A 56,812-nucleotide genomic window follows, 5' to 3' on the forward strand; every position below is an offset into this window, starting at 1 on the left:
GAGATCGATCGCCATCAGCCCGATGTGGTGGTGCTCGCCGGCTTCATGCGCATTCTGACGCCGGCCTTTACCGAGCGCTACGCCGGCCGACTCCTGAACATTCACCCGTCGCTGTTGCCCGCCTTCCCGGGGCTGCAAACGCACGCCCGCGCGCTCGACGCCGGCTGCAAGGTCGTCGGTGCAACCGTGCATTTCGTCACGGCCGAGCTCGATCACGGCCCGTACGTCCTGCAGGCGGCCTTGCCGGTGCGGGCAGGAGACACCCCCGAGACGCTGGCCGAGCGCATTCTGCCGCTGGAACACATCATTTATCCGCGCGCCGTGCGCTGGTTCGTGGAAGATCGTCTGGTCGTGGCCGATGGCCGCGTGACGATCACGCCCGGGGCCGACGGCACGCCCGATCCGCAATGGCTTTTTGGTGAGGACGCATGAGCACCCGCCCGACACAGCGCCGCGATGGCGCCAATCAATCCGGTCATCGCGCCGGTGGCCGATCCACCGATACCCGTCAGCCGTCAAAGGGCGGGCAGGCGGGAGAGCGTCAGGAGCGATATGTCCGCCCTGACCGCTACGACCGTTCACGCAACGATCGCCGCCCGGAGGCGCCGCCCGCCGAGACGGCCCGCATGCGCGGAGAGCACCTGTCGCCCGCACTCTTCGAGCACACGCAACGCCTGCTCGGCAGCGTGCTGACGTTCAGCGGCCCGGCCGATACGCTTGTGAGCACGTACTTCCGCGCCAACGCCAAGCTGGGCCACCGCGAGCGCGGTGTGCTGGCGGAAACGGTCTTCGCCATTCTGCGCCGCAAGCTCGAATTCGGTCAGCACGCAGGCAGTGGCTCCGGGCCGCTGGAGCGACGCCTGGCACTGCTCGGGCTGGCGTTCACGCGCGGTCTGGCGTCGGTGCAACTGGTGGCAACGCCCGATGAAGTCTCGTGGCTCGAGCACGTCGGTCAGATCGACCCGGCCAGCCTGTCTGCACGCGTGCGCACCAATTTGCCGGAATGGCTCTACGAGCGTCTGGCCACGCGATTCGACGGCACTGAACTCGAAGCGCTCGCCGCGGCCCTCAACCAGCCCGCGCCGCTCGACTGCCGCGTGAACGTGGTCAAGGCGAACCGGGACGATGTACTCGCGCAACTGCGTGCGGACGGCTTTTCGGCCGAGCCGACGCCGTTCGCGCCCAACGGCATTCGTCTGGCCGGCAAGCCTGCACTGCAAAAGCATCCGCTGTTCATTTCCGGTGCGATCGAAGTCCAGGACGAGGGAAGCCAGTTGCTGTGCCAATTGGTCGCGCCGCGTCGCGGAGAGATGATCGTCGACTTCTGTGCCGGGGCCGGCGGCAAGACGCTCGCCATCGGCGCGCAGATGCGTTCGACGGGGCGCCTTTACGCGTTCGATATCTCGGAAAAGCGCCTGGCGAAGCTCAAGCCGCGTCTGGCGCGCAGCGGCCTGTCGAATGTCTATCCGGTCATGATCGACAGCGAGAACGACAGCAAGATCAAGCGTCTGGCGGGCAAGATCGACCGAGTGCTGGTCGACGCCCCTTGCAGCGGGCTTGGCACGCTGCGTCGCAATCCGGATCTGAAATGGCGTCAGTCGCCACAGTCAGTCGCCGAACTTACGCAAAAGCAGGCGTCGATCCTCGCGAGCGCAGCACGTCTGGTGAAGCCGGGCGGCCGTCTCGTGTACGCTACGTGCAGCCTGCTGAGCGAAGAGAACAGTGCCATCGCCGAGGCGTTTGCGGCCGCACATCCGGATTTCGCGCTGTTACCGGCGAATGCGTTGCTGGCGGCGCAGAAAATCGACATCGACACGGGCGAGTATCTCGAATTGCTGCCGAACCGCCACGCGACCGACGGCTTTTTCGCCGCCGTGTTCGAGCGACGTTCGGCGTAACGCTGTGCTCGGCGTCGGCTAACAAAAAAGAAGAAGAGAGAGAGCGATGCAGGAAAGTCCAGCTTTCGCGAGATTGGTGCGTGATGTCGTGCGTGATGTCGGCGAACCGCAGATCGTCTGGCAGGTCGTGGCGCTCGCGCTCGCGCTTGTCGTTGCCTTCGTGCTGCGGCGCTGGATGGTCGGCCGGCTCGACCGTCATTTCGAGCGTGTCGCACCAGCACGCCGGGCGGGGTCGTCGAGCCTGCGTCGCGCCTTCTTCCCGATTTTCGGCTGGATCTGCGTGGCGCTCACGCGCGTGGTCCTGCAGGACTACACGCACGTTTCGCTGCTGATGCTCGCGGAGGTGCCGCTCTTCGGCACTGCGCTCATCTATCTGGCGTTCTATCTCGCGCGTCGGTTGTTCGCGTCGTCTCCCCATGCGTCGGGGCTGCTGAAAGTCTTCGAGCGCGTTTTCACGGCGCTCGCCTGGCTGTCGATGCTGGCGTACGTGCTCGGTGTCCACGACGACATCCTGAAGTGGCTCGCCAGCGTGCGCTTCGCCGTGGGCTCGAGCCATCTGACGTTGCTCTCGATCCTCTCCGGCCTGCTCTGGATCGGCGTGACGCTCGTGCTGGCGATGTGGGTGGGCGCGCTGATTGAAGACCGGATCATGCGCACGGCCACGCTCGACGGCAATCTGAAGGTGGTGCTTTCGCGGCTGGTCAAGGGCGTGCTGACGCTGATTGCGGTGCTCACGACGCTGTCGTTCGTCGGCATCGACGTTACGGTGCTCGGGGTGTTCGGCGGCGCGCTCGGCGTGGGGCTGGGCTTCGGTTTGCAGAAGATCGCGTCGAATCTCGTGTCGGGCTTCATTATCTTGCTCGACCGCTCGGTGCGTATTGGCGACCTCATTACCGTCAGCCCGTACCACGGCACGGTTTCGCAGATCAATACGCGCTATACGGTCGTTCGGGGGCTGGACGGCGTCGAAGCCCTGGTGCCGAACGAGCAACTGGTGACGAACGTCGTCCAGAATCACTCCTTTACCGAGACCCGCGGGCGCGCCAAGGTCAACGTGCAGGTGGCTTACAGTGCCGACGTCGAACTGGCGATGTCGCTGATGCTCAAGGCGGCCGTGGGCATTCCCCGCGTGTTGGCCGATCCGGCGCCTTCGGCGTTGTTGTTGAACTTCGGCGCGGATGGGATGGATCTCGAAATGGGCTTCTGGGTGCAAGATCCGGCTCAGGGCAGTGGCGCGATTCGTTCTGAGATCAATTTGCGGATTTGGCGCACATTTCGTGAGCATGGTATTGAAATTCCGTATGCGCAGCGCGAAATACGCATTCTGAATGATTGGACCGATGGCGTGCCGGTCGGCGGTGCGCATTCGCCGGCGTTGCCGGCAGAATCGTCTGAACTCGCGCCACAGCCGGCCGAAGACGGCGCCAAGCGGCCTGCATAGCCCGGAATTGATGCTTTTCCCCGGGCAGCGGGTTGACCTGCGACAAAATGCGTGGCGGGGACGTTACACACGGGCGTCAGTCCGTCAGGTAAAATGCTTGCCAAACGATAAAAACCCGACGTTCACTGGCACGTTTTCCGCCCATCTCGCCCCGGCATTCAGCAACTTGCCGATCTTCAGCGAATCCAAGCGTCAAGCGAGCTCAAGAACGAGACCTGACGCGACGGCCATCGATGCCCTACCGGCCCGACAAGACAAGACACGGCAGCGATGCCGTGATTGCTACCGTATTGATTAGTTTGGAGTGATATTTTGCTGGACAGTCTCCTTGGATTCATCTCGACCGGCCTGCTCGACTGGAGCGGCTGGAAGATCACCTTGTTCACGTTGATCGTCACCCATGTGACGATCGCGGGCGTGACGATCTACCTGCACCGTTGCCAGGCGCACCGCGCGCTCGACGTGCATCCGATCGTCGCCCATTTCTTCCGTTTCTGGCTCTGGATGACCACTGGCATGGTCACCAGCGAGTGGGCTGCCATTCACCGCAAGCACCACGCCAAGTGCGAAACCCCGGAAGATCCGCACAGCCCGCAAACGCGCGGCCTGTGGAAAGTGCTGGCCGAAGGGGCCGAACTCTATCGCGCCGAAGCGAAGAACGAAGAAACGCTGCGCAAGTTCAGCCACGGCACGCCGAACGACTGGATCGAGAATCATCTCTACAAGCGCTATCCGATTCTGGGTGTGAGCTTCATGATGATCATCGACATCGCCCTGTTCGGCGCGGTCGGCCTGACGGTGTGGGCCGTGCAGATGGTGTGGATTCCGTTCTGGGCGGCCGGCGTGGTCAACGGTCTGGGCCACTATTGGGGTTACCGCAACTTCAATTGCGCGGACGCGTCGACCAACCTGCTGCCGTGGGGCATCATCATCGGCGGTGAGGAGCTGCACAACAACCACCACACGTACGCGACGTCGGCCAAGCTCTCGAACAAGTGGTATGAGTTCGACATCGGCTGGCTCTATATCCGTGTGTTGTCTGCGCTGGGTCTGGCCAAGGTGAAGAAGATCGCGCCGACGCCGAAGCTCGCGAAGAACAAGGCAGCGTGCGACGACGACACGCTGCAGGCCGTGCTCTCGAACCGCTACGAAGTGATGGAGCGATACGCCAAGACATTCAAGCGTGCCTACGGTCAGGAACTGGCGCGCTTCAAGGAAAAGCGTCAGCTTGGCGAGTATCAGTTGCTGCGTGGCGCGAGCAAGTGGCTGCATCACGACGAAGCTTCGCTGCAAGAGCCGCAGAAACAACAGTTGGGCGAGATCTTCGCGCACAGCAATGCCGTCAAGACGTATTACGAACTGCGTCGTGAACTGGCCGGCATCTGGGAGCGCTCGAACGCATCGCGCGAACAGCTCCTGGGCCAGTTGCAGAACTGGTGCCATCGCGCGGAACAGAGCGGTATTCACGCGCTGCAGGAGTTTGCGACGCGTCTGCGCCGTTACGCATGAACGGGCTCAGCCAGAAATTCGTTTTTGACGCATAATCAAAACCCCGCCAAGGCGGGGTTTTGTCATTCCCGGTCCCCCCGCGGGCCACGTGAAAATGAACGCCTCAATCAAATCCGTACAATTCGAGCGCCCCGCACCGAGCGGCGCCACGTGTGTTGCCCATGCGTGGGCACGGGTCCCGGATGCGCCATCGCAAGTAGAACGCGCAGCCCTCAAGGCCCGAATCAAGCGCCTGCTCGTGGAGCAGAATGCTGTGCTGGTGGCCCATTACTACGTCGACGCCGACTTGCAGGATCTCGCCGAAGAGACGGGCGGTTGTGTGGCTGACTCGCTCGAAATGGCCCGTTTCGGCCGAGACCATTCAGCCAAGACGCTCGTGGTGGCCGGCGTGCGTTTCATGGGCGAGACCTCGAAGATTCTGAGTCCCGAAAAACGCATTCTGATGCCCGATCTCGATGCGACCTGCTCGCTCGATCTCGGTTGTCCCGCCGACGAGTTCGCTGCATTCTGTGATGCACATCCCGACCGAACGGTCGTCGTGTATGCGAATACCAGTGCTGCCGTGAAGGCGCGAGCCGACTGGATGGTGACGTCGTCGATCGGGTTGGAAATCGTGGCGCATCTGCACGCGCAGGGGAAGAAAATTCTCTGGGCGCCGGATCGCCATCTGGGCAGTTACGTCCAGAAGCAGACGGGCGCCGACATGCTCTTGTGGCAGGGCGCTTGCCTGGTGCACGACGAATTCAAGGGGACCGAGCTGGAAGTGCTGCGTCGCGAATTTCCGAACGCCAAGGTGCTGGTGCATCCGGAGTCGCCCGCCTCGGTCGTCGAACAGGCCGATGTGGTGGGTTCGACGTCGCAGATGATCACGGCCGCTCAGACGATGGCGGCAACCGAGTTCATCGTGGCGACCGACAACGGCATTCTGCACAAGATGCGCGCCGCGGCCCCGGGCAAGCGTTTCATCGAAGCGCCGACGGCCGGCAACAGTGCCACGTGCAAGAGCTGCGCGCACTGCCCGTGGATGGCGATGAACAGTTTGCAGAATCTGGCCGACGTACTGGCGTCCGGGCGCAATGAGATTCACGTGGATGCGGAGATCGGCCGCCGCGCCCACACCTGTATCGACCGAATGTTGAAGTTCGCCGAGGCGCGCAAGCAGAACGTCCGCGCCAGTGGCGATTTCGCGCGCGATGGTGCGCTGTTTGCCGGCGTGGGCCCCGCATGATGACGTCATCCAAAATGCTGAATACCGACGAGGCGCTCTCGCCCGATTTCGCCGCGTTCGGCGAGCCGCTCGAGGCGGCGCTCGCGCGCAACGTGCGCGACGCGCTCGCGGAAGACATCGGCGCCGGCGATTTGACCGGCTTGCTTGTACCGTCCGAGGAAATGGCGCACGCGCGCATCATCGTGCGTGAGTCGGCGGTGCTGTGCGGCGTACGTTGGTTTGAGCGCTGCATGCAAGGGGTCGATGCCTCGGTGCGCGTGCAGTGGCACTACCGGGAAGGCGAGCGCATGACGCCCGACTCGGCGGTGTGCGATATCCACGGCCCGGCGCGCGCGCTGCTCACGGGGGAGCGCACTTCGATGAACTTCCTGCAATTGCTTTCCGGCGTCGCGACGGCGGTGCGTCGTTATTCGGATATCGTCGAGGGCACAAAGGCGCGGGTGCTCGACACGCGAAAGACATTGCCGGGCCTGCGCCTCGCGCAGAAGTTCGCCGTGCGCGTGGGCGGCGGGGCGAATCAACGTCTGGCGCTCTACGATGGCATTCTCATCAAGGAAAACCACATCGCAGCGGCCGGCGGCATTCGGCAAGTGCTGGCGAACGCCGACCGTCTGGCCGACGGTGCGCCGGTGCAGATCGAGGTGGAGTCGCTCGAGGAGCTGGAAATGGCACTGGAATGCGGCGCGACCTCGATCCTGCTCGACAACTTCACCTTGGAAATGATGCGCGAGGCGGCACGCGTCACGGATGGCCGCGCCGTGCTCGAGGCTTCGGGCGGGATCCATCTCGAAACGCTGCGAGCGATTGCGGAAACGGGCGTCGATCGGATTTCCGTCGGTGCACTGACCAAGGATGTTCGCGCGACCGATTTTTCGATGCGGATTTTGGAGACGGTGGGGTAAGCGCCGTTCGCGCTTGTCATGCTGCAAGATCGAAGGCCGCAGGGTGACCCTCTGCGGCCTTTTTGTTTTCGTCGGTGCGGCGGTGTGCGTCGATCAGAGGCCGATCAGCGGGTGCGACGCGGTAACACGGGCGAAAGCACTGTCGGCAGGGCCTTCGGCAGGGTGTCGGGGAAGTCTCGCGAGAAGTGCAGGCCGCGACTCTCGTGGCGCGACAGGGCACTGTCAACGATCAACGACGCCACGTCGACCAGGTTGCGCAATTCCAACAGATCGCGGCTCACGCGGAAGTTTGCGTAGTACTCGGCAATTTCCTCGCGCAGCAGGGCGATACGATGCTGCGCCCGCTCCAGCCGCTTGGTCGTGCGCACAATGCCGACGTAGTTCCACATCATGCGGCGCAATTCGTCCCAGTTATGCGCGACCACCACTTCTTCGTCGGCATCCGAGACACGGCTTTCATCCCACGCCGGGACGTCTTTTGCCGGCGGCGGCGTCGCTTCGTCCCGTTGAATGTCTTCGGCAGTGGCCTTGCCGAGTACCAGGCATTCCAGCAGCGAGTTGCTGGCAAGACGGTTGGCGCCATGCAGGCCGGTATAGGTGGCTTCGCCGACGGCATGGAGTCCTGGCAGGTCCGTGCGGCCGCGCATGTCGGTGACGATGCCGCCGCACGTATAGTGTGCTGCCGGCACCACCGGAATCGGTTGCTTCGTGATGTCGATGCCCAGTTCAGCGCAGCGCGCCAGAATCGTGGGGAAATGCTCGTGCAGGAATTCGGGGCTTTGGTGGCTGATGTCGAGATACACGCAGTCCAGACCGTGCCGCTTCATCTCGAAATCGATGGCGCGGGCCACGATGTCGCGCGGTGCCAGCTCGGCGCGCGGATCGTGTTGCGGCATGAAGCGAGTGCCGTCGGGCAACACCAGGCGTCCGCCTTCACCGCGCACGGCTTCCGTGATCAGGAACGACTTGGCGTACGGATGATAAAGACAGGTCGGGTGGAACTGGATGAACTCCATGTTCGCGATACGGCAACCGGCACGCCACGCCATCGCGATGCCGTCGCCGGTCGCGGTGTCGGGATTCGTCGTGTAGAGATACACCTTGCCCGCGCCGCCCGTGGCCAGCACCGTGTGCCGCGCCGTCATGGCGTGGACCTCGCCGGTGCCGAGATCCTGCACGTAAAGGCCTTGGCAATGACGCCCGGCCGTCGCTGCCGCATCGGCACGGTCGGAGGTGATCAGATCGACCGCGAAGTGATTCTCGAAGACGGTGATATTCGGATGCTGGCGCACGCGTTCGGTGAGCGTGGCGATCACGGCGTGCCCAGTGGCGTCGGCGGCATGAATGATGCGGCGGTGGCTATGGCCGCCTTCGCGCGTCAGATGGAAGCCGAGTTCGGCGGCGTCGTCGCGGGTGAACGGCACGCCTTGCGCGATGAGCCATTCGATGGCTTCGCGGCTGTGTTCGACGATGAATCGTGTGGCGGCTTCGTCGCACAGGTCGGCGCCGGCGATGAGGGTGTCCGCAACATGCTCGTCGACGCTATCGGTCGAGTCGAGCACGGCGGCGATGCCGCCCTGTGCCCAGTCGCTGGCCCCTTCGGGCATGGGGCGTTTGGCGACCAGCGCTACGCGGCAGGTTTTGGCCAGGTGCAGGGCGACGGACTGGCCGGCGAGCCCACTGCCGACGATGACGACATCGAAATTCATGATACGCGCGCTCTCTGGAATCGACGCCACGGGCGTGGTGCCATTCTCGTGATGGGAAATGAGCCAGTATAGCGAGTCAATACGCGCGCGACACATGACCCTATGCGCACATCGGAGAAATTCTGTGTTGCGTGACTACGCATAGCGTAGCGTTGCGAATTTCGGGACGCCCAAACGAAAAACCCCGCCTGAGGCGGGGTATCGAACGCAGCAGCGAACCGCTGCGAGAAAACCTGTTGATCTTATTTGATCTTGGTTTCCTTGTAAGCCACATGCTTACGAGCCACCGGATCGAACTTGCTGATTTCCATCTTTTCCGGATGGGTACGCTTGTTCTTGGTGGTCGTGTAGAAATGACCCGTGCCAGCGGTCGATTCCAGCTTAATCTTGTCGCGAGCGCCTTTTGCCATGATGATCTCCTAAAACTTAGATGGCGTTGCGCGAACGCAGGTCCGCCAGAACGGCGTCGATGCCGTTCTTGTCGATCAGGCGCAGGCCAGCCTTCGAAATGCGCAGGCGCACAAAGCGGTTTTCGGTCTCAACCCAGAACCGGCGATTTTGCAAGTTCGGAAGAAAACGACGCTTGGTTTTGTTGTTGGCGTGGGAAACGTTATTGCCGACCATCGGCGCTTTCCCGGTCACTTGACATACGCGTGCCATGAAGCACTCCTAACCCAGAATTCTGTGTAAAAAAAGGTGAGTCGAAAAGACAGACCGCGATGATACCACAAAAATCCCAGACAAATCAATCGCTTTCGCGATGCAGGATGCGAGTCCCTGGCGGGAAACGTCTGTCGGAGATTCGGGAAGGGACGGATTATAGCGCAAGCGCTGCGCGAACGCGACCCAACTGCCAAAATTCTGTGCAGATGTTGTTGTGGGTGTCACAGCTCGCCGTTCTCCGCGAGTGAATACACGCGGGTTCCGGCCACGATGAAGTGGTCGAGCAGCCGGATTTCCAGCAGCGCCAGCGCGTCGCCCAACTGGCGCGTGAGCGCCAGATCGGCCGCACTTGGGGTAGGCACGCCGGACGGATGATTGTGCGCGACGATGACGGCCGCCGCGTGCACGTCGAGCGCGGCGCGCACAATCTCGCGCGGATAGGCGCAGGTCTGGGTGAGCGTTCCCTCGAACATGACGCGCGTGCTGATCAGCCGATGCGCGGCATCCAGAAAGAGGCATGCGAAGCGCTCGCGCGACCGATCCTGCAATGTGAGGCGCAGATAGTCGTGCACGCGGGCCGGAGAATCGAGCAGATTGCCGGACTGCATGCCTTCTCCCAGCATGCGGCGCGCCACTTCGAGGGCGGCCTGAAATTGCAGAATTTTGGCCTGACCTAGCCCCGGAATTTGCCGTAACGTCTCGAAGGGCGTGGCGAGCAGCCGAGTCAGCGATCCGCTTCGCGCCAGCAATTCGCGACCTAGATCGACGGCATTGCGCCCGTGCGAGCCCGTCCGCAACAGGATGGCGAGCAACTCGGCATCGGACAGCGCACCGGCACCGCGGGCCAGCATTTTTTCACGGGGACGCTCGGCGAGCGGCCATTGAGCGATGGACATGACGACTCCAAGGAGGGACACCATCGCGCGCATGATCGCGGGTGCCACGAATATCACAAACGATGCCGTCGACAGGAAAAAATCGGGGCTGCTTCGATGGGGAGCCGGACGCGCAACGCGCCGTCCTTTACAATATTAGCTTGACCTTGCTGTGAGACCCCCATGAGTTCTGCCGTAACCCCTGTGGTTCAAGACGATTCCTATCTGACGCTCCACTACCGGATCGCCGCCCCCGACGGCGCGGACATTGTCAACACTTTTGAAGGGACGCCGGCGACGCTGCAACTCGGCGGCGGCCAGATGGCGCCGACGTTGGAGCAGTCGCTGCTGGGGATGACGGTCGGGGAGCGCCGCCGGACCGAGCTGGCGCCGGAGCAGGCATTCGGCCCGCGCAACCCGGAGCTGCTGCAACGCGTTTCGATGAAGACGTTGCAGGAAAACAGCAATTTTGGCGAAGCCTATAGCGTTGGCGATCTGGTCGAGTTCAACGCGCCGAGCGGCGGCCGCTATGCGGGCATCCTGCGAGAGTTGGGTGACGGCTGGGCCTTGTTCGACTTCAACCATCCGCTGGCCGGCCAGCCGATCGTGTTCGAAGTCCAGATTATCGGCATTCTGTAGGAATCGAAATGAGCGCCACCCAAGTCGTAGCACCGACCCTGTCGGATGCGGAAATTCTTCTGGCCCAGCCGCGCGGTTTTTGCGCGGGCGTCGACCGCGCGATCGAGATTGTCGAGCGCGCGCTCGCCATGTACGGCGCGCCGATTTACGTGCGCCACGAGATCGTGCACAACGCCTATGTCGTTGACAACCTGCGTAAGCAGGGCGCGATTTTCGTCGAGGCGCTGACCGACGTGCCGGCGGGCAACACGCTGATTTTCAGCGCCCATGGTGTGTCGCAGGCCGTACGGGCCGAGGCGGAAGCGCGCGGCCTGCGCATCTTCGATGCGACCTGCCCGCTCGTCACCAAGGTGCACGTCGAAGTCGCGAAGATGCGTAGCCAAGGGCTCGAGATCATCATGATCGGCCACAAGGGGCACCCGGAAGTGGAGGGCACGATGGGGCAGTCGGGCGAGGGCATGTTCCTCGTCGAGACGATCGACGACGTGCTGGCGCTCCAGGTCGCCGATGAGAGCAAGCTCGCCTATGTGACGCAGACGACGCTATCCGTCGACGACGCCGCCGAGGTGATCAATGCACTCAAGCAGCGTTTCCCTTCGATTACCGAGCCGAAGAAGCAGGATATTTGCTACGCCACGCAGAATCGCCAGGATGCCGTGAAGTTCATGGCGCCGCAGTGCGACGTGGTGGTCGTCGTTGGTAGCCCGAACAGTTCCAACTCCAATCGCCTGCGCGAAGTGGCCGAGAAGATGGGCGTGCCCGCGTACATGATCGATGCCCCGGAGCAACTCAAGCCGGAGTGGTTCGACGGCAAACGCCGGATTGGCGTGACGGCGGGGGCGTCGGCCCCGGAAGTGCTGGCGCAATCGATCGTTTCGCGTCTGCGTGAGCTGGGCGTCAATCAGGTCAAAGTGCTCGATGGCGTGGAAGAAAATATTGCGTTCCCGCTTCCCAAGGGTCTTGTGCCGGTGGCGGCCGGCTAAGCGCCGTCGTCGCAACAATGCCGATCGGCCAGCGGTAACCCCGCATGGCTGACAAACCGGGTGCCATATTACGTGGCCCCGGTTTTTTTATGCCTCCTTCCTTTGCCTCGCCTCCCCGCGCCGGATTCCCCACGACCCCGCGCGTCGACCCTCCCTGACGCAAGCGCCGCGTCGCTCACCGAATCGCAGATCGCGCTCGGGATTCGTCTTGCGGGATCTATGCAAAATCAAATTGAATTTCGCGGATAATCCGCGCGACGCATTTCATCGATTTTGGCGTCTTGTTAGATAAAACTTGTCGACTCGATACACAATTCAGCGAATACAGAATTGATTGAGCAATTAGCATTCGCTTTCCAGAAAATCAATTATTTATTTATTCACTTAATTAGAACAAGCGCTCCAGATAGCGCGGGCATGCAACTTGCATATCTAGTTATTGCTGTGTCCGAGCCCATGACTGGTGCATCGGTTGCACCATGACGTTACCCGCACCGGTGGGCACGGTGTGTAAAACCTTTAACCAATCCGGGGTTGCGCTTTTGAAAAAATCGGGTTGCACAAGTCGGTATAAAACCTTAGGCCTCCATTATGGAAAACCCTGTGGCGGCGAGCATCGCATCCGCAAAGAATGGAGTTACAATGCGCGCGTTTCGCATACGAAACGTTGAATTGGCGTTACTGGCGTTATTCATCCGCCGACAATTTGGAGATAATCACATGCAACTCAAGTTCGCGAAGGTACTGCCCGTCGTTGCCGCAGTGACGCTGTTGGCGGCATGCGGTCAGAAGGAAGAAAAGCAGGCCGATTCGGGCGCCGCTTCGGCGCCCGCCGCGACGACTGCCGCCAGCGGGGGCGGCGATGCGGTTGTAGTTAAAATTGGTCACGTTGCGCCGCTGACGGGCCAAATTGCTCACTTGGGCAAAGATAACGAAAATGGTGCACGCCTCGCTATCGAAGAAGCCAACAAGGCGGGCCTGACCATCGACGGCAAGCCGGTCAAGCTCGAACTGCTGGCTGAAGATGACGCGGCCGATCCGAAGACCGCAACGCAGGTCGCCCAGAAGCTCGTCGACGAGAAGGTCGTTGCCGTGGTGGGCCACTTGAATTCGGGCACCACGATCCCGGCCTCGAAGATCTATAGCGATGCTGGCATCGTGCAGATCTCCCCGTCGGCCACTAACCCGGCCTACACCCAGCAGGGCTTCAAGACGGCCTATCGTGTGGTGGCTACCGACGCTCAGCAGGGCCCGGCACTGGCCAACTACGCGACCAAGGCATTGGGCGCCAAATCGGTGGCCATCGTTGATGACGCAACGGCCTACGGCAAGGGCTTGGCCGACGAGTTCGAGAAGACCGCGAAGGCTAACGGCCTGAAGGTGCTCTCGCACGACGCGACCAACGACAAGGCCACGGACTTCCGCGCGATTCTGACGAAGATCAAGGGCGAGCGTCCGGACATCATCATGTACGGCGGTATGGACGCGACCGGCGGCCCGTTCGCCAAGCAGTCGAAGGAACTGGGCATTGGTGCCAAGGTGCTGGCCGGCGACGGCGTGTGTACCGACAAGGTGGCCGAACTGGCCGGCGACGCGATCGACAACATCGTCTGCTCGGAAGCGGGTATGGCGCTGTCGAAGATGGAAGGCGGCGCGGACTTCGCGAAGCGTTATGAAGCCCGTTTCAACCAGCCGATCCAGATCTACGCCCCGTTCACGTATGACGCTGTCAACGTGATCATCGACGCCATGAAGCGTGCCAACTCGACCGATCCGGCCAAGATCCTGGCCGCCATGCCGGCCACCGACTACAAGGGTGTTATCGGCCACATCGCCTTCGACAGCAAGGGCGACATGAAGGAACCGGTGATCACGCTCTATAACTTCAAGGACAAAAAGAAGAGCGTGCTTGACGTGGTGAAGATGTAACTCTAAGGCATTTGCGCCATGAAACGGCACCGCTGCCTACCCGTTCGGTGCCGTTTCGATCTCTGCGGAAATACGCCGTGCCTGCATGACGGGCACGGCCCCCCCTCCTGACACAGGATTACGCCTCATTACCCGCAATTCTCTCGACCCCCTCGCGCGCCCGATCGGGCAAGCGTGTCGAGAGCCCGTTCTCGGGACAAGGAGTTAGCTTCATGGATATCTTTATCCAACAAATCTTGAACGGCCTCGTGCTTGGTAGCGTCTACGCGATCATTGCACTGGGCTATACGATGGTCTATGGCATTTTGGGCATCATTAATTTCGCCCACGCCGATGTGATGATGATCGGCGCGATGGTCGCGCTATCCACCATCAATCTGTTGATGAAAATCGCGCCGGACATGAACCCGGCGCTCATGCTGGCCATTGCCACGCTCGTGTGTATGCCCGTGTGTGCCTTGACCAACTTCGTGATCGAGCGCGTGGCCTACCGGCCGTTGCGCAACGCGCCGCGTCTGGCGCCGCTGATCACCGCGATCGGTGTGTCGCTGCTCTTGCAGACGATCGCCATGCTGATCTGGTCGCGCAACCCGCTCTCGTTCCCGCAACTGCTGCCGACCGACGCCATGACCGTGATTCCGCAACACGGCGACCAAATCGGCGCCGTGACCAACGGCACAGGTGTCGTGATCGTGGTCGTTGCCTTCCTCGTGATGTTCGGTCTCACGCAGCTCGTGAACCGCACCAAGCTCGGCCGTGCCATGCGGGCCACCGCGGAAAATCGCAACGTCGCCGGCCTCATGGGCGTGAACCCGAACTTCGTGATCTCCGCAACGTTCGCGCTGGGCGGTGGACTCGCGGCGCTCGCGGGCGTAATGATGGCGTCGAACTACGGCAACGTGCACTTCTACATGGGCTTCATTCCCGGGATGAAAGCGTTCACGGCGGCGGTGCTGGGCGGTATCGGCAACCTGCAGGGCGCGATGGTCGGCGGTGTGTTGCTGGGCCTGATCGAAGCGCTGGGCGCGGGGTACATCGGGGATCTGACCGGTGGTGTGTTCGGTAGTAACTATCAGGACGTCTTCGCTTTCATTGTCCTGATCGCGGTGCTCGTGTTCCGTCCGAGTGGTTTGCTCGGCGAGCGCGTGGCGGATCGTGCATAAGCGGGGAGAAACGACATCATGAATCAACCCGTGCAAACCTCCACTGGCGAGGCCACGCAGATCTCTGCGGCGGCGGCCACGCGCAAGGCCTATCGCGGCCTGGCATTCTTCCTCATCGCGGCGATTGTCGCGCCGGTGCTCGTCGGCTACGCCGGCGGCAACTACTGGGTGCGCGTGCTCGACTTCGCGCTGCTCTACATCATGCTCGCGCTGGGCCTGAACATCGTGGTGGGCTTCGCCGGCCTGCTCGATCTGGGCTACATCGCGTTCTATGCCGTGGGTGCGTACGTCACCGCGTTCCTCAGCTCGCCTCACCTCACGCTCCACTTCGCGTGGATCGCGCATCTGTTCCCGGGTGGGCTGCATGTGCCGATATGGTTCACGATTCCGATCGGGGCGGCGGTCGCGGCCACGTTCGGCATCCTGCTCGGCGCGCCGACGCTTCGTCTGCGTGGCGACTATCTGGCCATCGTGACACTGGGCTTCGGCGAGATCATCCGTATCTTCATGAACAACCTGGACCGGCCGGTGAACATCACCAACGGCCCGAAGGGGATCACCGGCATCGAGCCCGCGTCGTTTGCCGGCTTCGATTTCTCGAAGGCGCACAACTTCTTCGGGATCCAGGTCGCCTCGGTGTACATGTATTACTACCTGTTCGTCTTCCTGGCACTGTTGATCGCGTTCGTCTGCGTGCGTTTGCAGCACTCGCGCATCGGACGCGCCTGGGTGGCCATCCGTGAAGACGAAGTTGCCGCCAAGGCGATGGGTATCAACACGCGCAACATCAAGCTGCTCGCATTTGCCATGGGCGCGTCGTTCGGTGGTGTGGCCGGCGGCATGTTCTCGGCGTTCCAGGGCTTCGTCTCGCCCGAGTCGTTCACCTTCTGGGAGTCGATCATCGTGCTCTCGATGGTGGTGCTCGGCGGCATGGGCCACATTCCGGGCGTGATCCTGGGCGGTATCCTGCTCTCGGCGTTCCCGGAAGTTCTGCGCTCGACCATGGGCCCGTTGCAAACGAGCCTGTTTGGTAGCGTCATCGTCGATCCCGAAGTGATCCGGCAGTTGCTGTACGGTCTGGCCATGATCCTGATCATGCTGTACCGTCCGGCCGGCCTGTGGCCGTCGCCGCGTCCAGAAGAGCGGACACTGTAAGTTGAGGGAGATGACCTGACTATGAGCGAACAAATTCTTCTGTCCGTCAAGGGCGTGAACAAGCGCTTCGGCGGTCTGCAGGCCCTCACCGATGTGGGCCTGGAGATCAAGCCGGGGCAAATCTACGGGCTGATCGGCCCGAACGGTGCCGGCAAGACCACGTTCTTCAACGTGATCACCGGCCTCTATACGCCGGACTCCGGCGAATTCAGGCTCGATGGTTCGGCCTACAAGCCGACCGCCGTGCACGAAGTGGCGAAGGCGGGGATTGCCCGTACATTCCAGAACATCCGCCTGTTCGGCGGCATGACCGTGGTCGAGAACGTGATGGTCGGCCGCCACGTGCGAACGAAGATGGGCGTGATCGGCGCGATCGTCCGTTACCCGGGCGCGAAGGCCGAGGAGCGTGCCATTCGCGATCGCGCGATGGAGTTGCTCGAGTATGTGGGCGTGGCGAAGTATGCCAACTACACGGCGGCGAACCTCTCGTACGGCCACCAGCGCCGTCTGGAGATCGCGCGTGCGTTGGCGACCGACCCGAAGCTGCTCGCGCTCGACGAGCCGGCCGCAGGCATGAACGCGACCGAGAAAGTGGAGCTGCGCGGCTTGCTCGACAAGATCCGTAGCGACGGCAAGACGATTCTGCTCATCGAGCACGACGTGAAGCTGGTGATGGGCTTGTGCAACCGCATGACGGTGCTGGATTACGGCAAGGTGATTGCCGAGGGTTTGCCGCAGGATGTGCAGAAAAATCCGGCGGTGATTGAAGCGTATCTGGGTTCGGGAGGCCATTGATGAGCGCAATGTTGACGATCAAGGGCCTGAAAGTCGCTTACGGCGGGATCAAGGCGGTCAAGGGGATCGACCTGAGCATCCAGCCGGGCGAACTGGTCACGCTGATTGGCGCGAACGGCGCAGGCAAGACGACCACGATGAAGGCGATCACAGGTCTGCTGCCTTGGGCCGATGGCGACATCGAGTATCTGGGCAAGTCGATTCGCGGTGTGAAGGCGTTCGATCTGCTCAAGCGGGGGCTCGCGATGGTGCCGGAAGGGCGCGGCATCTTCACGCGCATGACCATTCTCGAGAACATGCAGATGGGCGCGTATCTGCGCAACGACACCGCGGGGATCAAGCAGGACGTCGACAAGATGTTCGGCATCTTCCCGCGCCTCAAGGAGCGTCGTGACCAGCTCGCCGGCACGTTGTCGGGCGGCGAGCAGCAGATGCTTGCCATGGCGCGCGCGCTCATGAGTCAGCCCAAGCTGTTGCTGCTCGACGAGCCGTCGATGGGACTCTCGCCGATCATGGTGGAGAAGATCTTCGAGGTGGTGCGTACGGTGTCGGGCGAAGGGGTGACGGTGCTGCTCGTGGAGCAGAACGCGCGCCTGGCGCTCCAGGCCGCGCACCGCGCCTATGTGATGGACAGCGGTCTGGTCACCATGACCGGTGATGCGAAAGACATGCTCGACGATCCGAAGGTGCGCGCCGCGTATCTGGGGGAATAAGCAAGCATGAGCGTCCGGCGTGAGCCGGACGACGATCGAAGGGCGCCGAAGGCAACTCCGGCGCCCTTTGTGTTTTTCGTCGAGCGCTATGCGCGCAACGCGGTCCCGTCGAACCGGACTACAGCGATGTCGACGGCGCCGCGCCCGGCGCGAGCGGCAAGCGTTTGCCGAGGCTCACGACATCGTCGGCCGCATAGCCGTGCGCGGTGTAGAACGCCAGCGCATCGCGCGATTGCGTGAGCACCTGCAAGTTGAGCTTGAGGCAGCCGCGCTCGGCCAGCGCGCATTCTGCGTGGCGAAGCAGGGCGCTGGCCACGCCGCGACGTCGCAGCGCACGCCCTACCGCCAGGGAGTAGACCCAGCCGCGGTGGCCGTCATACCCGGCCATGACGGTGCCCGCGATTGTCTGCTCGCGTACGGCGACGAAGAACAACCCGTCGCGCATGGCAACCTTGTTGGCGATCGAGCGGCGTGGCTCGCGGTGCGGCTTGTCGGCCGAGAGGTATTCGGGAAACGCGTCGCGCCAGAGAGCGAGCACGGCGTCGGTGTCGGCGTCGTCGAAGCCGCGGATATGAATGTCGGCGGGCGGGGCGATCATGGCGCGTCCTGTTGACTGGTGTAGATGTCGGGGCGATGGATCTGCATCATCTTGTTCACCGGGTCGAGCGGTTCGAATCCGTAGCGGGCATAAAGGCCCGCCGCGTCGGTGGTGGCGAGCAGAAAACGCCGCAACCCCTGCAAGGCGGGATGCGCCAGCACGTTCTCGCATAGGCGCTTGCCGATGCCGAGCCCGCGCATCGACGGATCAACGAACACGTCGGCCAGGTAGGCGAACGTTGCACGATCGGTGATCACGCGCGCGAAGCCCACCTGACGCGCCGCGCCGCCTTCAACCTGTGTGGCATAGGCGCCGAAGCACAGAGAGTGCGCGATGGCGCGCATGAGCGTCACGCGTGGGATGTCCTTCGCCCAATAGGTTTGCGTCGCGAGCGCGTGATGGATGAAGCCGATGTCGAGCCGTGCCGGATCGGAAGAAATGTCGACGATGGCGTCGGCGGGCGGTGTCGGGTGCGCGTGACTCAGATCGTTCATTGAGGGTGCCTCCTGTGCGATAGGGTGAGCACCGCGCCGCCCGGCAGTGCCGGGCATGTCGCGGCGCGCATCATGTCGATTCGTTAAGCGTGTTTGGCGAGCAGCGTGTCGAGCATCGAGAGCATCTGATCGATCTCGTCGCGGCTCACGTTGAGTGCGGGCATGAAGCGCAGCAGGTTCGGACGCGCTGCGTTGAGCAGCAGCCCGTCGGGGGTCATCTCACGTGCAGCTTCCACCAGTTGCGGGCCAATGTCGCGCCCGAGCAGCAATGCCCGCAGCAGGCCGGCACCGCGCTCGCCCTCGCCACCGTAACGCGACGACAGGTGCTGCAATCCGGCACTCAGGTAGTCGGCCTGGGCGCGGACGAATTCGAGGAAGCCCGGTGCGCTGACCGTGCGCATGACCGCGAGGCCAACGGCGCACATGAGCGGATTGCCGTTGTACGTGCCGCCCTGATCGCCCGGCTGGAAGACCGCGAATTCGTCGCCGCAGAGCATCGCCGCGAGCGGCACGCCGCCGCCAATGCCTTTGCCGAGCGTCATGATGTCGGGCACGATGCCCGCCTGCTGATGCGAGAAGAGGGTGCCGGTGCGCCCGCAGCCGGTTTGCACTTCATCCACGATCAGCAACAGCCCGCGCGACTTCGTGAGTGTGCGCAGTTCCTTCAGAAACACGTCGGTGGCCGGCACGACACCGGCTTCGCCCTGAATCGGTTCGAGCATCACCGCGACGGTGTCGGGGCCGATGAGGGCTTCGACGGAGGCGATATTGTTCAGTTCGGCCTTCGGGAAGCCCGGCACCTGCGGCGCGAAGATCGTGTCCCAGCCGGGCTTGCCGCTCGCCGACATGGTGGCGAGCGTGCGGCCGTGGAAGGCATCCTTGAACGTGATGATCTCGAAACGAGCACCGCCCGACGGGTTCGGATGTAATTGGCCCCACTTGCGCGCGAGCTTGATCGCACTCTCGTTCGCCTCGGCGCCGCTGTTCGCGAAGAAGACCTTGCCGAGTCCCGAGAGCGTGGCGAGCAGGCCGGCCAGCTCGATCATCGGCACGTTGTAGTACGCGGGACTGGGATTGAGCAGCAACGCGCTTTGTGTGGCGAGCGCATCGCGCATCACCGGATGACAATGGCCGAGGCTGTTGACCGCCCAGCCCTGAATGAAGTCGAGATAGCGCTTGCCCTCGTGGTCATACAGCCAGCCGCCCTTGCCGTGCGTGAACACGAGCTCGGGGCGCGACGTGATGGGCAGCAACGCCTGCGTGGGGAATTCAGCGAACCTGGCGTGGCGTGCCGCCTTGGGGGCGGCGGACGCCATGGGCGATGCAGCGGCGGACGGGTTGGCAAGCGACATGACGGTCTCCGAAGGACGAGGGTGAGCGAGACGGAACAATAAAAAAAGCCACGGGGGTTGCCCGTGGCTTCGCTGTGCTTGAGAACCTGCGAGTTATCGCAGTCGATAGCGTGCCGCGCGGCATCCCGGTTGGGGCAGCGTATGGCGACGTCGGATCGAGGCGATGGCAATCAGGTTCATGTCGGCAAGCATAAGTCGGTGACGCGGCGCTTGTCAAAGGGTTCGCGCGCACTGTGGCGTGCGCGCCGCGTGGCGCCCGGTCAGCATCGCTCGATTCGTGCGGCTCACAGACCGCCACCCGGGTTGTCGGCCTCGGTGGTGAACGCATCGGCGAAGAATGCCGCGTCGGGCAGGTGGTGATGCGCGATGAAGTCGCGGCGCGCCGATTCCACCATCACGGGGGCCCCGCAGGCGTAGACCTCGTAGTCCGAAAGATCCGGCAGGTCTTCCACCACGGCACGATGCACGAACCCTGTGCGGCCTTGCCACTGGTCTTCCGGTGCGGCGTCGGAGAGCACCGGCACGAACTTGAAGCCGGGGATCTCGCGCGCCCACTGTTCGGCCAGCTCGCGCAGGTAAATGTCCTTCAACTGTCGCGCGCCCCAGTACAGGGTCATGGGGCGCTTCAGTCCCTTGTGCACCGCATGTTCGACGATGGCCTTGATCGGCGCGAAACCGGTGCCCGACGCGAGCAGCACGATCGGCTTGTCGGTGTCTTCGCGCAGGAAGAACGTGCCGAGCGGGCCTTCGAAGCGCAGGATTTCGCGTTCCTTCATTTGAGTGAAGACGTGGTCGGTGAACACACCGCCGGGCATGTGACGCAGGTGAAGCTCAAGGAAACCTTCTTCGTGCGGCGCGGTGGCCATCGAGTAGCTGCGACGCTTGCCGTCTTTCAGAATGAACTCGATGTACTGCCCGGCGAGATATTGAAAGCGCTCGTTGGCAGGCAGTTGCAGGCGCATGACGATGACGTCGTCGGCACGGCGCTCCAGCGCGTTCACGCGGCAGGGCAGGCGCTTGACCGGGATGTCGCCGAAGCCTTTGACTTCGCGCGATTCGATGACGAGGTCGCCCTTGGCATGGGCGCAGCAAAGCAGCGCAAAACCGCGTGTTTCTTCGTCCTTCGAAAGGGCTGAGCTGGAATGCGCGCCGTGCTCGACGTTGCCCTCGACCAGCTTGGCCTTGCAGGACCCGCAACCGCCGTTTTTGCACCCGTAAGGCAGGCCGACGCCCTGACGCAGCGCAGCGCTGAGTACGGCCTCGCCGTCTTCGACCTGGAACTCGCGCCCGCTCGGCACGAGGGTAACGTTGTAAGCCATACTACAATCCGAAAAATGAATAAATCGTCAAAACCCTTCGGTCGCCCGCGCCTGCTGGTGGTGGGCTGCGGCGACGTCGGCATGCGCGCGCTGCCGGCCCTCGTCAAACGCTTTCGTGTCTTTGCGGTCACGTCGAGCGATGCTCGCCATGCGGCATTGCGCGCGGCGGGGGCCGTGCCCGTTGTCGCCAACCTGGACGACGCGGCAAGCCTGCATCGCATCGGTCGATTGGCGCCGCGAGTGTTGCATCTCGCCCCGCCTACCGGGGTTGCCGGCAGCGGCACCCTGGACCGGCGTACTCGCCGTTTGCGCGCAGCGCTCGCCCAGCCGCCCAAGCCCACAATTGTACCCGAGGGAGGGCGGCGCGCCTTGTCGCGCCTGCCTCGAGCGCCGCGTCGCATTCTCGTCTACGCGAGCACCAGCGGCGTATACGGCGACTGCGGCGGCGCCCATGTGGATGAAACGCGCACACCGCGGCCGCGATCGCCGCGTGGCCAGCGTCGTGTGGACGCGGAGCGCACGGTGCGCACGCTCGGCCGACCGTCGCGGCACGGGCATGACGTGCATCGTGTGCTGGCGGCTGGGCCGGCACGCGCCCGTGCGACATCGGTGAGCGCCACGCCAGCCGTCTGGCGTTTCACCGAGCGTGCGCGCGTGCCGTGGCGAACGACGCTCGTGCGCATTCCGGGGATTTACGCGGCGGATCGTCTTCCGGTCACGCGTTTGCAAAAGGGCACCCCGGCACTACAGGCGTCCGACGACGTTTTCACCAACCATATTCATGCCGACGATCTCGCCGCGATCCTGGTGCGCGCGATGTGGCGCGGCAAGTCGCAGCGGATCGTGCATGCCAGCGACGACACCGAATGGCGCATGGGCGAGTATTTCGACCATGTGGCCGATGCGCTGGGGCTGCCCCGGCCGCCGCGGATTTCGCGAGACGAGGCGCAGCGCGTGCTGGAGCCGACGCTGCTGTCGTTCATGTCGGAGTCGCGACGGCTCGCCAACACGCGGCTCAAGCGCGAACTGGGCTACCGGTTGAAGTATCCCGATGTGGCGGCGCTGCTCGTCACGCTCTCCCGCCGATCGATTCGCGATCCTGATTGAACGAGGTGTCGCCCACGGTTTGACGTTGTTGAGACTACGGCGCCAGTTCGATTCGTGCATGGCAGCGCCGAGCGGGAAGATCGGCAACGGCAGGAGAAATGTGGAGATGCGGATCGGGGTCAACGTTGCGCGTTGCCATCGGCACAATCGCCCGCGAGCAGGGGGGCGGCGGTTGCGATAGCCCCGCCGGGCAGGGGGCAGGGGGCTGGGGGCGTTGGTGAGCAGGGCGGGACACACAGCGGAGCGCGTCGCCACGCGGCTACACAATGTGAAGATCGCACGCGCTGCGCGACCTCCGATGTCAATCGCGGCCTCGGCGGCCTCGGCGTGCCCTCACTGAATTCGCTATAATTTACTTCTATGTCGGCTAACCTCGGTGAATTGTCGATATTTGTGCACGCCAATCAAGGGCGACGCCGATGATGGACATCGACGCACCTTTCCAATCCTTTCTGAAATAAGGATTGAGCTGCATTTTGTAAGATGCTTCGGCCAATGCCGGTCTGGATGAACGCACACACTTCGGTGCATCTCGACACCAAGGGAGCACACGACATGACCACAGGCATAGGCGCGCCGGGTTCGGCGCTACATCGCGCCTGGCGTTTGCCGGGGCAGGGACCTGCCGCGACGCTCGGCACACGTCGCGCGTCGCCGGCGCCGGATCGATTTACGAATGCGCTGCGGGCGCTGTCCACGACCTCGGCGCCGTCTGCGGTGACGCAAGACAGTGCCGTGACACTGTCGCACGCCGCGAGCGCCCGGCGTCAAACTTAAACCACCGAGAGAATTTCATGAGTCTGCATGTTCTGCTGGTCGACGACGATCCTGTCGTTCGCGACCTCTTGCGCGAATTGCTGCATGCCAACGGCATGCAGGTCTCAGTGCTGCACAACGGGGCCTCGCTGCTGCGCCGGCTCGAACTCGAGCGGCCGTCGGTGATTCTGCTCGACATCATGATGCCGGAGCGCGACGGCTTGCGGGCGTTGCAGGATTTGCGCGCGGCCGGCGAAGACATCCCGGTGATCATGCTCTCGGCGCGCGGTGGGCCGCTCGACCGGGCGCTCGGGCTGGAACTGGGCGCCGACGACTATCTGGCCAAGCCGTTCGATCCGCGTGAGTTGCTCGCGCGGATTCACGCTGTGCTGCGCCGCCGCGGGCCGGTGGCCGCCAGCGCCCCCGACGCGCGCGCCCCGTACCGCTTCGGTCCGTTTGAACTCGATTACTCGCTGCGCACGTTGCAGCGCGAAGGCGAGCGTTTGCCGCTGCGCGATACCGAGTTCGCCATGCTCAAGGCGTTCACGCAGCACCCCATGCAGGTGCTCCCGCGGGTCAAGCTGCACGCCATGCTCTATGGCGACGGCATCACGTTTCGCGATCGCAGCCTGGACGTGCCGGTGTGGCGTCTGCGACGGCTCGTCGAGGCCGATCCGTCCGAGCCTCGCTATATCCAGACGATTCGCAGCAAGGGTTACGTCTTCGTGCCGGGCGGCGAATTGTCAGATGGCGCGACGCCGGACTCGCGTGAGCGATCCAGGGCTGGCGGCGTAGGCAGTCAAGACGACGGGCGGGCGCTCGCTTCGCCCGCGCCGGTGGTCAAGCGTACGGTGCGCGGCTGGCGGGAGTCGGCGGCGTGACAATGCGTTGGCGGCTGCGCGACTCGCTCTTCGCGCGCATGGCAGGGCTGGGCATTGCCGTCCTGCTGGTGATGCATCTCGTGTGGAGTGCGTTGGTTTTCTATCAGCGTCCGCGTCAGCAGGTGGACGGATTTGCGCGCGGCCTGCTCATTGCCATCCAGAGCGTGGATCAACGCGCAGTGGACCCCGGCAGCCTCGCGCCGCCGCATGGCCTGCGTCGCGTGCCGCTGACGCAGGCGCCGGCGTTCGCCGATCGCGCAGACGACACACGCACCGCGCGCCTGCGCAGCGAATTGCTCGCGCGCTTGCCGGCCGGCACGCAACTGCATCTGGTCGACGAGCGCAAGCAGGGTAGTTTGTGGGTCTTGCTGCCCCAACGCAGCGAGTGGATCGTCATCGGATTAGATTTGCCGCCGATGCCACCCTTCGTGCGCGAGACGGTCGGTATTCTGATCGGCGCGGTATTGCTGGCGTTGCTGGTGGCCTGGCAGATGCAGCGCCCGATTGCGCGCGTCGCGCACGCCGCGCGCGTGATCGCGCGTGGACGTCGTCCCGCCTTGTTGCCCGAGCAAGGGCCGCATGAGTTGCGCGACCTCACGCACGCCTTCAACGACATGGCCAAGCGCCTGGCCGAAGCGGAGGACAATCAGGCGATCATGCTGGCGGGCATTGCCCATGACCTGAAATCGCCGCTCACGCGTTTGCGTCTTCGCGCCGACTTGATCGACAGCGACAGCTCGCGCGACGGGTTTGTGCGCGACATCGCGTCCATTGACCACATCGTCCAGCAGTTCCTCGCCTACGCTCGCGACGAACCCGATACGAGTCCGCTTGTGGGCGTCGATGCGTTCTTGCGCGAACAGTTTCCGGCGCAGGGGGGCGACGAAGCCACGGCGACCGAGTTGGCCGAGAGCGCGCCGCTGTTCGCCAGCCATTTGCGCGCGGGCCCGGCGTTCCAGTTGCCGCGCACGTTGCTCGACCGGGTCATGATGAATCTCGTCGACAACGCCCTCGAGCACGGCGCGCCGCCCGTGCGTCTGGCGACGTGGTGCGAGGGCGCGGTGGGCTGTATCGAGGTGAGCGACTGCGGGGAGGGGATTCCGGACGATCAGGTGGCGCTGGCGATGCGTCCGTTCGTGCGGCTCGACGCCTCGCGCGGTGGCGAGGGTCATTGCGGACTCGGTCTGTCGCTGGTGGCACGGTTGGTCGAGGGGTTGGGCGGCGCTGTGCGTCTGGAGAGGTCGCCGGACGGCGGCCTTCGTGTCACGCTGCGCTTGCCCGTGACGCCCGCACCCGGGCTTACCGGCGGCTGAGATGATGCCTCGGGCGGCGCGGGCGGCGTGCCGCCGCGCTGAGCCGCCATCTCGCCAGGCGCGTCAGTAGACCTCCGGCACGATCATTTCATCCGGCACCGGGTGACGCATATAGTCTTCGCTGCGGGCGCGTTCGGGCAATATCACCGACGAGCGCTCCACGTCGTGATACGGCACTTGCGCAAGCAAGTGATGCATGCAATTCAGGCGCGCGCGCTTCTTGTCGTCGGCCTGCACGACCCACCAGGGGGCTTCCGGAATGTGCGTGCGCTCGAGCATCACTTCCTTGGCGCGCGTGTAACTTTCCCAGCGACGGCGGCTTTCCAAGTCCATCGGACTGAGCTTCCATTGCTTGAGCGGGTCCTGAATCCGTGCGAGGAAGCGTGCCTCCTGTTCATCGTCCGAGATCGAGAACCAGTACTTCACGATCTGGATACCGCTGCGAACGAGCATCTTCTCGAACTCGGGCACCGAGCGGAAGAATTCTTCGTATTCGCTCTCGGTGCAGAACCCCATCACGTGCTCCACGCCGGCGCGGTTATACCAGCTGCGGTCGAACAGCACGATTTCGCCGGCGGCGGGCAGATGCTGAACGTAGCGCTGGAAATACCACTGCGTGCGTTCGCGGTCGTTCGGGGCGGGCAGGGCGGCCACGCGGCACACGCGAGGGTTCAGCCGTTGGGTGATGCGCTTGATCGCGCCGCCCTTGCCGGCCGCATCGCGGCCTTCGAAGATCACCACGAGCCGGTGGCGGCTGCGGATCACCCAATCCTGCAATTTGACGAGTTCGCCCTGCAGACGAAACAGTTCGCTGAAATAGTGCAGGCGGTCGCTGCGGGCCTCGGCGCTCAGGTCATTCAGCCCGGGCAGACGAAGATCGTCGATCTCCATCTCGATCTCTTCATCGTAGCTGTCGATCAGGTCATCCTGGAGGCGGCGCGCAAGCGAGGCGTCGCGGTCGGCATCGGAATCGAATTGGGTCATGGCGACGATCTCTTACGGACCAAAAAAATACGGAAGGCACCCGTCCAGCGTGGGTGAAGACAGGCCGGCACACGGCGTAGTCCCGCGTGCAGGGCGCACCCGAGAGTGAGCCAAAGTCTGCGACGATTTTATGACATTAGCATGGCGTGGACGAACGCCGCGCCGAGGCGTTTGCGTTCCGCCTCGCCCAGCGGGCGAAAGCGGCGTTGACAGGTGGTGTGCGAGGTGTGTGCGTTGTCACAAAAAAGCCATGTGACGGGGCCATGATGTCAGGTCGGCCCGCGCTGAGGCACGGGTCACGTCGCCCCCACTTTCGCCTACACACCGCGCGCATGTTCGCCGACTTGGTTCACAACGCTTATGGCTGCGATCAGGCGGGTCTGATCTATGGCTATCGATTCACCGACGGCACCTCGCCTGAGCCCATCGATTCGGGCGAGGCCCTCGCGTGGCTGGCGCAGGGCGAGCGTGCGCCCGGCTTCCTGTGGCTGCATTTCAACTTCGCGCATGCCGCGTGCGAGCGGTGGCTGCAGCAGCATCTGCGCTTGCCGGACGAATTCTACGAGCATCTGAGCGAAGGTTCGCGCTCCACGCGCATCGAGCATTCCGACGACTGGCTGCTGGCCGTCATCAACGATGTGATTTTCGCGTTCGACATCGCGCAGTCGGAGATTTCAACGCTGCGTGTCGCGGCCAATGCCCGGCTGCTGGTCACGGGCCGGGTGAAGCCGCTGCGATCCATCGATAAGTTGCGCGCATCGGTCAAACGTGGCGAAGCCTTCCGTTCGCCGCTGGCGTTGCTGGTGCATCTGCTGCGCGATCAGGCGGATGTGCTCGAACGCATCGTGCGCGAGACGAGCGGGCGCGTGGATACGGTCGAAGACCGGCTATTGCAGCAGCGTATCGAGAGCAATCGCGCCGATCTGGGGTCGTTGCGCCGGGTGCTCGTGCGCTTGCAGCGATTGCTGGCACCGGAGCCGGCGGCGCTTTTTCGTCTGCTGAGCCGTCCTCCGCCCTGGGGGCATGTCGAGGACGTGCAGGAGTTTCGTCAGGCAACCGAAGAATTTGCCGTCGTGCTCAATGACTTGTCGGCCTTGCTGGAGCGAATCAAGCTGCTGCAGGAAGAGATTGCGGCAATGGTCAGCGAGCGCACCGAGCGCACGATCTACACGCTCACCGTCGTGACCGTGCTCGCCTTGCCCATCAACATCGTGGCGGGCTTCTTCGGCATGAACGTGGGCGGTATACCGCTGGCGGATCACCCTCACGGCTTCTGGGTTCTGGTCGCGATTGTCGCCACGGGGACCGCCGCCGCCGGCGGATGGGCGTTTCGGCGGCGGCCGGATTGATGGTGTCACGTCGAACCGCGACGCCAACACGGGCGGCTCATTGACCGTCCGGCGCGGCTTGAATCATCTTCCATCCGTTGCCGGCCGGGTCGCGAAAGCCCGCGTCGACACTGCCGTAGCGCTCGACCGGCGCCTGCGTGAACTCGACGCCGCCGGCTTTCAGTCTGGCGTAGCTTTCCTGGCAGTCCGATACGTGAAGTACCAGTGGCGGCATGGCGCCCTTGGCGACCATCGCCCGCAACGTTTGCGCGGTCGCGTCGTCGTGGATGGGCGGGCCAGGGGTGAACAGGCCGAGCTGGAACGAGGGCTGGTCCGGATGCTGGACTGTCAGCCAACGGTACGGCCCGTTGCGCACGTCTGTGTGAACACGGAATCCGAGCTTCTCGACGTAAAACGCGAGGGCTTCATCCTGATCGTCGACGTACACACCGACCACTTGAATGCCTGGCTTCATAAGACCTCCTTGGTTGATGGAGGGACTGTACCTTGGCTTGCGCGGCGGCGCTTCTCCAAAACTGCGATCTTGAGATCGGGCCGCTGCGCCGCTTTCAGGACGCATGCGGGAACACGATCCAGGCAGTTGGGCGCGGTGGTCCGCGCCGACTGTCGGACAGCGCTCGGGCTTTGTCCATTGATGTCGCGAAAGATGCGGCCGAACGTGCCTACGCTCTCCCAGCCGGTGGCGAAGGCAATGTCGGTGATGCTCAGATCGGTGTCGCGCAACAGCGTGTTGGCCTGCTCGATGCGCCGTGTCAGCAGGTAGCGATGCGGAGGAATACCGAAGGCTCGCTTGAACGAGCGCGCGAAGTGCGCTTCGGAAGTGCCGCTGACCGCGGCCAGACGTTTGACGGGCCAGGCCTCGTGCGAGGCCGAGTCCATGCGGTCTTTGGCGCGCAGCAAACGCCGCAGCAAGGCCGGGTCTTCCAACGGCGCGGTGTCGGCCGATTCGGCGCACGGGGCCGAAGACGGAGCTGGCATCGAGTCACGACGGCATTCGCGAGGGGCCATGAGTTCCAACGGCACAGACGAGATCCGCCTAGTTTAGGCGAAACACGGGGCGTCGTAGCGACGGACTCGACGATCGACGTGCGGCCCACGACGGCCAGTCAGCGCGACAGGCGCATGCCTTTGACGCCAGGCACGCGATCCAGCGCGGCCAACACATCTTCCGGGCGAATCTCCCGCGTGCACTCGAACGCGCGCGGCGTGTCGCGATGCCGTGGGCACCAGTGAAAGTCGTCGTGGTTGAAGCGCAGCGCCGGGTCGTGCCAGCAGCCGGTGCAGACGTCGCGCGCACTCACCCGGTAGGGCGTGGCGAACTCGTTGTGCGGCAGGGTGAAACCCGAGATCAGCACCGTGGGCGTGCCCATCGTCCAAGCGAGCCACGACAGTCCGCTCGACAAGCCGATAAAGGCACTCGCGTGCATCAGCCAGCGCGCGCGTTCGGTCAACGGCAGGTCGCCCGTGGCATCGATCGCGCCCGCCGGGATCGACTGCCAGAAATCCCCCTTGCCGTGCCGCGCCTTTTGATCGATGCACACGACCTGCATACCGCGTTCTCGCAGTCCGGCCACCACCGCATCCCATCCCCCCGGCCGATTCCAGTATTTGCATTGCGCGGTGCTTTGCACGGCGATGCAGACGTAAGGTGCCGCCATCGGCCGCGACGCGTCCGGCAGCACCGTCTTCGCGCGCGCCTCGGCATCGTCTACGCCAAGAATGTGCGCCGCGGTGCGATGTAGCCCTGTCGCGCGGAAGTCGCGCGGTTGTTTCACGCGTGCCACGTCGTCGAAAAACAGGCCGATGTTGTACGTCGCGTAATACTTGCGTCGCTCCACCTTGTCCTGCGCGACGAAATCGACGTCCGGATACGCGTCGCGGAACAGCGACGCCACGGCCGAGGTGACGACACAGGCCAGACGGCACCCGTGCACTTGTGCAAAACGCAGCGCATAAGGCAGCCAGCCGAGCACATCGCCCAGGGCGGCCAATGGAAACTGGACCAGTACCGCCTGCTCGCGCGCATCGTAACGATGCGCAAAGACCTCCACGTCGTTCAGCCAGATCGTGATGCCATAGCGCACAAAATACTTGGCCGGGCTGCGCACGACCCCCGAGGAGAGGGAGACATCGGCCAGCGTGCTGTCGTCTCGCAGGTCGCTGATCCGCACGCGCCACGGCAGCGGCTGACCGAAATCGGGAATGACCACGCGTGCGCCGTCATTGAAGTCGAAGCGCAGGCCGGCCGGGCCGACTTGCGTGGGCAGCAGGGCCGGCGACAGGAAAATCTGGTGCGGTGAGGGCGCAAACGGCGTGACTGCCGGCGAAGGGTCGGCGGGTGCAGTATCGGAGTGAGGCGGGGCGGGCATGGCATGGGTCATGCCCGACACCATACGCCGGACATAGCGCGAGCGATTGCGCGGCGAACGAGCGGAAAAGGGTCTATTTCTGGAAATTGGCTGGTTTTGGCGTCCAAAGGCCTTTCAGACCCTTTCGGTAATCCGTCCGGCAACGGGCCCGCAGACCCATTCGACGACGCCAAGCCCGGTCCATGGCGCCACTCGAACGCAACCGTAACCGGGGCCGCAGCGGCAAACGCTCATGCGGCGCCAGCCACCACCTGGTACTGCGCGCGCAGCGCCTGCGTGAACAGACGATGCGTCTCGCGCGGATTTTCCCGGCGCGTGAACATCGCCACCGGCGGCAGCGTCCATGTGAGCGACCAGGGCACGATCGCCACGCCGGCGATACGCACCAGCTCCTCGGCAATGTCTGCCGGCAACAGCGACACCGCGCGCTCGCTGCTGGCGAGCAACTCCCCCGTCAGGCGCGACGAAAAGCTCTCGACCACCGGCACCGGCGGTACCACGCCCGCGTGCAGGAACAGATCGGATAACTGGTCGCGCATTGGTGTGTGGGGCGCGCCCATCACCCAGTCGAGTTCGGCGAGCTGCGCCCACACCGGGGCGCTTCGTCCGAGCCGGGCGGCCAGACGGCGGTTGGCGACAACGCGCGGCATCTGGTGATGCAGCACTTCGAATTGCACCTGTGTCAGGTCGAGGCCGGCGCCCGCGCGTCCGATCACCACGTCGAGCGAGTGGTCGCGCAGTTGCGCCATCAGCGATTCGCTGGTGCCTTCATGGAGGGTGACGGTCAGTCGCTGGGGGATCTCGGCGAGCGTTTGCTGAATCGCGGCCGCCAGCGTCTTGCCGGAGATGTAGGGAATCACGCCCACCTGCAGTCGCGCCGCGTGTCCGGCCATCACGGCCTCGATGTCGCGGGTCAGGTGATCCAGGTCGTGCACCATCGCCTGCGCACGGGCGAGAACGACGTCGCCGAGCGGCGTGGGCGTCATGCCGCGCGGCGTGCGGTCGAACAGCGGGCCACCGAGCATGCTTTCCAGCTCCGCGAGGGCACTGGTGACCGCCGGCTGACTCGTCGCCATATGTTCGGCCACTCGCGTGAGCGAGCCGTGCTGCTGAATTTGCAGCAGCAGCACGAGATGACGCATCTTGAGCCGAGTGGTCAACCGCCGGACCACTTCCCCCGTGTCGAAAGGCACCGCCCCCATCTGTCCCCAATCCCCTGAAACCCCCGATGCTCCGGGCTTATAACGAAAACATGATGCCCCCATAGTAATTCAGAATCGTCCCCCGCTGGCGGCTGCCTAGAATGGCCTCACCTCTGATGCGCCAGGTCGGTAACCGTCTCCAGAATGGTCCGCGGCGCAAGGCAGAGCCGAGACATCGACCGAGGACGACACCCCCATGAGCCAAAGTAACGATCACCAGGCCGCCCTGGAATATCACCAGTTCCCGACCCCGGGCAAGATTTCCGTGACGGCCAGCAAGCCGCTCGTCACGCAGCGCGATCTGGCGCTCGCCTACACCCCGGGCGTCGCCATCCCGTGCCAGGAAATTGCCGCCGATCCCGCGCAGTCGTTCAAATACACCGGTCGCGGCAATCTGGTCGGCGTGATCACGAACGGCACAGCCGTGCTGGGTCTTGGCAACATCGGCGCGCTCGCCTCCAAGCCGGTGATGGAAGGCAAGGCCGTCCTCTTCAAGAAATTCGCCGGCATCGATGTGTTCGACATCGAAATCACCGAGAGCGACCCGGACAAGCTGGTCGAGATCATCGCGAGTCTCGAAGCCACTTTCGGCGGTATCAACCTCGAAGACATCAAGGCCCCGGAGTGCTTCACCGTTGAGCGCAAGCTGCGTGAACGGATGAAGATCCCCGTCTTCCACGACGATCAGCACGGCACCGCCATCACCGTTTGCGCCGCGTTCATCAACGGCTTGAAGGTCGTAGGCAAGGACATCCGCGAAGTCAAGGTCGTGACCTCGGGCGCCGGCGCCGCCGCGCTTGCCTGCCTGGACCTGATGGTCGATCTGGGCCTGCCCGTCGAGAATGTCTGGGCAACCGACATCGACGGCGTGGTCTACGAAGGCCGCACGGTGGGCATGGACCCGGACAAAGCGCGCTTCGCGCAGCCGACCGACAAGCGCACGCTCGCGGAAGTGATCGAGGGCGCCGACGTGTTCATCGGACTGTCCGCTGGCGGCGTGCTCAAGCCGGCAATGCTCGGGACGATGGCGGCGCGTCCGCTGATTCTGGCGCTCGCCAACCCGACGCCGGAAATCTTCCCGGAAGAAGCGCGCGCCGCGCGCGACGACGTGGTGCTCGCCACCGGCCGTTCGGACTTCCCGAACCAGGTCAACAACGTGCTGTGCTTCCCGTATATCTTCCGCGGCGCGCTCGACGTGGGGGCGACCACGATTACGCGCAACATGGAAATCGCCGCCGTGCACGCGATTGCCGCGCTGGCCCAGGAAGAGCCGAACGACTCCGTGGCAACCGCCTACGGCGCGTATGACCTGTCGTTCGGGCCGGAGTACCTGATTCCGAAGCCGTTCGATTCGCGTCTGATCGTGCGCATTGCGCCGGCCGTGGCGCGCGCCGCCATGGAAGATGGCGTGGCCACGCGCCCGATCGCCGACTTCGACGCATATGCCGACCAGTTGCAACAGTTCGTGTATCACTCGGGCGCGTTCATGAAGCCGATCTTCTCGGCGGCCAAGCAACTCGTGCGCGACGGCGGCAAGTCGCGCATCGTGTTCGCGGAAGGCGAGGAAGAGCGCGTGCTGCGTGCCGTGCAGGTGATCGTCGACGAAAAGCTGGCGCGTCCGATCCTGGTGGGCCGCCCGGAAGTGCTGCTCGCGCGCATCGAGAAGTTCGGCCTGCGCCTGCGTCTGGGCGAGGATGTCGAGGTGACCAATCCGTACTACGACGAGCGTTTCCACCAGTACTGGACCAACTACTGGGAGCTGCGTTGCCGTGACGGCATCACGAAGGAAATGGCGCGTGTCGAGATGCGCCGCCGTCTCACGCTGATCGGCGCGATGATGGTGCGCCTGGGCGATGCCGACGGTATGATCTGCGGCACCGTGGGCGCGTATCACGACCACCTGCGCTTCGTCGACGAAGTCATCGGCAAGCAGCCGGGCGCGAATACTTACGCGGCGATGAACATCCTGCTGCTCGACAAGCGCACCGTGGCGCTCGTGGACACGCACGTCAACGATGACCCGACGGCCGAGCAGATCGCCGAGTTCACGATGGCCGCCGCCAAGCAGATGTCATGGTTGAACCTGAACCCGAAGGTCGCGCTGCTCTCGCGTTCGAATTTCGGCTCGGGCAGCGCCGCGTCGGGAACGAAGATGCGTCGAGTACTGGAGATGGTCAAGGCGCAGGCGCCGGAGTTGGAGATCGACGGCGAAATGCACGGCGACTGCGCGCTCGATGAAGGTCTGCGCAGCCGCATTCTGCCGCAGTCGCGGTTGAAGGGCGCGGCGAACCTGCTGGTGTGCCCGAACGTCGATTCGGGCAACATTGCCTACAACCTGCTCAAGACGGGCGCGGGCAGCAACGTGGCGGTAGGACCGTTCCTGTTGGGTGTCGGAGCACCGGTCAACGTGCTGACGTCGAGCTCCACCGTGCGACGCATCATCAACATGACGGCGCTGACCGTTATTCAAGCCAATCGCGACTGATGACTACACGGGGGGCACGCTTGGGGAGAATTTCCTGGGTGTGACACCCGTCACGGCCCCGGCCGGTCCGGCAGACGTATCGATCCGATGCGCTGCCGGCCACGCCGGGGCTTTTTTCGTTTTCAAGCCTCGCGGCCCGAATCAGTTGCGGTGGTCGCGGCCGTGATCTCGGCCGTCGTGGCCATGGCCGCGGCCATGATCGTGGTCGTCACGACGATCCGGTCCCCGGCCGCGATCACCGCGATCCCAGCCGCCGCGACTCAGTGCCCAGCCGTTCGGGCCTTGATGCCAGGCCGGCGCGCGATACGCGTAGCCCGGACGGTCACGTTCCCAGTGACCGCCGCGCCACTCATGGCGATGGCCGTCCCAGTCCCAGAAACCCGGCGCCCAAACATATCCGACGCGCGGCGGCGGAATCGGCTCATAGCGCGGCGCCGGCGGCGCGCCGATGTTGATGGACACGCCCACCTGTGCATGGGCCGGGGCGGTGGCAATGCCCCCGAGCGCGGCGGCAACAAGGGCAACGGTCAGCGTCAGTTTTTTCATGATGGCTCCCTTTGAGTTCGATTTTTGGGTACGTCTTCATCGTACGAGGAGCCGCGTCTACCGCGAAGCGAATAGTCGTAAAAAAGTGTTGGAATTGTTTCGTTTTGTTTGTCGAAACGCGGCCTGACATGACGTAGCGCAAGCCGGAGCTTTGCATTGCCTCGCAGACGCTCGGGAGCGCCCCGCCAGTCAATGTGAGCGCCGAGGCGTCACGACTTCGACGCGTGCTGATGACGATATTCCTGCGTGCGTCCGCCGTAACCATAGGCCGCGCCGCGCGCATCGATCACGTGGATGTACGAGCACTCGTGCACGTTGCCGAGCAGGCCCGACAACGTTTCGAACACCTGAGCAATGAATTGCGCCTTCTCCGCTTTCGTGTTCGTCTCGTCGGTCACGCTGATGTCCAGATGGAAGGCGTTTTTTCCTTGCTCCGAGAGCGGCGCGCCGCCGATGAACCAGCGCGTGTGCGGAATATAGTCGACGGTCACGGCGATGACCTCCGGCGCCTTGTGCAGCGTGTCGACGGTCAGTTGCGAGACCGCGCGAACGGCGTTGCGGGTGAGGGCGTCGTCGGGCGTGCCCGAGAGTTGCAGAACGATGTGCGGCATGGTGCGGCTCCCAAAGATTAAGCGGTGCTGAGTGATGTGAAGACAACGCCCTCAGTCTAGGGAGAGGATTGACATCGGAAAAGCGGGAATTTACGATTTGATCCATCGTTTTTGTCAATGGATGAATGCATGACGCCCGGTTTCGATTTCGATCAGTTGCGCACCTTCGTGGCGGTGGCCGAGGCGGGCAGTCTGTCGGCCGCCGCGCCGCGCGTGTTCCTGTCGCAGTCGTCAGTGAGCGAGCAGATTCGCAAGCTCGAAGTGCGCATCGGCGTGACGTTGTTCACGCGCGGCAAATTTGGCGTAAGCGCGACGCCGGCGGGCGAGCGGCTGCTCGGACACGCGCGGCAGTTGCTCGCGCAGTCCGAACGGGCGTGGCATGACGTGCGCGGATTTTCCCTCGCCGGCGAATTGCGGCTGGCGATCACAGACTACTTCCGTCCGGCCGAAGTCGCGCGCATGCTGCGGCATCTCGGCATGGCGTATCCGTCGCTGCGCATTCACGTCACGATTCTGAAAAGCGGGGAGATCGAGGCGGGCTATGACACGGGCGACTTCGACATCGGTCTGTCGATGCGCGTGCTCGGCAAGGCGCTCGCTCGCGAGGCGGTGGCCGGCACGCGCACGCTGGGGCGCGAGTCGCTCGAGTGGGTGGCATCGCCGGACCTCGTTCTGGCGGCCGGCGCGCCGCTACCGCTGCTGGTGCTGCCCGATAGCTGTGCGCTGCATCGCTTCACCACGCAATGGCTTGACGACCACCGTGTGCCCTACACGATTGCGCACGTGGCCTCGGGCGTGGCGGGGCTGCAATTAGCGTTGAGCGCGGGGCTCGGGGTGGCGTGCCTGAATGCGTCGGCGTCGGGGCCGTCGCTTGCGCGTATCGAAACGTTGATGCCCGGGCGGCGCCTGCCCGCGCTACCGGACGCCGAATTTCATTTGCTTCCCGCGCGCCGCGGCGAGCCTGAGTGGGTCACGCACGCGCGCGATGCGTTGGCCGAGCAGCTCACAGCGCGTTGAGGGGAATCTTCAGATAGCGCGTGCCGTTGGCTTCCGGCGCTGGCATGTCGCCTGCACGGATGTTGACCTGTACGGCGGGTAGAATCAGCGTCGGCATCTCGAGCGTCTTGTCGCGGGCCTCACGCATGGCGACGAAGGTGTGCTCTTCGATGCCGTCGTGCACGTGGATGTTGGCGCGCCGTTGCTCGTCCACGGTCGTTTGCCAGTTCGCCGCGCGTCCGGCGGGCGGGTAGTCGTGGCACATGAACAGACGCGTCGACGCCGGCAGCGCCAGCAGGCGGCGGATCGAGCGGAAGAGCGTGTGGGCATTGCCGCCGGGGAAGTCGCAGCGTGCCGTGCCGACATCGGGCATGAAGAGGGTGTCGCCGACAAATACGGCGTCGCCCACGCGATAGGCCATGTCCGCCGGCGTATGGCCGGGGACGAACATCGCTTCGGCCTGCAGCGCGCCAATGGCGAACGTCTCGCCGTCTTCGAACAAATGGTCGAATTGCGAGCCGTCTGGCGGCACGTCGGCGCCCAGATGGAACAGCGTCTTGAAGACGTGCTGCACCTCCCGGATGTGCGCGCCGATGGCAATGCGTCCGCCGACGCGTTCCTTGAGCCAGTGCGCTGCGGACAGGTGATCGGCGTGCGCATGCGTCTCAAGAATCCAGTCGACCGTGAGCTTGTGTGCGGCCACGAAGTCGAGCACGCGCTCAGCCGATTCCGTATGCGTTCGGCCGGCCTTGGGGTCGTAGTCGAGCACCGGATCGATGATGGCCGCGCGTGAGCCCGGCGCATCGAACACCACATAGGTCACCGTGGAGGTGGTGGTGTCGAAGAAGGCTTCGATGTTGGCGGGCGTGGCTGGCATGATCGGCTCCTGCATTAATTTATTAATTGATATATTATAGTCTAGTATAATGTTTATGGCGACGTGACCTCTCACCGCGCCGCAATGCTCTGAATGGTTCGATCCTGCCATGCCAAATGTGACTGCGCTATCCCCTGTCGACCGGGCCACGGCCTCCGCGGACACCGCGCCGCTGGATGTCGCACGGTTGCGCGCCGCCGCGTGCGATGCCACCGCGCTGCTGCGTGCGCTGGCCAACGAAGACCGTCTGCTGATCCTGTGCCAGCTCACACAGGGCGAACTGTCTGTGGGGGAACTGGAGGCGCAGCTCGACATTCGGCAACCGACACTCTCCCAGCAGCTCGCCGTGCTGCGTACCGAGTCGCTGGTGACGACCCGGCGTGACGGCAAACGTATCTACTATTCGGTCGCCGATGGCGCAGTGCTTGCCTTACTGGCATGCCTCTACGACCAGTTTTGTCCGAAATTCTGATTAATTGACGGGACGCTCCGCACATGACCCTCGATACCCTTCACTTCACCCCATGGACCGCGTTGGCCGGCGGTTTGCTCATTGGCCTTGCCGCCGTCTGGCTGATGCTGGCGACCGGGCGCATTGCAGGCATCTCCGGCATTGCCGGAGGCCTGTTGCGTCCTCGCGCCGGCGATGTGGGCTGGCGCATCGCCTTCGTCGTCGGGTTGATGGCGGCCCCTTGGGCGTACCGCGCCGTGGCCGTCGTGCCCGCGGCGCAGATCGACGCCAGTGCCGCGATGCTCGTGGCGGCGGGTGTGCTGGTCGGCTTCGGCACGCGACTCGGGTCGGGCTGTACGAGCGGCCACGGCGTGTGCGGCTTGTCGCGGCTGTCGTGGCGCTCGCTCGTCGCCACGCTGTGTTTCATGGCGATGGGTTTCCTGACCGTGTTCGTCGTGCGCCACGTACTCAATCTGGGAGGTGCGGCATGAAGAAGCTGCTTTTTGCGTTCATTGGCGGGCTCGTCTTCGGGCTGGGGCTGATACTTGCCGGGATGGCGAATCCGGCGAAAGTGCTGGGCTTTCTCGATTTGGCCGGCCGGTGGGATCCGTCGCTGGCGTTCGTGATGGGCGGGGCCATCGCGGTGGGGCTGGTCGGGTTCCGGCTGGCACGCTCGCAGGCACTGGCCTGGACGGGCGAGCCGCGTGCCTGGCCGGGGGCGAAAGGTTTGGACAAACGGTTGGTGCTCGGGGCGCTGACGTTCGGTGTCGGCTGGGGAATCGCGGGGATTTGCCCGGGACCTGCGCTGGTGCTGCTTGGCGCGGGTTCGGGCAAGGGACTGCTGTTCGTCGTCGCCATGATCGCCGGCATGGCGCTGCACGCGGTCATGACACGGGCCGACGCGAAGTAACGCGCGCGGCTCAGTGTTTTCTCGCCAACTCCGTGCCCGCGTCGGCAGCCAGTTGGCGGGTGACCGGAATCGATAGCCAGGAGAACAGGCCGATCACGAGGAACGCCGGCAGGAAATCGCGGGTGGTCAGGTGTTCGTGGCCGGCCAGCCGGCTGCTCGCCTGCAGCACCATTCCCGAAATCGTCACGCCCAGCCCCAGCGACAACTGCTGAACCACGCTCGCAAGACTCGTGGCTCGGCTGGCGTCGGCGCTGGCAATGTCGGCGTACACGATCGAATTGAGGCAAGTGAACTGCAGCGATGGGAAGAAGCCGCCGAACGCCACGACGGCAAGCATCACGATCACCGGCGTGTCATGCGAGAAGAATCCGTAAGACGACAGCGCCAGACCGGCCAACGCCGCATTGACGATCAGCACGCGGCGAAAACCGAATCGCGCGAGCACGCGCTGTGCAATCGCCTTCATGAAAATCGCCCCGAACGCCGACGCGCAGGTAATCATGCCGGATTCGAACGGATCCATATGCAGCCCCTCCTGCAGCGCCAACGGCAGCAGAAACGGCACGGCCCCCAACCCGATGCGAAAGAGCGATCCGCCGACGACACTGGCGTGGAACGTCGGGATGCGCAGCAACCTGAGGTCGAGCAGAGGCGCTTGCACACGATTGGCATGGCGCCAGTAGGCATAGACAAAGAGGGCCCCCACGGCGCACAGGGTGACGACGACGCTGCCGTCGATGTGGGGCTCACCGATCATGGCCAGCCCGAGCATGAGCAGGCCGCTGCCGAGTGCGGAGAGGACGAAGCCTAGCGTGTCGAGGCGTCCGGCGTCGCCGCCGCGCTCGTTGTCGATGTATTTGCCCGCGAGGTAGATGCCGAGCAGGCTCACCGGAATGTTGACGAAGAAGATCCAGCGCCAGTGCAGATAGGCCGTGATCGCGCCGCCCAATGGCGGGCCGATGACCGGTCCGAGCAGCGCTGGCATCGTCAGGTAACCGATGGCCTTGACCAGATCGTGCTTGGGCACCGCGCGAAAGATGACCAGACGGCCGACCGGCACCATCATCGCGCCGCCCACGCCCTGCAGAAAGCGGGCGAACACGAACGTCGGCAGCGAAAACGACAGCGCGCAGAGCATCGAGCCGGCCATGAAGATGCCGATCGCGGTGCGGAAGACGTTGCGCGCGCCAAAGCGATCGGAGACCCAGCCGCAGATCGGAATGAAGATGCCGAGCCCGACCACGTAGGCGGTGAGCGCCATCTTCAGTGAAATCGGGTCTTGATGAAGATCTCGCGCCATGGCGGGCAGCGAGGTGGTGATCACCGTGGCGTCGATGTTCTCCATGAACAGGGCGCAAGCGATGATGAGCGGAATGATGACGGCGCGCGACACAATGGGGGGAATGGCTGGCGCAAAGACTCGGATTGTCCCACGATTTAAGCGACTGCTTCAATCGCCGAGGCGACGCCTAGCGCTGGTTGGCCGCCAATTCGTCGGCGTTGAGCCGGTACAGCACGTGACGGCGCATCCGGTGGCCGGCCGGAATCAGCGGATGCAGAAAGTCTTCATCGGGGCAATGGCGCATGCCGATGCGCTCCATGACCGCGCGTGAGCGAACGTTCGCGGGAACGGTGAACGACACCAGCGCGTCGAGGCCGAGCGTTTCGAACGCGAAATATGCGGCGGCGAGGGCCGCCTCGGTCGCGTACCCTTTCGACCACCAGGCACGCGCCAGCCGCCAGCCGATCTCCACGGCCGGCGCGAAAGGGGCGTCGAAACCCACGCGCATCAGGCCGACGAACCCCGCGAACGGCGTCACGCCTGGGATTTCCAGCACCCAGGGACCATAGCCATGCGTCTCGATATGTTGGGCCAGCCGGTGCGCGACGGCGTCGCTCTGGGTCCGGTCGAGTGTCGTCGGAAAGTGGCGCATGACATCTCGATCGGCATTGAGCGCGGCGAAAAGTGGCAAATCCTCCGGTCGCCACTGACGCAAGACCGTGCGCTCGGTAGTGAGCGCGCGCGCGGGGGTACCGAACGGCGAATGCGAATCCTCAGCCAGCGTCGACGTGCTCATGCGCTCAAAATTCCGTTGAATTCGCCCGAATCCGAATGGCAAATCGCCGATTGTGACAATTCTGGATTGACTTAATTCGATCTGCGCGAACATTGTGTTCGTGCCCGTCAATATTGCCATACGAACCGTGACGCGCAGTAGCGTCAGGCCCGACGGTTCTATTGTACGAAAATGCGATCGACTCGGGAGATGGCATCGACGCACGCGTTTGATGGCTACGATTCGACAATCGAGAGTGACACCAATGGCACGCCCGAGACGACGTCCGGCGAATCGCATGGATCCGGGCGCCAGTCGGGTTATCCGTGAATTACGGCGCTGGGATGCGAATAATCCGAATGAGTGAAGTCTTTCGGATCACGGAACGATCGGATAGCGATTGAATGTTTGGGGAGCACCTATTGCTCGAGGCATCGCGCAATGATGCCATCTGCGTCGTCGGCGCCAAACATGGCCCGGCAAAAAAGCCTTACGAAAACTTGCAGGGGAAAGTGTGAACTTATCATGCCGCCTCGCGTCCACATCGCACGATGGCGGGAATGCTTTTGCGATTACCGGCAATGGGGCACGCTAATGCCTCGATATCGACGAGGCCGATTTGATGATATTCCGGGAATCGCGCCCCGATTCTGTGCATTGTTGGAAGCATCGATCGGACGATTCAATGCGATTTTGGCGTTTCCAGACTCATTCTCTGGAAATGCGGTTTTCAAATTATTAAAACTCGTGCTATTTTAAGTGGCGATCCATTTTAACAACCCAAGGACAGGCCAGATGGCAAGCTATAAAGAACTCGTCGCGCAGCGCGAAAAGATTGAAAAGCAAATCGAAGAGGCTCGGGCCCGTGAAGTCGCTCAGGTCATCGCTGAAGTCAAACAGAAGATTCAGGAATATGAACTGTCCGCCAAGGATCTGGGGCTTGTCGCAACCGATGGCCGTCGCCGTGCCGCGCGCGCCCAGATTGCGCCGAAGTATATGAATCCGGCCACGGGTGAAACGTGGTCAGGCCGTGGCCGCGCCCCGAAGTGGGTCGGCAAGAACAAAGAGAAATTCCTGATCAAGTAATTCGCTGACCCAATCCGAACCGGTACTGCCGGTCACATGTCAGGGGGGGCGGGGAGCCACCATCGCTGCGCCGCGGTCACGTCCGCGGCGGCGAGCGTTGGCCGCCGTGTCCCTGTGCGCACTAGCGCAGCCATCCAGTCGTCGCATTGCCCCCAACCCGGATCGTCTGGCTGTGGCTTGATGTGATGCCGTGCCGTAAAGGACAAAACCCGCCGTTCGTACACCGACGGCGGGTTTTTTATGGTGTGTGCCGTGTATCCGGCACGCGTCGTACGCAGAGTTCGCTTATTCCGAGCCCGGATTCTCCCGCGGAAACATCAGCGTGACCTGCAAGCCGCCGGTGGGCCGATTGCTGAACGACACGCGTCCGCCCAGTTGCTGGGTGAGCTTATCGACAATGGCGAGGCCGAGCCCGCAATGCGCATTGCCGCCGCGAGCCGGATCAAGCCGGACGAACGGCCGCACGATGCGATTGATGTCTTCATTGGCAATGCCCGGACCGCTGTCTTCGATCACGAGACGCCATCCGCTCGCGTCGTGTGACGTGCGAATCGCGAGCGGCGCCTGTCCGTACGTCACCGCGTTATCGAGCAGGTTGTTCACGATGCGCTCGAGATAGGTCTGTCTGAGCTTGAAGCCCGGACCGGCCTGAAGATCCAGTTCGATGGCATAACCTTGATCGAGGAACGGGGCGACCAGTGCGGGAATGCGGGCTTCGACCGGCGACGTCGCACTTTCCATTTCGATGCCCCGGGCAAACAGCAGGAACTGATCGACGATGCGGGTCATCGATTCGGCGTCGCGTGTAATGCCCTCGCTCATCTGGGCGTCGTCGAGCATTTCGGCACGCAGACGCAACCGTGCAAGCGGCGTTTTCAGATCGTGGGCAATGCCGGCAAGCATGGTGTTGCGCTCCCGGTCGGTTTGCACGATGTCGTGGCTCATGCGATTGAAGCGCTCGGTCAGTTGACGCAACTCCAACGGGCCGCGCTCCTTGACCTGGGTGCGAATGCGATGGGTGGCGAGTTGCTCGGCGGCGGCGGCCATGTCCCGCACCGGCCGCTGCAATTGCCACGCCGCGAACAACGCAAAGATGACGGTAATGCCGAGGACTGCGGCCAGACCCGGCAAAATCATGGCCGTGCCCGGCGGGTTACGCACGGACAGCACCGGCGTGGCGATCCAGTAATCGCGGCCCGGCAGGCGGGCCCAGATGCGAGGCGGTGGCGTGCGCTCCACGCGCAACTGCGTGCCCGCGGGCAGGCGCCGGGCGAGTTCGGTCGTCAGGCGGGCGGTCTTGCTGGCGGCCTCGAAGACGTCGCCATGCGCGAACGAGACCGGCACGACCTGCACGAGATCCGGCAATGTGAGCGTCGAGCTGCCGTCGTGCACTTCGGCCGCCGCCTTGATGATGAAGGCCATTTGCTCAGCGGCATTTTGCACGCGCGTCTCATCGTGATCGCTGCGCAGGATCGTGAGATACGAGAAATGGCTGATGACCAGCGCTGCGATGATGAGTAGCGCGAGCCGGCCAAATAAAGTGTCGAAACGGCCTTTCATGCAGGGCTCTGCCTGTGGGCTGGGGTAAGCAGTATCGGCTGCATGCCGGCGTCCTTGTCAGACGGGGAGGTGACGTCGTCGAACAGGGCGACGACGCAGCGTTGTGTCCGGCGCCGGGCCATCAACCGGTGGCCATGTCGGCGCGTTGACCGTCGGGAACGAAGATGTAACCGCGCCCGCGCACGGTCTGGATGAAGCGCGGGCTCTGCGCGTCTTCGTCGAGCAGACGGCGCAGGCGCCAGATCTGCACATCGATGCCGCGATCGTTGACATCGCTGTCCGCGCCGTAGAGCAGTTCGATGATGCGTTCGCGCGAGAGCACCTGCATTGCGTGGTTTACCAGCAGGCGCAACAAGCCGTATTCGCCGTCCGAGAGCGTGAGCAACTGCGCATCGCGGGTGAGCGTGCGGCTGCGGAAGTCGAGCACGAACGGGCCGAATGTATAGTTCTCGCGCTGCTCGGGCACCGCGGCATCGGGCTGTTTGCGACGGCGCAACACGGCATTGATCCGGGCGAGCAGCTCGCGCGGACTGAACGGCTTGCCGAGATAGTCGTCGGCACCGATTTCCAGTCCGACGATGCGGTCGATCTCGTCGCTGCGCGCGGTGAGCAGGATCACCGGCACATCGTCGTTGCGCGCGCGCAGGTCCCGCAGGGCGGTGAGGCCATCGACCTTGGGCATCATCAGGTCGAGCACGATCAGCGACGGACGCTCACGCTCCAGGCGTGCGGCCAATCCGTCGCCGTCATGCATCACCGCCACCGAGAAGCCGTGGCGGCTCAGGTATTCGCGCAGCAGATCACGCAGATCGGGATCGTCGTCGACAACAAGAATCTTCATATTCGTTCGGACAGGGAGTGTTGTCATGATAGTGGCCTCCCCGCGCGCCTTGACGCGGGTATTGTTTCCAGACATTACAGCATTGGTCACCCGTAACGTTGCGTAATAATAGAGCCAGCGCCGGTGATACACGAAATTCGCCCCCATCGCATAAGGTTCGATCTAACCGGCAAGCCACCCTGCCGGTGGCCGGTTCCGCACACCCCGTCGTACGTCTCGCGTTGCGAGAGCGCTGCGACAAGGCAATGCAGCGCATCGCGACGCGCGGTGCCAACGCTGTCATGCGAACCATCGCGCGCGCGGCCGGTCTTTCCTTTGCCGCGCCAAGCGCGATTCCCCTTGGGGAAAGCGGGTGTAATCAGCCGTCCTATCGGGCTTTGACAACGGTCTGCTATGCTGATTGGCCGGATCTGGCGTGAGGCAAGGCCCCCGGGGTTGACGGACGCTTTGCTGCGCCGCGGCACCCGATCGCAAGACCATCGTCCATACGGGACGAATCCACCTACCACTGCGCTGTAATGAGGAAGTCATGACCGAGCACGGTCCCCACGGTTCCGAACCACCGAACGGTTCTGATCGGCCCGCACCCCCCACTGCTGGCACGCAACGCGACACCGGGCCAGCCCCTGTGGCTTCGCGTACGCGCCGCTGGCTCGTGCCCGGCGTGATCGGACTGATCGTTGTGCTCATCGCCGGGGGTGTTTATTACCGCGTGCATTCCCAAAGTGCGCAAGGTCCGGCTCAAGCGGGCGGGCGTCGCGGCGCAGCGCCGGGCGGCGTGGCCGGCGCGGGTGCGCCCGCCACGCCGGTGACGGCGGTCGAGGCGAAGACGGGCGACCTGCCGGTCTTCCTCAACGGGCTGGGCACCGTCACGCCCACGCGCAGTGTGACCGTGCATTCGCGTGTCGACGGACAGCTCATGAAGGTGCACTTCAAGGAAGGCGACATCGTCAAGGAAGGCCAGTTGCTCGCCGAAATCGATCCGCGTGCGTTCCAGGTACAGGTCACCCAGATGGAGGGCCAACTCGCCCGCGACCAGGCGTTGCTCAAGAATGCGCAACTCGACCTCGCCCGTTACGAGACACTGCTCAAGCAGGATTCGATCGCCGCGCAGACGGTGGACACTCAACGTGCGCTCGTCAAGCAGTACGAAGGAACCGTCAAATCCGACGAGGGGCAGCTCGGCAACGCCCGCCTGCAACTGAACTATGCCAGCGTGATCGCGCCGGTGTCGGGGCTCGCGGGGCTGCGCCAGGTCGATCCGGGCAACATCATTCACGCGTCGGACACCAACGGCATCGTCATCATCAACGAGGTGACGCCGATTACCGTCGTCTACACGATTCCCGAGGACAACCTGTCGAAGGTCCTCAAACGCTCGCGAGACGGGGAGACGCTGCCCGTGGAAGCCTTCGACCGCGCCGGCAAGGTGAAGCTGGCCACCGGCAGGCTCGCCTCCATCGACAACCAGATCGACACGACAACCGGCACCGTCAAGCTCAAGGCCGAATTCGCCAATCGCGACGGCTTGTTGTTTCCGAACCAGTTCGTCAACGTGAAAATGCTCGTCGACACGCTCAAGGGCGCCACGCTGATTCCGAGCGCCGCGGTACAGCGCGGCACGCAGGGCAGCTTCGTCTACACGGTACAGCCGGATCAGACGGTCAAGCTCAAGACCGTGAAGCTCGGACCGACCGATGGCACCAACGTCGCGGTGGAGTCTGGCATCGCGCCGGGCGAGAAGCTCGTGATCGACGGCATGGACAAGCTGCGCGACGGCGCCAAGGTCGAGGTGATCACGGCCGTGAGCCGTGCGGCGGCCGTTGCGCCGCCCGCGCCGGGGGACAAGCGCAACGGCGGTCATCGCCGTCCGGCGCAATAGGGCGGTCTCGCGTGACGCCGCACGGCATCGTGCGTCCACGCCCCGCCCACGCTCGGCCCACGGCCCCCAGAAACGCCCTTCGACGTAGCCAATGAATCCGTCCCGTCCGTTTATTCTCCGACCGGTCGCCACCTCGTTGCTGATGGTGGCGATCCTGCTTGCCGGTTTCGTCGCGTACCGGCTGTTGCCGCTCTCGGCACTGCCGGAAGTCGACTATCCGACCATTCAGGTGGTCACGCTCTATCCGGGCGCCAGCCCGGACGTGATGACCTCGTCGGTGACGGCCCCGCTGGAGCGTCAGTTCGGCCAGATGCCGGGCCTGAACCAGATGTCGTCGACCAGTTCGGGCGGCGCGTCGGTGATCACGCTGCAGTTCTCGCTCAATCTCGGGCTCGACGTTGCCGAGCAGGAAGTGCAGGCCGCGATCAACAGCGCCAGCAATCTGCTGCCCACCGATCTGCCGATGCCGCCGATCTACAGCAAGGTCAATCCGGCCGATACGCCGATCCTGACGCTGGCGATCATGTCGAAGACCCTGCCGCTGCCCAAGCTCGAAGATCTGGTCGACACACGTGTGGCGCAGAAGATTTCGCAATTGCCCGGCATCGGTCTGGTGAGCCTCTCGGGTGGCCAACGCCCGGCGGTGCGCATTCAGGTCAATCCCCGCGCGATTACGTCGTACGGGCTGAGTATCGAGGACGTTCGCACGTCCATCGCGGCGGCCAACGTCAACCAGGCGAAGGGCAGTTTCGACGGCCCGCTGCGTGCCTCGACCATCGACGCCAACGACCAGCTCGCGTCGGCCGACGAGTACCGCAACCTGGTCATCGCGTACAAGAACGGCGGCCCGATCCGTCTTTCCGATATCGCCGACGTCATCGATGGCGCCGAGAACACCAAGCTTGCCGCATGGGCGGATACCACGCCGGCCATCGTGCTCAACGTGCAGCGTCAGCCGGGCGCCAATGTGATCGAGACAGTCAACCGGGTCAAGGCGTTGCTGCCACAGTTGCAGGCCTCGCTGCCCGGCAGCATCGACGTGAAGTTGCTGACCGACCGTACCACGACGATCCGCGCCTCGGTCTCCGACGTGCAGTTCGAACTCCTGCTCGCGGTGGCCCTGGTGGTCATGGTGATTTTCCTGTTCCTGCGCAACGTCTCGGCGACGATCATCCCAAGCGTGGCCGTCCCGCTCTCGCTCGTCGGCACGTTCGGCGTGATGTACCTGGCCGGCTTCTCGATCAACAACCTCACGCTCATGGCGCTCACCATCGCGACCGGCTTCGTGGTCGACGACGCGATCGTGATGATCGAGAACATCGCGCGTTACATGGAGCAGGGGGAAAAGCCGCTGCAGGCGGCGCTCAAGGGCGCGGAACAGATCGGCTTCACCATCATTTCGCTCACGTTCTCGCTGATCGCCGTGCTCATTCCGCTGCTGTTCATGGGCGACGTCGTCGGCCGCCTTTTCCGCGAGTTCGCGATCACGCTGGCGGTGTCGATCCTGATCTCGGCCGTGGTGTCGCTCACCCTCACGCCGATGATGTGCGCGAAGCTGCTGCGTCACGTGCCCGAAGAGAAGCAGGGCAAGTTCTACCGCAAGACCGGCGAGATATTCGACCGCATCATCGCGAAGTACGGCGAGTGGCTCTCATGGGTGCTCGATCGTCAAACGGCCACGCTGCTCGTTGCGCTCGGCACGCTTGTGCTCACGGTGCTGCTGTATCTGTGGGTGCCGAAGGGCTTCTTCCCGGTGCAGGACACGGGTGTGATCCAGGGAATCTCCGAAGCGCCGCAGTCAATTTCGTTCGCGGCAATGGGCGAGCGCCAGCAGGCGCTGGTCGCCGCCGTACTCAAGGACCCGGCCGTCGAATCGGTGTCGTCGTTCATCGGCGTGGATGGGGTGAACACCACGCTCAACAGCGGGCGGCTGCTCATCAATCTGAAGGACAAGGCCGTGCGCGGACTCGACGCCTCGGCGGTGATCCGCCGCATCCAGCCCGAGGTGGCGAACGTGCCCGGCATCGCGCTCTATATGCAGCCGGTGCAGGATCTGACCATCGAAGACCGCATCAGCCGAACGCAATATCAGTTCACGCTGCAGGATCCGAGTCTCGATACGCTCGGCATCTGGGTGCCAAAGCTCGTCGACAAGCTGCAACACGTACCGCAACTGGCCGACGTGACGAGCGACCTGCAAGTCAATGGCTTGCAGGCTTACGTGGACATCGATCGCGACACGGCGAGCCGCCTGGGCGTGACGCCGGCGGCCGTCGACCAGACGCTCTACAGCGCGTTCGGCCAGCGACTGATTTCGACGATCTACACGCAGGCGTCGCAGTACCGCGTGGTGCTCGAAGTGGGTAACGATTTCCAGCGCGGCCCCGACGCGCTGAAGGGCATTTACGTTGCGTCGACCTCGGGGGTGCAGGTGCCGCTGACATCGTTCGCGAAGATCGTGGAGAAGCCCACCCCGCTGGCCATCAACCACCAGGCCCAGTTCCCGGCCGCCACGATCTCGTTCAATCTCGCCAAGGGCGCGTCGCTCGGCGATGCCGTGAAGGCGATTACCGCGGCCGAGGCGTCCATCGGTCTGCCGGTGAGCACGCAGACGACCTTCCAGGGCGCGGCGCAGGCGTTCCAGGCGTCGCTCTCGAACACGCTGTGGCTGATTCTCGCGGCGGTCGTGACGATGTACATCGTGCTGGGGGTGCTCTACGAGAGCTACATCCATCCGATCACGATCCTGTCGACGCTGCCCTCGGCCGGTGTCGGCGCGCTGCTCGCCCTGATGGTCTCGGGCAACGACATCAGCATCATCGCGATCATCGGCATCATCCTGCTGATCGGCATCGTGAAGAAGAACGCCATCATGATGATCGACTTCGCGCTCGAGGCGGAGCGTGAACGCGGCATGGCGCCGCGCGAGGCGATCTATCAGGCCTGTCTGCTACGTTTTCGGCCAATCCTGATGACGACGATGGCCGCTGTGCTGGGGGCGCTGCCGCTCATGCTTGGCTCGGGCGTGGGGTCCGAGTTGCGGCAGCCGCTCGGGATCACCATGGTGGGCGGGCTGATGGTCAGTCAGGTGCTCACACTCTTTACCACGCCCGTGATCTACCTGTGGTTCGACCGCTTGGCCGCACGGGCGCGCGCCTGGCGCGATCGGCGTTTTGGTACCTCGGGGCCGCCGGACGATCAGGGGCACGGCGATCATGGCACGCCGGGCGGCGGCAGTGACGACCCGGCCACCACAGGCGGCCCAGCGCGATGAACCTGTCGGCTGTCTTCATCAAGCGCTCGGTCGCGACCGTTCTGCTCACCATCGGGGTGACGCTGGCGGGCATCGTCGCGTTCGGGTTGCTGCCCGTCTCGCCGCTGCCGCAGGTCGATTTTCCGACGATCTCCGTTACGGCGTCGCTACCCGGCGCGAGTCCCGAGACGATGGCCGCGAGCGTGGCCACGCCGCTGGAGCGCTCGCTCGGCCGGATTGCCGGGGTGACGGAAATGACGTCGAACAGCACGCTGGGCTCGACCCGCATCACGCTGCAGTTCGATCTCTCGCGCGATATCAACGGCGCGGCGCGCGACGTGCAGGCGGCGATCAACGCCGCGCGCAGTCTGCTGCCGTCGGGCCTGCCGAGCAACCCGACCTATCGCAAGGTGAATCCCGCGAGCGCGCCGGTGATGATTCTTGCGCTGACGTCGGACAGCATGACGCGCGGGCAGATGTACGACTCCGCGTCGACCATCCTCGCGCAGAAGATCTCTCAGCTCGACGGCGTGGGCGATGTCACCGTGGGCGGCAGCTCGCTGCCGGCGGTGCGGGTCGAACTCAACCCAACGGCACTCAACAAGTACCAGATTCCGCTCGAGACGGTGCGCACGACGATTCAGGCCGCCAACGCAAACCGTCCGAAGGGGGCGCTCGAAGACGGCGATCAGCGCTGGCAGATTCTCGCCAACGATCAGGCGAAGACGGCCAAGGACTATCTGCCGGTCGTCGTCAGCTATCGGGACGGCCGTCCGGTGCGCCTGTCCGATGTCGCCGACGTGGTCGATTCGGTGCAGGACTTGCGCAACGCCGGGTCGGCCAATGGCAAGCCGTCGGTGGTGCTCATCATCACGACGCAGCCCGGCGCGAACATCATCACGACGGTCGACGGCATCAACAAGATCCTGCCGGTGCTGCGCGCCTCGATCCCGGCGGCCATCAATCTCGACGTGGTGATGGACCGCACGCCGACGATCCGGGCATCCCTCAAGGAAGTCGAGCGCACGCTGCTGATTTCGATTGCGCTCGTCATCATGGTGGTGTTCCTCTTCCTGCGGAACTGGCGGGCGACGCTCATCCCGAGCGTCGCGGTGCCCGTGTCGCTGATTGGCACGTTCGGCGTGATGTACCTGTGCGGCTTCAGTCTCGACAACCTGTCGCTCATGGCGCTCACCATTGCGACGGGCTTCGTGGTAGACGACGCCATCGTGGTGCTCGAGAACATTGCCCGCCATATCGAAGATGGCCTGAGTCCGTTCGCCGCCGCGCTCAAGGGCACGCGCGAAGTCGGCTTCACGGTGCTCTCGATGAGCATTTCGCTGGTGGCGGTTTTCATCCCGCTGCTGCTCATGGGCGGCATCGTGGGGCGCCTGTTCCGCGAGTTCGCCGTCACGCTCTCGGCCGCTATCCTGGTCTCGTTGGTCGTCTCGCTCACAGCGACGCCGATGATGTGCGCGCGTCTGCTCAAGGGTAAGTCTGCGCCGGGCGCCGCCGCGCCGCCGCCGCGACCATCCGTCTGGACACGGATCGGCGGATGGACCGAGCGCATGTTCGACGGCATGCTGCGCGAATATGAGCGCTCGCTCTCGTGGGCGTTGCGCCACGGGCCGCTCATGCTGGGGATTCTGTTTGCCACGATCTGCCTGAACGTCTGGCTGTATACCGTCGTGCCGAAGGGCTTCTTCCCGCAGCAGGACACGGGGCGGATGATCGGCTTCATTCAGGCCGATCAGGCGATCTCGTTCCAGGCGATGGAAAAGAAGCTGGCCGACTTCATCAAGATCGTGCAGGCCGATCCGGACGTGTCGACCGTCACGGGCTTTACCGGCGGATCGAACCGAAACGGGGGCTTGATGTTCGTTACGCTCAAACCGTTGGGCGAGCGCAAAATCTCGGCCGATCAGGTGATTGCGCGATTGCGGGGCAAGCTGGCCAAGGAGCCTGGCGCAATGCTCTATCTGCAGTCCGTGCAGGACATTCGCGTCGGCGGGCGGGCGAGTAACGCGCAGTACCAGTACACGCTGCAGGCAGATGATCTACAGCAGTTGCGCGAGTGGGAGCCGAAGGTGCGCAATGCGCTCTCGCATCTGCCGAATCTCGTCGACGTCAACACGGACCAGCAGGACAAAGGCTTGCAGACGACGCTCGACGTCGATCGCGATCAGGCGTCCCGCCTCGGTCTGACGATGAGTCAGATCGATAGCGTGCTCAATGATGCGTTCGGGCAGCGGCAGGTCTCCACGATCTACAATCCGCTCAATCAGTACAAGGTTGTAATGGAAGTTGCGCCGCAATGGTGGCAAAGCCCCGAGTCGCTCAAGGACATTTATGTGGTGACCTCGGCGGGGGCGCAGGTGCCGCTCTCGGCATTCGCGCGGTATCGGCCGACCAATACGGCGCTGGGGGTCTCGCACCAGGGGCAATTCGCGGCGAGTACGATTTCGTTCAACCTCCCGCCGGGGGTATCGCTGTCGCAGGCGCAAGCCTCGGTCCAGGACGCCGTCGGCCGGCTGGGCATGCCGACGTCGGTGCACGGCAGCTTCCAGGGCACGGCGCAGGCGTTCCAGTCGGCCTTGTCGTCGCAGCCGATACTCATCCTGACCGCGCTGCTCACGGTATATATCGTGCTCGGCGTGCTCTACGAGAGCTACATCCATCCGCTCACCATTCTGTCGACGCTGCCGTCGGCGGGGGTCGGGGCGTTGCTCGCGTTGCTGCTCTTCAATACCGAGTTCAGCATCATCGCGCTGATCGGGGTGATTCTGCTGATCGGTATCGTGAAAAAGAACGCGATCATGATGATCGACTTCGCGCTCGATGCCGAACGGCGCCAGAACATGCCGCCGCGCGAGGCCATCTACCACGCGTGCGTGCTGCGCTTTCGCCCGATCATGATGACGACGATGGCCGCCATGCTCGGTGCGATTCCGCTTGCGTTGGGCACGGGTGATGGGGCGGAGCTGCGTCAGCCGTTGGGGATTTCCATCGTGGGCGGCCTGCTCGTGAGCCAGGTGCTCACGCTTTATACGACGCCGGTGGTGTACCTCTATCTCGATCGCTTGCGGCTGCGCTGGGCGCGATGGCGTGCGCGTGGTCAACGCGGCCAGGGCGACGTCGGGGAGGTGGGGCATGGCTGATGCCGCGCGCTGCCTGCACCGTGCGCGTCCGTGGGCGTCGCGTCCCGGAGCGTCTTTTGAAACTTCTGTTCTGGCCGAAGGGCCGATGCGTGCCATGTCCCGTAACCTGAATCGTCAAGTCGCCACCGCTGGATCTCATCCGCCCGCTGCAGCCGCAGCGGTTGCGCTGCAAGGGCGAGGCGCGAGGACGCCGCCGCGCATGCGTCGCGCCGCCACGTGGCTTGCGGCAAGCGCCGTACTGTGGCTCGCGGGCTGCGCGGTGGGGCCGGACTATGTGCGTCCAGCCATCGACACGCCGGCCGCGTTCAAGGAGACGGGGGACTGGAAGCTCGCCGAGCCCAGCGATGCGGCGTCCAAGGGCGAGTGGTGGGCGATCTATCAGGACCCGGTGCTCGCCGACCTGATGGCGCAGGTCAACGTCGACAATCAGAACATCAAGGTTGCCGAGGCCAACTATCGGCAAGCGCTGGCCGTGGCCTCGCAGGCGCGCTCTGCCTTCTTTCCGACAATCGGCGCCGGCGCCGGTCTCACACGCGCCAGCTCACGCGTGAGCAGCTCGGCGGTGAGCGGATCGGGGGCGGGCGGGATCTCGAACAGCTACAGCCTGTCGGGCACGGCGAGCTGGGAACCGGACATCTGGGGTAGCGTGCGCCGCTCGGTCGAGGCCGGCAACGCGAGCGCCGAGGCGAGCGAGGCTGATCTGGCCAATGCACGTCTGTCGGCGCAGGCGCTGCTCGCCCAGAACTACTTCGACCTGCGGGTAACGGACGCTCAAAAGGCGTTGCTCGACCGTACGGTCGCGGCATACGAGCAAACGCTCAAGCTCACGCAGAATCAATACGCCGTCGGTGTGGCGCAGCGCTCCGACGTGATTCAGGCGCAGACGCAATTGCAATCGGCGCAGGCCTCGGCGCTCGATATCGAGGTGACGCGCGCCCAACTGGAGCATGCGATCGCGCTGCTTGTCGGCAAGGCGCCGGCGGCGTTCTCGCTTACGCCAACGCCGCTGCGCGCCGCGTTGCCGATGGCGCCGGTGAGCCTGCCGTCGACCTTGCTGGAACGGCGACCCGATATTGCGGCGGCCGAGCGCTCGGTGGCGGCGGCGAACGCGAAGATCGGCGTCGCCAAGGCGGCCTTCTTCCCGACCCTTACGCTCTCGGCGACGGGCGGTTTCCAAAGCAGCAGCTTCGCCGACTGGCTGACGCTGCCGAGCCGCTTCTGGTCGGTCGGTCCGGCGTTGGCGGCCACGCTCTTCGACGGCGGCCTGCGTCGCGCGCAGACCGACGCGGCCATCGCGGCGTACGACGCACAGGTCGCGACCTACCGTCAGACGGTGCTCACGGCATTCCAGTCGGTCGAAGACAACCTCGCCGCGCTGAACTATCTGGGCCGTGAGGCTGCCGTGCAGAACCAGGCGGTGCAGTCGTCGCGCGAGGCGCTGCAACTCATCCTCAATCAGTACAAGGCGGGCACTGTCGGGTTCCAGAACGTGTTGACGGCGCAGACGACGGCGTACACCACGGAGCGTACGGCGCTGACGATTCTCGGCCGTCAGTTCACGGCCAACGTGCTGCTCGTGACCGCGCTCGGCGGCGGCTGGCATGGTTTGTCGTCCGCGGGCGAGAACCCTGGTGCGTCGCCGGCGGTGAAGGCGTCCGCGAACGCCAGCTCCGCCGATGGCCGCGACGGGCAGAAGTAACGCGCCTAACGTGCGTAACGTGCGTTACGTGCGTTACGCGCCATCCGAACCGCCTCGTCAGCGCCCGGTCGAGGTGTTCGCGACCGGGGCACACCCTCGGCATGTCCCCCTGTGCCAACTACGCATATTCCGACGCGCACAACGAGCCGATCACTAAATCGGGCGTTGGTGTTTAAGGTAATTCCGAACTTCGAGATTGGAATGCCGGAAGCGCTCACCGCGAATCGTCCGAATACCGGTAACGCGAGTAGCACAGACTGTGCTGCCGGACGTCTGAGCAATTTCACCTCCGGGCGAGTCCCGTCAAGCAGTTAGGCCGCAGTACCCGCTCTATCGGGCAGCATGCGGGCCGCGCGCGCATTGACCACACCGCGTGGCAAGGCGGCCCATGCGCATCGTCTATGTGACGTTTCCCAGCCGGTCGGGAGGATCCCTTTTTGCCAGAATGGACTCGCTTCGCGGCAATGGCAGGCGCGAAGCACCGTACGTGTCGTGCGGCGATGACGGTGCTGCCAGATGACGAATAAGGGGAGGGGGCAACGATGACGATCAATGTCGTGGTCGCGGACGACCATCCGATTGTGCGCTATGGGATACGACGTCTGCTCGAAGAGCGGGAAATGATTCATCTGGTCGGCGAGGCGGCCAATTCGTCAGAACTCGTGAATTTGCTGGCCAAGGCGCCATGCGACATTCTCGTGACCGATTTTTCAATGCCAGGGGGAAATTTCAAGGACGGCCTGTTTCTGATCGGCTATGTGCGCCGATATTTCCCGAACATCAAGATCATCGTTGTCACGATGCTGGAAAATCTGGCGATTCTTCGCGGCATGCTCAAGCTCGGTGTGCATTCGATTCTCTCCAAGCTCGACGAGCAGAGTTCGATTGCCGATATCGTGTGCGTGGTCGCGGACGGCAGCCGCTATATTCCGGCGGGACTGGCGACGCGCCTGCACGACTCGGTGGTCGACGACACCGAGATCGATGCGTCGAAGCTCTCGGGTCGCGAAGTGGAAGTGGTGCGGCTGTTCGTTTCCGGGCTCACCATCAGCGAAATCGCATTCCAGCTCAGTCGCAGCGTCAAGACGGTCAGCTCACAGAAGACCAACGCCATGCGCAAACTCGGGCTGGACCGCGACGTCGACCTCTATCACTACGCCACGCGCACGGGCATCGCCTGACGGAATCGTTGAACCCGCCGGCGAAGGGGGCGGCGGGGCCGCGATGCCCCGCGCGCGGTCAGGCCGGCAGGCGAATGGCTCGCATATCGCGCAGGATCAACTCGCCCGCCCGGAGCATCTGTTTGAGCTGATGCACCACCTGCTTGATTTCCTGGACGTGGGCCTCCGGCGTGTCGGATTGCTGCTCCTGGGCGACGACCAGCGCGTCGAGGCGCCGCGTGTAGTCGCGCATCGCTTCGCTCGCGGCCTGCGCATCCGTCGGCACCGAGGCGGCCGGGGCCGCCACGGCCTGAGAAAGCAGATCGCTGATCGCGGAGACGACCTGCGCCAGCTCGCCGCTCTTGTCCGCTGCAATCTGACGCGGCAGCACGTCCGACATCCCCGTGATGTACGACGCCATCACATGGTTCTGCACCAGCAGATCGTTGAGCTCCCCGACCGAGACCTGTTTGGACTTGGGCTCGAGCATCATGCGCCTGAAGGCCGCGCCGAAATTTCCGAACGCGATGTGCATGTCCTTGCGCGCCATGCGATAGGCGAGCTCGTCGCGCCTGCCGTCGCGGCCGGTGCACGATTCCAGGTACGCGCGCGTCGACTGCACCGCCTGCCGGATGAGAGGCCCCATCAGGCGGTATTCCCAGTACGGGAAAAGATAGGAGCACACCAGCGCCACGGCGGAGCCGATCAGCGTGTCGATCGCGCGCTCCCCGATCACCGACAGCGACCCGGGGAGCAGGAAGTGGAACAGCAACAGCACGTAGGACGACATGAACACGACCGACAGGCCGTAATTGAACAGCGACAGGCTGTTGCCCATGACCATGCAGAAGAACATGAGGGCGAGCAGCACCCACGCCTTGTGCACGAAGGCCAGAATGATCAGCACGCTTACGCATCCCACCAGCGTGCCGGTCAGACGTTGCGCGTTCTTCTGTTTGGTCAGGCTGAAACCGGGCTTCAGAATCACGATGATCGTGAGCAACACCCAGTAACTGTGGGCCTGCCCGGCGAGCAGCGACCAGTTCTCGCAAATGATCATTCCGGCCGTGATGGCGATCGTCACCCGCAAGGCATGGCGAAAGCTCGGTGACGAAAAAGTCAGATTCTTCCAGAGCAATTTCGGAGAATAGCTCTGTCGTGAGGTGAAGCGCACGAGCGTCTGATCGATCTGGACTTCGGTGGCCGACCCTGCCGTGGCGAGATTCGTGTTGCGGTGCATGCGTTCCACGACACGTGTGCTGCTCCAGACGCGGCGGAAGGTGCTCGTCAGCGCCTGATAGGCTTCGGGCGCGCGCTGCGGCAAAGACTGCTTGCGCATCAGCTCGATCTCGTACTCGATGGCCCGCAATTCCGCGCGCCAACTGCGCTGCGCCCGCGATGGTTCGTTGGTGGCGATGGCGTAGCCGATGGCATCGACTTCGTTGGCGATCTTTCGGATCATGTCGCGGAAGAACAGGAGCACGTCATGGTCGGCGAACTCCCGGCGCAGCATCGGGTAATCGGTGTGCACCGACACCACGACCTCATGCAGGTCGACGATGTTGATGAACAGGTTGAACAGCATCGTGCGGCGCGGCTCCAGCGTGCCGGTGCGCAGGCGGGGCAGGTTGCGCAGAATGATCTCGCGCGCCGCCTGCTGCTTTTCCACGACGTTGACCTGCGCGGCGATCAGTCGCCGGTAGCATTCGTCGATGTCGGTCGACGTGTCGTAGAACGCCGCCTTGGCTTCGAGATACTGCGCCGTGACGAAGAAACACTCGGCCAGCGTCTGCTGTTCGATGCGAAACCACCAGACGCGGCAGACGACGAGGCTGAAGTAGGTGTACCAGAGGCCGCCCGCGAGCACGGCGCCGGCATCGAGCACGGCCTGATGCCGGGTGAGATCGCCCTCGA

50 protein-coding genes (2 of these 50 only partly in view) are annotated in these 56,812 nt (G+C 63.9%); 29 read left to right on the top strand and 21 right to left on the bottom strand.

The features are described from left to right. The 6 genes from purN to nadC all read left to right on the top strand — a co-directional run. A protein-coding gene (gene purN, locus PCE31106_RS05470) for a phosphoribosylglycinamide formyltransferase (RefSeq protein ID WP_150562637.1) crosses the window boundary here: on the top strand, nt 1-432 show its 3' portion. It extends 219 nt beyond the left edge of the window; the window shows 432 of its 651 coding nt (coding positions 220-651); the start codon falls outside the window, past its left edge; its stop codon occupies nt 430-432. Between the two features lie 194 nt (nt 433-626). Continuing rightward, nucleotides 627-1,898: an RsmB/NOP family class I SAM-dependent RNA methyltransferase gene (locus tag PCE31106_RS05475; RefSeq protein ID WP_150562737.1), complete on the top strand. Its 1,272-nt coding sequence runs from the start codon at nt 627-629 to the stop codon at nt 1,896-1,898. A gap of 46 nt (nt 1,899-1,944) precedes the next feature. After that, a complete protein-coding gene (locus PCE31106_RS05480) occupies nt 1,945-3,339 on the top strand; it encodes a mechanosensitive ion channel family protein (protein ID WP_150562638.1) in 1,395 nt (464 codons plus the stop codon). A 312-nt stretch (nt 3,340-3,651) separates the two neighbouring features. After that, complete coding sequence (locus PCE31106_RS05485; protein ID WP_017232781.1) at nt 3,652-4,848, top strand: DesA family fatty acid desaturase; 1,197 nt, start codon at nt 3,652-3,654, stop codon at nt 4,846-4,848. Between the two features lie 94 nt (nt 4,849-4,942). After that, entirely contained in the window at nt 4,943-6,076 is a 1,134-nt protein-coding gene (nadA, locus tag PCE31106_RS05490; protein ID WP_026131739.1) for a quinolinate synthase NadA, read from the top strand. Between the two features lie 14 nt (nt 6,077-6,090). Further along, nucleotides 6,091-6,978 carry a carboxylating nicotinate-nucleotide diphosphorylase gene (nadC, locus tag PCE31106_RS05495; RefSeq protein ID WP_232424549.1) on the top strand — a complete coding sequence of 296 codons (888 nt, stop codon included), beginning with the start codon at nt 6,091-6,093 and terminating at the stop codon, nt 6,976-6,978. A gap of 104 nt (nt 6,979-7,082) precedes the next feature. Here nadC and nadB read toward each other — a convergent pair whose 3' ends face one another. The 4 genes from nadB to radC form a co-directional block, all read right to left on the bottom strand. Continuing rightward, nucleotides 7,083-8,687: an L-aspartate oxidase gene (gene nadB / locus PCE31106_RS05500; protein WP_150562639.1), complete on the bottom strand. Its 1,605-nt coding sequence runs from the start codon at nt 8,685-8,687 to the stop codon at nt 7,083-7,085. A gap of 242 nt (nt 8,688-8,929) precedes the next feature. Next, the gene (rpmG, locus tag PCE31106_RS05505; RefSeq protein WP_017232785.1) at nt 8,930-9,097 is read right to left on the bottom strand and encodes a 50S ribosomal protein L33; all 168 of its coding nucleotides are present in this window, start codon (nt 9,095-9,097) and stop codon (nt 8,930-8,932) included. Between the two features lie 16 nt (nt 9,098-9,113). Beyond that, nucleotides 9,114-9,347, bottom strand: a complete 234-nt coding sequence (rpmB, locus tag PCE31106_RS05510) for a 50S ribosomal protein L28 (protein WP_017232786.1) — start codon at nt 9,345-9,347, stop codon at nt 9,114-9,116. 224 nt (nt 9,348-9,571) lie between these two features. Further along, complete coding sequence (gene radC, locus PCE31106_RS05515) at nt 9,572-10,246, bottom strand: RadC family protein (protein ID WP_017232787.1); 675 nt, start codon at nt 10,244-10,246, stop codon at nt 9,572-9,574. Between the two features lie 162 nt (nt 10,247-10,408). Between radC and PCE31106_RS05520 the strand changes: the two genes are divergently transcribed. From PCE31106_RS05520 to PCE31106_RS05550, 7 genes are all read left to right on the top strand, one after another. Then, the gene (locus tag PCE31106_RS05520; RefSeq protein WP_150562640.1) at nt 10,409-10,864 is read left to right on the top strand and encodes an FKBP-type peptidyl-prolyl cis-trans isomerase; all 456 of its coding nucleotides are present in this window, start codon (nt 10,409-10,411) and stop codon (nt 10,862-10,864) included. 8 nt (nt 10,865-10,872) lie between these two features. Further along, entirely contained in the window at nt 10,873-11,847 is a 975-nt protein-coding gene (gene ispH / locus PCE31106_RS05525; protein WP_017232789.1) for a 4-hydroxy-3-methylbut-2-enyl diphosphate reductase, read from the top strand. Nucleotides 11,848-12,567: 720 nt separating this feature from the next. After that, the gene (locus PCE31106_RS05530; RefSeq protein ID WP_150550813.1) at nt 12,568-13,776 is read left to right on the top strand and encodes a branched-chain amino acid ABC transporter substrate-binding protein; all 1,209 of its coding nucleotides are present in this window, start codon (nt 12,568-12,570) and stop codon (nt 13,774-13,776) included. Between the two features lie 212 nt (nt 13,777-13,988). Then, nucleotides 13,989-14,939: a branched-chain amino acid ABC transporter permease gene (locus PCE31106_RS05535; protein WP_150562641.1), complete on the top strand. Its 951-nt coding sequence runs from the start codon at nt 13,989-13,991 to the stop codon at nt 14,937-14,939. Between the two features lie 18 nt (nt 14,940-14,957). After that, on the top strand, nt 14,958-16,094 hold the full coding sequence (locus PCE31106_RS05540) for an ABC transporter permease subunit (protein WP_174974968.1): 1,137 nt from the start codon (nt 14,958-14,960) through the stop codon (nt 16,092-16,094). A 21-nt stretch (nt 16,095-16,115) separates the two neighbouring features. Continuing rightward, nucleotides 16,116-16,889, top strand: a complete 774-nt coding sequence (locus tag PCE31106_RS05545; RefSeq protein ID WP_017232793.1) for an ABC transporter ATP-binding protein — start codon at nt 16,116-16,118, stop codon at nt 16,887-16,889. Next, nucleotides 16,889-17,602, top strand: coding sequence for an ABC transporter ATP-binding protein (locus PCE31106_RS05550; protein ID WP_017232794.1), 714 nt, complete (start codon nt 16,889-16,891; stop codon nt 17,600-17,602). The genes PCE31106_RS05545 and PCE31106_RS05550 overlap by 1 nt, the downstream gene beginning before the upstream one ends. 118 nt (nt 17,603-17,720) lie before the next feature. On the opposite strand, the gene PCE31106_RS05555 is transcribed toward PCE31106_RS05550, so the two are convergent. The 4 genes from PCE31106_RS05555 to PCE31106_RS05570 all read right to left on the bottom strand — a co-directional run bounded on the left by PCE31106_RS05555 (nt 17,721) and on the right by PCE31106_RS05570 (nt 21,365). Further along, complete coding sequence (locus PCE31106_RS05555; RefSeq protein WP_150562642.1) at nt 17,721-18,200, bottom strand: GNAT family acetyltransferase; 480 nt, start codon at nt 18,198-18,200, stop codon at nt 17,721-17,723. After that, entirely contained in the window at nt 18,197-18,694 is a 498-nt protein-coding gene (locus PCE31106_RS05560; protein ID WP_150562643.1) for a GNAT family N-acetyltransferase, read from the bottom strand. Before PCE31106_RS05560 ends, PCE31106_RS05555 begins: the two co-directional genes overlap by 4 nt. 83 nt (nt 18,695-18,777) lie before the next feature. Then, nucleotides 18,778-20,010: an acetylornithine transaminase gene (locus PCE31106_RS05565; protein WP_051060096.1), complete on the bottom strand. Its 1,233-nt coding sequence runs from the start codon at nt 20,008-20,010 to the stop codon at nt 18,778-18,780. A 320-nt stretch (nt 20,011-20,330) separates the two neighbouring features. Then, complete coding sequence (locus PCE31106_RS05570; protein WP_150562644.1) at nt 20,331-21,365, bottom strand: CDP-6-deoxy-delta-3,4-glucoseen reductase; 1,035 nt, start codon at nt 21,363-21,365, stop codon at nt 20,331-20,333. 15 nt (nt 21,366-21,380) lie between these two features. Between PCE31106_RS05570 and PCE31106_RS05575 the strand changes: the two genes are divergently transcribed. The 4 genes from PCE31106_RS05575 to PCE31106_RS05585 all read left to right on the top strand — a co-directional run bounded on the left by PCE31106_RS05575 (nt 21,381) and on the right by PCE31106_RS05585 (nt 25,422). Continuing rightward, nucleotides 21,381-22,472, top strand: a complete 1,092-nt coding sequence (locus PCE31106_RS05575; RefSeq protein WP_174974970.1) for a Rossmann-fold NAD(P)-binding domain-containing protein — start codon at nt 21,381-21,383, stop codon at nt 22,470-22,472. A gap of 555 nt (nt 22,473-23,027) precedes the next feature. After that, on the top strand, nt 23,028-23,249 hold the full coding sequence (locus PCE31106_RS23945) for a hypothetical protein (RefSeq protein ID WP_174974972.1): 222 nt from the start codon (nt 23,028-23,030) through the stop codon (nt 23,247-23,249). Nucleotides 23,250-23,266: 17 nt separating this feature from the next. Then, entirely contained in the window at nt 23,267-24,109 is an 843-nt protein-coding gene (locus tag PCE31106_RS05580) for a response regulator (protein WP_150562645.1), read from the top strand. Nucleotides 24,110-24,111: 2 nt separating this feature from the next. Further along, complete coding sequence (locus tag PCE31106_RS05585) at nt 24,112-25,422, top strand: ATP-binding protein (RefSeq protein ID WP_150562740.1); 1,311 nt, start codon at nt 24,112-24,114, stop codon at nt 25,420-25,422. Nucleotides 25,423-25,485: 63 nt separating this feature from the next. On the opposite strand, the gene ppk2 is transcribed toward PCE31106_RS05585, so the two are convergent. Beyond that, nucleotides 25,486-26,406: a polyphosphate kinase 2 gene (gene ppk2, locus PCE31106_RS05590; protein ID WP_017232804.1), complete on the bottom strand. Its 921-nt coding sequence runs from the start codon at nt 26,404-26,406 to the stop codon at nt 25,486-25,488. A gap of 332 nt (nt 26,407-26,738) precedes the next feature. Between ppk2 and PCE31106_RS05595 the strand changes: the two genes are divergently transcribed. Beyond that, the gene (locus tag PCE31106_RS05595) at nt 26,739-27,755 is read left to right on the top strand and encodes a transporter (protein WP_150562646.1); all 1,017 of its coding nucleotides are present in this window, start codon (nt 26,739-26,741) and stop codon (nt 27,753-27,755) included. 37 nt (nt 27,756-27,792) lie between these two features. Here PCE31106_RS05595 and PCE31106_RS05600 read toward each other — a convergent pair whose 3' ends face one another. The 4 genes from PCE31106_RS05600 to PCE31106_RS05615 form a co-directional block, all read right to left on the bottom strand. Further along, complete coding sequence (locus tag PCE31106_RS05600; RefSeq protein ID WP_017232806.1) at nt 27,793-28,209, bottom strand: VOC family protein; 417 nt, start codon at nt 28,207-28,209, stop codon at nt 27,793-27,795. Next, nucleotides 28,206-28,733 carry a helix-turn-helix domain-containing protein gene (locus PCE31106_RS05605; RefSeq protein WP_150562647.1) on the bottom strand — a complete coding sequence of 176 codons (528 nt, stop codon included), beginning with the start codon at nt 28,731-28,733 and terminating at the stop codon, nt 28,206-28,208. The genes PCE31106_RS05600 and PCE31106_RS05605 overlap by 4 nt, the downstream gene beginning before the upstream one ends. Before the next feature lie 128 nt (nt 28,734-28,861). Next, nucleotides 28,862-30,136, bottom strand: a complete 1,275-nt coding sequence (locus PCE31106_RS05610) for an autotransporter strand-loop-strand O-heptosyltransferase (protein WP_254440923.1) — start codon at nt 30,134-30,136, stop codon at nt 28,862-28,864. A gap of 218 nt (nt 30,137-30,354) precedes the next feature. Next, complete coding sequence (locus tag PCE31106_RS05615; RefSeq protein WP_026131747.1) at nt 30,355-31,317, bottom strand: LysR family transcriptional regulator; 963 nt, start codon at nt 31,315-31,317, stop codon at nt 30,355-30,357. 205 nt (nt 31,318-31,522) lie between these two features. Here PCE31106_RS05615 and PCE31106_RS05620 point away from each other — a divergent pair, with 205 nt between their 5' ends. Next, a complete protein-coding gene (locus PCE31106_RS05620; RefSeq protein WP_017232812.1) occupies nt 31,523-33,811 on the top strand; it encodes an NADP-dependent malic enzyme in 2,289 nt (762 codons plus the stop codon). A 141-nt stretch (nt 33,812-33,952) separates the two neighbouring features. Here PCE31106_RS05620 and PCE31106_RS05625 read toward each other — a convergent pair whose 3' ends face one another. Both PCE31106_RS05625 and PCE31106_RS05630 read right to left on the bottom strand, forming a co-directional pair. Beyond that, on the bottom strand, nt 33,953-34,357 hold the full coding sequence (locus tag PCE31106_RS05625; protein ID WP_150562649.1) for a YXWGXW repeat-containing protein: 405 nt from the start codon (nt 34,355-34,357) through the stop codon (nt 33,953-33,955). 209 nt (nt 34,358-34,566) lie between these two features. Continuing rightward, entirely contained in the window at nt 34,567-34,968 is a 402-nt protein-coding gene (locus PCE31106_RS05630) for a tautomerase family protein (protein WP_017232814.1), read from the bottom strand. 129 nt (nt 34,969-35,097) lie between these two features. Here PCE31106_RS05630 and PCE31106_RS05635 point away from each other — a divergent pair, with 129 nt between their 5' ends. Continuing rightward, nucleotides 35,098-35,985, top strand: coding sequence for a LysR family transcriptional regulator (locus PCE31106_RS05635; RefSeq protein ID WP_254440924.1), 888 nt, complete (start codon nt 35,098-35,100; stop codon nt 35,983-35,985). Here the strand turns inward: PCE31106_RS05635 and PCE31106_RS05640 are convergent. After that, complete coding sequence (locus tag PCE31106_RS05640) at nt 35,972-36,841, bottom strand: MBL fold metallo-hydrolase (RefSeq protein ID WP_150562651.1); 870 nt, start codon at nt 36,839-36,841, stop codon at nt 35,972-35,974. The two genes, PCE31106_RS05635 and PCE31106_RS05640, sit on opposite strands and share 14 nt — an antisense overlap. Nucleotides 36,842-36,950: 109 nt before the next feature. Between PCE31106_RS05640 and PCE31106_RS05645 the strand changes: the two genes are divergently transcribed. From PCE31106_RS05645 to PCE31106_RS05655, 3 genes are read left to right on the top strand one after another with little or no spacing between them, the layout of a single operon-like run. Then, a complete protein-coding gene (locus tag PCE31106_RS05645; protein WP_150562652.1) occupies nt 36,951-37,313 on the top strand; it encodes an ArsR/SmtB family transcription factor in 363 nt (120 codons plus the stop codon). A 23-nt stretch (nt 37,314-37,336) separates the two neighbouring features. After that, a complete protein-coding gene (locus tag PCE31106_RS05650; protein ID WP_150562653.1) occupies nt 37,337-37,783 on the top strand; it encodes a YeeE/YedE family protein in 447 nt (148 codons plus the stop codon). Beyond that, on the top strand, nt 37,780-38,202 hold the full coding sequence (locus PCE31106_RS05655; RefSeq protein ID WP_017232819.1) for a DUF6691 family protein: 423 nt from the start codon (nt 37,780-37,782) through the stop codon (nt 38,200-38,202). Before PCE31106_RS05650 ends, PCE31106_RS05655 begins: the two co-directional genes overlap by 4 nt. A gap of 10 nt (nt 38,203-38,212) precedes the next feature. On the opposite strand, the gene PCE31106_RS05660 is transcribed toward PCE31106_RS05655, so the two are convergent. Further along, nucleotides 38,213-39,547, bottom strand: a complete 1,335-nt coding sequence (locus PCE31106_RS05660; RefSeq protein WP_254440932.1) for an MFS transporter — start codon at nt 39,545-39,547, stop codon at nt 38,213-38,215. Between the two features lie 124 nt (nt 39,548-39,671). Beyond that, nucleotides 39,672-40,280: a GNAT family N-acetyltransferase gene (locus PCE31106_RS05665; protein WP_174974974.1), complete on the bottom strand. Its 609-nt coding sequence runs from the start codon at nt 40,278-40,280 to the stop codon at nt 39,672-39,674. A 774-nt stretch (nt 40,281-41,054) separates the two neighbouring features. On the opposite strand from PCE31106_RS05665, the gene PCE31106_RS05670 reads away from it, so the two are divergent. After that, nucleotides 41,055-41,345, top strand: a complete 291-nt coding sequence (locus tag PCE31106_RS05670) for an H-NS histone family protein (RefSeq protein ID WP_017232823.1) — start codon at nt 41,055-41,057, stop codon at nt 41,343-41,345. 285 nt (nt 41,346-41,630) lie between these two features. Here PCE31106_RS05670 and PCE31106_RS05675 read toward each other — a convergent pair whose 3' ends face one another. Both PCE31106_RS05675 and PCE31106_RS05680 read right to left on the bottom strand, forming a co-directional pair. Continuing rightward, nucleotides 41,631-42,905 carry an ATP-binding protein gene (locus PCE31106_RS05675; protein ID WP_150562655.1) on the bottom strand — a complete coding sequence of 425 codons (1,275 nt, stop codon included), beginning with the start codon at nt 42,903-42,905 and terminating at the stop codon, nt 41,631-41,633. 121 nt (nt 42,906-43,026) lie between these two features. Then, nucleotides 43,027-43,746 (bottom strand): response regulator, encoded by a 720-nt coding sequence (locus PCE31106_RS05680; RefSeq protein WP_017232825.1) that lies wholly within the window; start codon nt 43,744-43,746, stop codon nt 43,027-43,029. Between the two features lie 628 nt (nt 43,747-44,374). Between PCE31106_RS05680 and PCE31106_RS05685 the strand changes: the two genes are divergently transcribed. The 5 genes from PCE31106_RS05685 (at nt 44,375) to PCE31106_RS05705 (ending at nt 54,919) form a co-directional block, all read left to right on the top strand. Beyond that, on the top strand, nt 44,375-45,628 hold the full coding sequence (locus PCE31106_RS05685; RefSeq protein WP_150562656.1) for an MdtA/MuxA family multidrug efflux RND transporter periplasmic adaptor subunit: 1,254 nt from the start codon (nt 44,375-44,377) through the stop codon (nt 45,626-45,628). Nucleotides 45,629-45,719: 91 nt separating this feature from the next. After that, complete coding sequence (locus tag PCE31106_RS05690) at nt 45,720-48,902, top strand: MdtB/MuxB family multidrug efflux RND transporter permease subunit (protein WP_150562657.1); 3,183 nt, start codon at nt 45,720-45,722, stop codon at nt 48,900-48,902. After that, on the top strand, nt 48,899-52,039 hold the full coding sequence (locus tag PCE31106_RS05695; protein WP_150562658.1) for a multidrug efflux RND transporter permease subunit: 3,141 nt from the start codon (nt 48,899-48,901) through the stop codon (nt 52,037-52,039). Before PCE31106_RS05690 ends, PCE31106_RS05695 begins: the two co-directional genes overlap by 4 nt. A gap of 199 nt (nt 52,040-52,238) precedes the next feature. Then, the gene (locus PCE31106_RS05700) at nt 52,239-53,738 is read left to right on the top strand and encodes an efflux transporter outer membrane subunit (protein WP_150562742.1); all 1,500 of its coding nucleotides are present in this window, start codon (nt 52,239-52,241) and stop codon (nt 53,736-53,738) included. Between the two features lie 542 nt (nt 53,739-54,280). Further along, on the top strand, nt 54,281-54,919 hold the full coding sequence (locus PCE31106_RS05705; RefSeq protein WP_017232830.1) for a response regulator: 639 nt from the start codon (nt 54,281-54,283) through the stop codon (nt 54,917-54,919). A 58-nt stretch (nt 54,920-54,977) separates the two neighbouring features. On the opposite strand, the gene PCE31106_RS05710 is transcribed toward PCE31106_RS05705, so the two are convergent. Beyond that, nucleotides 54,978-56,812, bottom strand: the 3' portion of a protein-coding gene (locus tag PCE31106_RS05710) for an FUSC family protein (protein WP_150562659.1). 388 nt of this gene lie beyond the right edge of the window; only the last 1,835 of its 2,223 coding nucleotides appear in the window; the start codon falls outside the window, past its right edge; its stop codon occupies nt 54,978-54,980.

It is taken from the genome of Pandoraea cepalis, from assembly GCF_902459665.1.
GTDB lineage: Bacteria > Pseudomonadota > Gammaproteobacteria > Burkholderiales > Burkholderiaceae > Pandoraea > Pandoraea cepalis.

What these genes read in the sequence shown, in the direction of transcription:
- PCE31106_RS05475 (WP_150562737.1), top strand. Translation starts at nt 627, where the DNA reads ATGCGCGGAGAGCACCTGTCGCCCGCACTCTTCGAGCACACGCAACGC.
- PCE31106_RS05480 (WP_150562638.1), top strand. Translation starts at nt 1,945, where the DNA reads ATGCAGGAAAGTCCAGCTTTCGCGAGATTGGTGCGTGATGTCGTGCGT.
- nadA (WP_026131739.1), top strand. Translation starts at nt 4,943, where the DNA reads ATGAACGCCTCAATCAAATCCGTACAATTCGAGCGCCCCGCACCGAGC.
- nadC (WP_232424549.1), top strand. Translation starts at nt 6,091, where the DNA reads ATGCTGAATACCGACGAGGCGCTCTCGCCCGATTTCGCCGCGTTCGGC.
- nadB (WP_150562639.1), bottom strand. Translation starts at nt 8,687, where the DNA reads ATGAATTTCGATGTCGTCATCGTCGGCAGTGGGCTCGCCGGCCAGTCC.
- rpmG (WP_017232785.1), bottom strand. Translation starts at nt 9,097, where the DNA reads ATGGCAAAAGGCGCTCGCGACAAGATTAAGCTGGAATCGACCGCTGGC.
- rpmB (WP_017232786.1), bottom strand. Translation starts at nt 9,347, where the DNA reads ATGGCACGCGTATGTCAAGTGACCGGGAAAGCGCCGATGGTCGGCAAT.
- radC (WP_017232787.1), bottom strand. Translation starts at nt 10,246, where the DNA reads ATGTCCATCGCTCAATGGCCGCTCGCCGAGCGTCCCCGTGAAAAAATG.
- PCE31106_RS05520 (WP_150562640.1), top strand. Translation starts at nt 10,409, where the DNA reads ATGAGTTCTGCCGTAACCCCTGTGGTTCAAGACGATTCCTATCTGACG.
- ispH (WP_017232789.1), top strand. Translation starts at nt 10,873, where the DNA reads ATGAGCGCCACCCAAGTCGTAGCACCGACCCTGTCGGATGCGGAAATT.
- PCE31106_RS05530 (WP_150550813.1), top strand. Translation starts at nt 12,568, where the DNA reads ATGCAACTCAAGTTCGCGAAGGTACTGCCCGTCGTTGCCGCAGTGACG.
- PCE31106_RS05535 (WP_150562641.1), top strand. Translation starts at nt 13,989, where the DNA reads ATGGATATCTTTATCCAACAAATCTTGAACGGCCTCGTGCTTGGTAGC.
- PCE31106_RS05540 (WP_174974968.1), top strand. Translation starts at nt 14,958, where the DNA reads ATGAATCAACCCGTGCAAACCTCCACTGGCGAGGCCACGCAGATCTCT.
- PCE31106_RS05545 (WP_017232793.1), top strand. Translation starts at nt 16,116, where the DNA reads ATGAGCGAACAAATTCTTCTGTCCGTCAAGGGCGTGAACAAGCGCTTC.
- PCE31106_RS05550 (WP_017232794.1), top strand. Translation starts at nt 16,889, where the DNA reads ATGAGCGCAATGTTGACGATCAAGGGCCTGAAAGTCGCTTACGGCGGG.
- PCE31106_RS05555 (WP_150562642.1), bottom strand. Translation starts at nt 18,200, where the DNA reads ATGATCGCCCCGCCCGCCGACATTCATATCCGCGGCTTCGACGACGCC.
- PCE31106_RS05560 (WP_150562643.1), bottom strand. Translation starts at nt 18,694, where the DNA reads ATGAACGATCTGAGTCACGCGCACCCGACACCGCCCGCCGACGCCATC.
- PCE31106_RS05565 (WP_051060096.1), bottom strand. Translation starts at nt 20,010, where the DNA reads ATGGCGTCCGCCGCCCCCAAGGCGGCACGCCACGCCAGGTTCGCTGAA.
- PCE31106_RS05570 (WP_150562644.1), bottom strand. Translation starts at nt 21,365, where the DNA reads ATGGCTTACAACGTTACCCTCGTGCCGAGCGGGCGCGAGTTCCAGGTC.
- PCE31106_RS05575 (WP_174974970.1), top strand. Translation starts at nt 21,381, where the DNA reads ATGAATAAATCGTCAAAACCCTTCGGTCGCCCGCGCCTGCTGGTGGTG.
- PCE31106_RS23945 (WP_174974972.1), top strand. Translation starts at nt 23,028, where the DNA reads ATGACCACAGGCATAGGCGCGCCGGGTTCGGCGCTACATCGCGCCTGG.
- PCE31106_RS05580 (WP_150562645.1), top strand. Translation starts at nt 23,267, where the DNA reads ATGAGTCTGCATGTTCTGCTGGTCGACGACGATCCTGTCGTTCGCGAC.
- PCE31106_RS05585 (WP_150562740.1), top strand. Translation starts at nt 24,112, where the DNA reads ATGCGTTGGCGGCTGCGCGACTCGCTCTTCGCGCGCATGGCAGGGCTG.
- ppk2 (WP_017232804.1), bottom strand. Translation starts at nt 26,406, where the DNA reads ATGACCCAATTCGATTCCGATGCCGACCGCGACGCCTCGCTTGCGCGC.
- PCE31106_RS05595 (WP_150562646.1), top strand. Translation starts at nt 26,739, where the DNA reads ATGTTCGCCGACTTGGTTCACAACGCTTATGGCTGCGATCAGGCGGGT.
- PCE31106_RS05600 (WP_017232806.1), bottom strand. Translation starts at nt 28,209, where the DNA reads ATGAAGCCAGGCATTCAAGTGGTCGGTGTGTACGTCGACGATCAGGAT.
- PCE31106_RS05605 (WP_150562647.1), bottom strand. Translation starts at nt 28,733, where the DNA reads ATGCCAGCTCCGTCTTCGGCCCCGTGCGCCGAATCGGCCGACACCGCG.
- PCE31106_RS05610 (WP_254440923.1), bottom strand. Translation starts at nt 30,136, where the DNA reads ATGACCCATGCCATGCCCGCCCCGCCTCACTCCGATACTGCACCCGCC.
- PCE31106_RS05620 (WP_017232812.1), top strand. Translation starts at nt 31,523, where the DNA reads ATGAGCCAAAGTAACGATCACCAGGCCGCCCTGGAATATCACCAGTTC.
- PCE31106_RS05625 (WP_150562649.1), bottom strand. Translation starts at nt 34,357, where the DNA reads ATGAAAAAACTGACGCTGACCGTTGCCCTTGTTGCCGCCGCGCTCGGG.
- PCE31106_RS05630 (WP_017232814.1), bottom strand. Translation starts at nt 34,968, where the DNA reads ATGCCGCACATCGTTCTGCAACTCTCGGGCACGCCCGACGACGCCCTC.
- PCE31106_RS05635 (WP_254440924.1), top strand. Translation starts at nt 35,098, where the DNA reads ATGACGCCCGGTTTCGATTTCGATCAGTTGCGCACCTTCGTGGCGGTG.
- PCE31106_RS05640 (WP_150562651.1), bottom strand. Translation starts at nt 36,841, where the DNA reads ATGCCAGCCACGCCCGCCAACATCGAAGCCTTCTTCGACACCACCACC.
- PCE31106_RS05645 (WP_150562652.1), top strand. Translation starts at nt 36,951, where the DNA reads ATGCCAAATGTGACTGCGCTATCCCCTGTCGACCGGGCCACGGCCTCC.
- PCE31106_RS05650 (WP_150562653.1), top strand. Translation starts at nt 37,337, where the DNA reads ATGACCCTCGATACCCTTCACTTCACCCCATGGACCGCGTTGGCCGGC.
- PCE31106_RS05655 (WP_017232819.1), top strand. Translation starts at nt 37,780, where the DNA reads ATGAAGAAGCTGCTTTTTGCGTTCATTGGCGGGCTCGTCTTCGGGCTG.
- PCE31106_RS05660 (WP_254440932.1), bottom strand. Translation starts at nt 39,547, where the DNA reads ATGGAGAACATCGACGCCACGGTGATCACCACCTCGCTGCCCGCCATG.
- PCE31106_RS05665 (WP_174974974.1), bottom strand. Translation starts at nt 40,280, where the DNA reads ATGAGCACGTCGACGCTGGCTGAGGATTCGCATTCGCCGTTCGGTACC.
- PCE31106_RS05670 (WP_017232823.1), top strand. Translation starts at nt 41,055, where the DNA reads ATGGCAAGCTATAAAGAACTCGTCGCGCAGCGCGAAAAGATTGAAAAG.
- PCE31106_RS05675 (WP_150562655.1), bottom strand. Translation starts at nt 42,905, where the DNA reads ATGAAAGGCCGTTTCGACACTTTATTTGGCCGGCTCGCGCTACTCATC.
- PCE31106_RS05680 (WP_017232825.1), bottom strand. Translation starts at nt 43,746, where the DNA reads ATGAAGATTCTTGTTGTCGACGACGATCCCGATCTGCGTGATCTGCTG.
- PCE31106_RS05690 (WP_150562657.1), top strand. Translation starts at nt 45,720, where the DNA reads ATGAATCCGTCCCGTCCGTTTATTCTCCGACCGGTCGCCACCTCGTTG.
- PCE31106_RS05695 (WP_150562658.1), top strand. Translation starts at nt 48,899, where the DNA reads ATGAACCTGTCGGCTGTCTTCATCAAGCGCTCGGTCGCGACCGTTCTG.
- PCE31106_RS05700 (WP_150562742.1), top strand. Translation starts at nt 52,239, where the DNA reads ATGCGTCGCGCCGCCACGTGGCTTGCGGCAAGCGCCGTACTGTGGCTC.
- PCE31106_RS05705 (WP_017232830.1), top strand. Translation starts at nt 54,281, where the DNA reads ATGACGATCAATGTCGTGGTCGCGGACGACCATCCGATTGTGCGCTAT.